Source organism: Pseudochryseolinea flava (genome assembly GCF_003286915.1).
GTDB lineage: Bacteria > Bacteroidota > Bacteroidia > Cytophagales > Cyclobacteriaceae > Ohtaekwangia > Ohtaekwangia flava.
Map to the genome: position 1 here is coordinate 1 of NZ_QMFY01000002.1, position 57671 is coordinate 57671.

The window sequence follows — 57671 nt, forward strand, 5'->3', positions numbered from 1 at the left end:
TCGTTAAGAAAAAAATCATTAAAAAACTCTTCCGAAAAACACTAGCTTAGAACCATCAAATCCACGCAGCTAAAAGGTGGGTCAGATCATTACCGAAATAGGTGGGTCACACTTAGCGAAATAGTCACATCAGGCTGAAACAGTTCAGTAGAACCGGCATTAAACGCAATTACATCACCCTTAATAGTAAGCAGTCCTATTTCTCTGAGAATTGTAACCGAATTCAAAGTCAATGGTAAATAGTCCTGGAATCTTGAATTAAAATTTAAGACACAGTCAATGTTTTTAATAATAAACTCTTCAAGGCTTCTTTTATAAGATTGGCCTTTCAATCTTTTAACGGTGGGTTCATGCAAGACAAACGGAAGAACAAATAGCAATTTGGAAAACTCCATTTGATGCTGAAGGCTTAAGAAATGCCCAATGGCGACAGTAGCCAAAGCTTCGTTGTTATGTAAATAGGAACTCTGCATTCAAATATTAGTATCGTTTTTCCCAGTCATAGTGCCAGCCTATACTTTTTTCCTCCGTTAGAAGATAGAAATGGCCATTACTCAAGTCGATGTCCAAGTCCGTGTCTTCAATCTTCAAAGTCTGTCTACGCATTTCATCTAGGCACTCCAACGCTTTCTGCTTAATCTCATCATCAATAGTCGAAACGTCTAAACCGGATTTTAGTCTTTGCATTACATCTCGATACACGCTTCGAAAACAGTTCGTCCATAAACCGACTGAGTTGCGATCAAATCCTTTTTTAGTTGATGGCAACAATCCATCCGTCATCTCCCATTCCTTTAAGTTGTTAAACAATTTCAGCAAATGAGTGGTCAACTCCGCAATTCTTGCTTTGTCGTCTGAATCCACATCGCCAATGTCAACAAGCTGCTTTATGAAAAGTTGTTGAGAAGGATCATCGGGAATCTGAAATTGAATTTCTCTAATTGGAAGCTTGGTGCTTAATCCAAGTTTGAAACAACTTTTAAAATGCTTGTTGAAATCTTCAAAGGAATATTCTATTATTTCCTTCTCTTTAACTGTCAAATAGTTTTTATCCCTTAATGCAGAATGAAGAGACTGATAAACATCCTGCACTTTTTCCTCTAAGTGTATCTTCTCTAGAATTCTGTCTTTAATTTTTTGGATCAAATTGTCTTCACTGAGATCAAATTGGAAAGCAGAGAGAAATAAACTGAGATGAGTTTTTGCTAATGCCCTAACATTCTCCATATACTTCTTCACGTCTGCGTCTTGAGTTCCCGCGATCAAACCATCTAAGTATGTCTGAAAATCATCGATAGATTTAACTTCAGCCTGCACACCCTGAATGTTTACCAAAACAGGATTCGCTGAATTACTCTTGTTTGTAATAAGTTGGAAAATACTGTTCTTTAAAAATGCTTTCTTATCACTTTGCGAATTGATGACATCCACCCACAGCGAAAGTGTCTTCCATAAGTCTTTATCGCGTTCGGTTAAATTAATTATTGATCCGTCTGCTTTTGTTTGAACTGAATGTTTGGTTTGAATGAAAATAGTTTTGCCGTTACTCAGATCGATGTGAATGTCGTCCTTTACCTCCAGTCCAATTTTTTCTCCTATCCTTAGATTTAACAATAGCAGAAAGAAGTAATAGAATTGGTAATCAAACCCAATTGATGTATCTGCTGCTGTTGTATCCGTAAATGGTTTGCTCGCATCCATAATTTCCCGATTTGAGGACGGAGATGCTTATAGGTGATAGACCTCTTTCGCCTTTTTCCAATTTTTCTTCAATATCGGCTGCTTGACAGAAGTTTCTCCATTAGAAGCTTCGCCAGAGAAATGGCAGTATTTTTCAGGATAGTTCTCATCACCGTACTCATTCCATTTTTTATAGGCTTCTTTACTTAAAGGTTTTTCTATATCGAAGGGAATTGTCACTCCTGTTCTAATGCAGTATCCATTTCCTTCGTTAGACGATTCTTTTGCAGTTTTCTTTGAACCATTTTTAGCATCCATTTTCTGAACCGTTACTCGAATTTCTTCACTGATTGTCAACAGTCGTTGTACTTCATCGAAAGTGTCCTTATAGAGTTCTGGATCTGCTTCTTTCGTGATATAAATCCCCATTTCATTATTGTTTAGTTGTGAGAATTCGTAGAGATTCATTGAGGTAATAATTGCCTCGCTATCGTTTATATAGCACTTTGCGTGAAGTGTCTTGCAGATTGAGGTCCGCACTCCAATTTGATTGGCAAGCCAATTGTTTTCATCTGGATGGAGTTTGTTTTCACGGTAGACAATTCTGATGTCCTTTTTCTGGATGTTTAGATTCTGGATGTGCTCTTTGATTCTGTCATTAAACTGCAAATACGGACTGACAAGAATGAGTTTATCCTTTGTCCGCTTAATGAGTTCTTCTAAGTAGAAAGTCACTCCACTTGTATTCAGGAATTTCGCCATAGGGTTGTATAAAATAATTAACAGCTATCTGTTAATGGATAGAGTTCCAAAGCCAATTGAGGATTCCAAGTGGGCTCGTGATCGCGCGGATCGGGTGGGTCAGGGAATCACCGACTACTAAAGTAAAGATTTAATCACAGCCGGTCAACAGTTTGCATGGGTTGTGATTGGATTAAAAACAAAAAGGCAATCTTTCGACTGCCTTTTGATATAATTATGTTGTTAAAATCCTCTCATCAGCTAGGACGCTTCTGAAAAGCCTTAGGAAATCCATGCTTTTCCAAGAACTGTTTAGAGTCATTGGCTTTCTTCACAAAGAATGCCTCATTGCCGTAATCCCTCACGGTGGAATTCACCACTGCTTTTGAGCCTACTTTTTGAATGTGTTTCTTTTCGTTAGCCATTTTTGACCTCGTTTTCTACCCTACAAATTTAAGCATTTATTTTCGCCTTGCCATAAAGGCCTCGTAATTCGTGCCTATTTGGAAGGCCTCCCAGCCCACACCCTTTTTAAACGCATAAATCTCTAAAATTGGTTCAATTTGAGCCAAATTCGCGGAAATTCCCATTTGATACAGCCTTGTTCGGGCCGGGGTGCTACCTTCAGCATATACCAACATGTCTGGATAAGCGGCTGTAAAATCCAGAACCGTGGCGGCTACTGTCGCCAGCACTTTTTGTGTGTCCTGGTTATTGGTAGTCGAGACATCATCGATCCGAGCTTCCGCCTCATTCCAATCACCAAACCCTAAGTTGAAGTAAGTCATACCGTCAACGTTGCGCGGAGAGTACCGCACGACTTTCTTAATTGAACCCTTTGGACCGTTGCTCTCGAATTCAAAATCGAGATACGATTCATTCGTCTGAAAACTGTATTGGGCCTGGTTCACTTTGCTCTAAATGGAATCGTAAAATACCAACTTTTACTCAACAAGCATTGGCTCGTCAAGCCTCTCAGCCAATTTGAATTTCAACTCGTCAAGGAAGACAGTCTTCGCTTTTTTTCTGGTTTGAATGTCCCGAAACGTTCTGTAATAATTTCCAAGATCAACATGGAAGATCTTTTCAAAGTAGGTCGCGATCATTTTCACATCAGTCACGGATTTATTGAAGACACCTGATACCTGAAGCGCGTACATCAATTCAATCAGCGATATCTTCGGGCCTGTCCATTGGAGTGGACTGTACTCGTCCACTGGCATTGTAAGCTTCTCGATAGCTTTAGTCAGATGCTCCTTCATCAACTCATAAGACTGAAGCAAACAGAATTTATGATCGAATGGCGTGCAGAAACGTGAATCGTAGATGACATCGTTGCCCGTCTCGTGATTCTTATCAGGCAAAAAGTATTTTGAATCCAGGTAAGTTGAACCTAAATGCAAGTACTTATAAAATTCCATGTGCGTATTAATAAACGCCTGACCTTTCTGCAATGCCTCGAGGTAGTGTTTAATAATAGAATCTTTTTCTAACGGCTTTGAGACTTCGATTTCGAATAGCTCGTTGTGAAACAGTAATAAACTCACAAACTTCGGCTTGATATTCTTGAAGAAATAAATCTCTTCCTGTGGTGATGAGAACTCGTATTGATAGAGATAGTTCTTAAGACCATAGGTGTGCGATTTCACTATCTCTATATAATTACTCTCCTTGACAATCGAGTCCTTTGCAGATAACTCCACTTCTGCAAACTTCTCTTGCATCGTCACATATAATTCCTCGGCAAATTCTTTCATATCCATAATTAAGCTGCTTTTTTGGTTACTTGATCTACTATGTATTCAATCTCACGTTTTATCAGGAGGTAATTCTCCATGATCTCCTCTTGCGTCACATCCCGTACTTTTGGTATTGGGGCATAGCCATCTTCTTCCCGTTTTATCGCTTCATGATCGTTTATGATTTCGTTGTGAAATATTTTCAAGCTGATTTTCTGATCTGGATCATCCGCAACCATTCCAACAAACTCACCTGATGACAGTGAAGCTATTTTTGAAGGTGGAATTGCGGAATCGAGTTGTGTAGATTTGCTAACTGATGTATCAGAACTGTTTATTGAAACGCTTTCACGCTCCTGGACAATCTTGCCAAACCTCTCAGACAACAACTTCGCGGTCTCTCCTACTACCTGCCCACTAATTACGTTTCCGACAATGTTCATTATTACTTCAGCCTGCTCCTTCCCATAGTCCTTCTTCAGCTGACTATAATCCTGAACGGCAAGTGTGGTGGCAACCTTGTTTGCCCTGGCTGTTGCCATTAACGTATCGATGCCGTTAAAATAGATAGTCGGAAATTCATCAAAGATCAAACTGCTTTTCATCTGGTGCTTCTTGTTCACCAGCTTGATCACTCTCGTTATATAAAGTGAAAGTACTGCGCCATAGATCTGCTGCTTTTGCGGATTGTTTCCCATACAAACAATCTTGGGCCTATCAGGATTATTGATATCGAGCGTGAAATCATTGCCTGAGAGAACATAATAAAGTTGTGGTGATGAAAGTCGCGCCAATCCAATCTTAGCACTGGCGACTTGCCCTTCAAGTTGCTCCATCGCGGAATTTCTAAATGCTGATCGAAACGGGTTAATCAATACTTCAACTTCCCTCTCAGAACCAAGAATTTTAAACAACGTTGGATAATCCAATTGCATGAGTTCAATCACATGCGGAAGGGTACAAAAACAACCTCCTTCAAATTTCTTCAGAAACCAAATTATTGCAGTCACGAAATTTATTGGTGACTCAACAAAGAAGTCACCTTGCTTCTTTATCCAGTCCCTATTCAATCCAAGCATTATCGTCCTTGACGACTCCGTTGCATCAGTAATATCAAACATGGTAGATGGATCGAGTGGATTACATCTGTGATAGATGTGATCGAAATTGATCACATAGAATTCAGGCTGGATTTGATAAGCATTTCTATTTTGAATGAGAGCATTATAGGCAATGATCGACAGGTCATCGAACTTGAAATCATAAACGAACATGGAAAAGCCCTTTCGTATGTGCTGCGTGATAACATGGCGGATCACAAAATAAGATTTACCTGCACCAGGTGTACCAATAACAAGAAGGGAGCGAAAAGGATTTATAAAATTAATCCAGCTGGATCTCTCCTTCCCTTTGATTACATACTTCGCTGGAAGATTGATACTATATTGATTATCTAGCAGTCGCTCCTCTTGAGGAAACGATTCATTTCTAGAATTAAAAATGTCAGAAGTCAATTTCAGTTTCAAAAGTCTTGTTAGCCGGGCACCACCTGTCAATATTAAAATGTACCCCAACGCGATCAATGCAAAATAGATGTAGACCTGCCATTCAAACTCAATACCTATTTCGAAAACATAATGACTAACAAAGAATATCGATGAACCGAACAAGACGAAACTTACTGCGGCAGTTGCGCTCGTCTTTTCTTCTTTTTTACCTTTCACCCCAACCAATGAAATAACGAGTAGCAAAATCACCCCTATCTTGGAATAGTATATTGAGTTGAATAAACCTGTTGCTCCAAGCTTTATCAATACCTTGTCACTGAATTCGCTGCTGTAGCCCCAAGCTTTAAATGCTTCGTAACAGAAATAATAGCAATGGATGACGAGTAAGACCAGACTCCCCATTCGGGTAAAGTCAACAATCTTTCGTAGTGCTTGATCATTTTCACCTGTCTGATGCGCCATGATAAACTTGTTAAATTGATCTTCCCTTCCGCTTCTTCTTCTTTTTCAAATCATAAGGCGTATTCGAGTGATCGACATTTGCTTCCGTTAGCTGCCGCACGAGATCCAAATTTTCGAGTCTTGGATCTGCATCGCTGATCGAATAAGTTTGCTTCTCGTTGTACTCCTTCACCGGCAGACGCGGCATTGTTGGATCTTTTTTATCAGGTTCTATTTTGAATCGCTCCTGAATTCCATTCGCGCTGTAGCTTTTGCCCAGTGCACTACCGTTGAATACACACTTCGTTGTATTGTCTATGAAGGTTAGTCCATATATTCTTCCGTCCTCGTTCTGCCTAACAACCGGATAGACATCATTGGCGACCATATGTTTGACGAAGTCCGAAAACTCCCTCCCCGGTTTCGCTTCAAATGCGTCAATGACGGTTCTCAATCTTTGCCCATGAGATTCACGTCTCATTTCGTTGAGTTCAAACTGACCGGAGAGAAATTTCAAGGTCGGGCTGCCATATATTGAGCTGGCTTTAATGGGTACTCCAATAGCCTGGCCTTTCTTATCTAACAAAGAGTATCGCAAACCATTCTTTTCTCGAATCAGTGTTCCTTCTTTACCCTGATCTGCGATTATGTTGTATTGCTTCAAAACCGCATTCAGTTCATGGATGGATGTAAACTTGTATGATCTCACAACAGCATTTACAATATTTGAAATTGTCCGCTTGGTTTCAGACTTACCATATGCGGCTCTTGTGAGATCGGCAGGCTTTAGAATCTCATTATCCTGCTTCCGGCCTTGGGCCTTGACAAGCTTAAAGTCGATTTCAATTTCTCTTCTTGCCGTTTCAGATCGATCACGGCCAATATTGTGCAGATCGATTCTGCTTCCATCAACTTTGACATTTGTCGTGACTAAATGAATATGAGGGTGCGCTGCATCAAAATGTTGATACACCAGGTATGGCTGGCTTCCGAAACCAATTTTGTCTAAATAGGTTTCGGCAATCTTTTCCAACATGTCCTTATCTAGTCGATCACTCTTGTCAAAATTTAACGAGATGTGAATCGCGTTGGTCTTCACTTTCGAATTCAATAACTGATAGTCAAGAAAGGTCTGCAACTTGTCATTAAAGCCTAACTCATCTGCCTTAACCGGAAACCCCTCTGCCCTAATGCAAGCAGCAGTCCCCTCCTTAACCTTGTTCTCGTTGTAGCTGAGAACTCCTCGTATCGTCTTCCCACTAATCACCTTTGCAACCATTTTCGTCCAAGTGTATCTACCATTTCCATCAACACGCTGACCTTTTCACTAACCTTTGTGTATTCCTCGGCTACCTCCATCGCATAAAACATCTTCTTGCGTTCAGTATCTGCTGCATGGAAATGCCGAGTGATCTGATTGACGTTAGTGCCAATTGCTCGAAGCTCAGACCGGATGCCTGCCAGTTCTTGGATGTGAACTTGAAGGCTCATGTCTCTTTTAATCATCACGATCTTTTCTTTCGAAAGAATTTTCCTTACCAGTTCGCCAATCGAATGACAGTTACTTTCGGAGAGACTAGATTCAAGACGGTTGAATACTGCATCATTCACCCGTGTTCGAATCGGATGATTAAGCAGCTCCTCTGGTCTTGATAATTTCTTTCTCGCCATATTTTTCTCTCGTGGGTGTAAAGAAAGGCGAGACCTATACTGGAAAACAGTTACAAGGGTACTAGTACCCCCGGTAATGCATTGATTGTGAGACAAAAAAAATTATGGGCGCTCTAAATCATTTTAAAAAAAGTTCTTTTATGGTGTAGATCAGCGCGAAGAAAGCACTTAAAAAGAGAATGATTCTCTCTGATACAATCATCAGTTTCATAATCCTCTTTCTGGTTTTCTTCTTCACTTTTAGCCTTTACTATATATATATGCGTGCTATCCCCTTGCTTGAGCACCAGGCACAAAAGCGGTAAAAGCAGCTTAATAAGCCGGGTGATTCTCGATTTTTTGAAAGCTATTAAGAAGAGTTTTGAACTTTTAGGACGGGGTTTTCTGGCCGTTGTCATGCGTATTTTAGCCTGAAGGGCTTAAGACGCTTAGACCGGCTGAATTACTTTTGAGGGTTCTCAGGGTCGCCCAGATGCCGAGTTCCGAGGCATTTTCGTGGACAAAAATACATCTTGCTGATGCTGGAGGACAAGCATCGAAGCCCTTCAGATGAGGCCATAAAAAAGCCCGGATTTTATCCAGGCTTCGCAGATTATTGTGGTTCTAGATTTCCTTATGCCGCCTTCTCTGAAGTCTTTTCAGAGAGTTGTATCTCGTCCTTTCTACGGTACTTATGCGCCTTTGAAATGTGGCCATCAAGCGCTCTTTTATTTGTGAATGGACCGGCATTACACTCTTCACAGAAGAGTTCGACTTTCTCCTCTCTTACTCTCCGGTAGAACAATTCACTCAATTGCCAGACCGACAATGAATGAGTAAGACAAATGAATAAGCTGATAATGGTAGTTTTAATGTTGACGACAGTCGGATCTTGGACGGTGATAAACCAGTAATCATAATAGAAGGCGTTGAGGAAAAAACTGACGACCGCGTAGAACTTGCCAGTGTTCTTGTAGCCATTAATCAGGAAGATCAGGATCAGGAACTCAATTACTGCCGCCAGCCCCACGCCATATATCCAGTTAAGGACGGAATAACCGGAAAAGGTCATGTCAAGGTGCTCTAATTGCATGAAAAGGTTACCTGCATGAGGCACGTAGAGTATCATAAGGATAAGCGCACCATGGAAGATGGCTTGCTTACTTTCTAGATAGGTCACGATATGGTTCATAAAATTGTTGCTAAGGTTGAAATGAAAACTAAATTCTAATTGAGCGTTTTGTCGCTGGATTGAGTTGAGCGACCAGATAATCATTCACGTCTTTATGAGACGCGTAGAACCCAGAACAGTCCATAAATGGAATATGCTCGCTGTGCAAAGACTTCTTTGCGGTGGCTCCTGCCTGATCGTTATCAAGAAATAAGAAAGATTCATGACTCTTCATCAAAGCCTGACTTCGCTGCATGAAGCTTAATGAATTAAGAATCAGAAAATCCGCATCCGTTCCAAACGCTGGCGTTTTGCTTTTGAGCTGTTCAATGGACAGAAAATCCATGAACCCCTCCACCACATACAATTTGGCTGAATCATTGTCTATAAACGAAATGTCTTTGGGGCTTGATGATCCTTTGAACCAATTATTTCTGAGTTCATAGCCTCCAGACTTATTCTCAAATCCGACAGCCAGGTAATTCTTCTGAGCGATCTGAAAGGAGACTTCCTTGCAGTAGCGAAACGCAACATCTTCATCAATGCCTCGAGTTCGCAAGTAATCAATCAATTCATTGCTGCGAAGTTCCCCAACCGATTGAATGCTGAGTTTATTCTCGGGTTCCTTTGGGTTGTTTCGGTGAAGAGAAAATAAAGGAGTAATAGGACTGAACTCAGACAACTGATTTACAAACTCTGAAGGCGTGCATGTATTGATACGCGCACCCAGGTCAATGAGAGTTCCGCCTTCCCCCGAACCATGATCATACCATAGATTTAATTTGTTATTGACTTTGAATGATGGGTCCTTCTCTCCTCTCAGTGGAGAGTTATACCAATAGTTATTCCCTCTGATTTTTGCGGGTTGAATTCCGATTGAACTCAAATAGTCTATAATCGGAATCTTCTTTGCGTCTGAAAAAGTAAGAGCCATATCCATTTTTATTTGGTTATGGCTCGAATGTCCTAAGAGATATTTATCACCGCCACCAAGGTGTTACCAACCTTGGAGAGAAATAGTTATCAATTAATTTTCGCGTACGCAATTTCAGACTTACCACCGACTGACAACTTATTGTCTTCGGATATGACGAGATCAGGCGCAGATCCTGAATTGAGTGTGCGAGAGCTTTCGTCATACTCTGCGGTAAATGCTGGTAATGGCCCGGACTCAGCATGCTCCATATTTTTCCAACCCTCTTGATCGTAGTCGTTCATGCTCCATTTCGCATTTTCTACTTTGAACTTCTCTCCTGCCGTGCTGATATAGATAGTATCTCGCACTGTTCGCATCCCCATCTTGTTTCCACTAAGCTGATTCAGAATCTCGCTTGAGTATTCTCGAACGTAAGTACCAGAGATAGATTCATTGCTCGAACTTGCACTCTCAGAGTTTCCACATCCATAGCAGATCGAAACTCCAACTAAAAAACTAACAACACGCATTTTCATAATCACAAAGTTTAGTTTTTGTTGATAAAGTTTAACACTGACTGCAACATCTTTTTAACAGCATCTTTAGTGCCATTCTCCACGCTGTAGTACTTTATTCTGAAGCTTTCATATGAGAGCGATTCAGAGCGCTTTGTCTTTACGTATTTAGTGAGAAATCGAATTAACTCAGATGTATTTTTATTTTGAATAACGCCAGTTTCGGTGAACGCACGAAATAGGTAAGCCAGTATAGAAACAGAGAGATCGAAGTTCAATTTAAACTCCGTTGAAATCGCATCTTCGGCATTTAATGTCATCGGTGATAACTGCTGCTTGTTTTTCAGGTATTGTACTTCCTGAGAAATCCAGTCAGCAATCTGAATGTTGACTGGGACACTGTTATGATTAAATGCAAAGCTGCCTACACTGGCTTCCTGATTAGCGAATTTCAAGTAGAACGCAAGCTCATCAAGCTTCTCGTTCACAGATGCAACTTTGTTTACAGCCCATTGTATATACCTTACGAAATATTGATAGAACGATTCTTGATTAAAGTTGCAGTGCATGAGTAAGCGAATCAGATCTAGTGTCTCAGTGGAATTATCAGCTTTGAGGTTCGACAAATGAATTCGTAAGAATTTGAAATAGTAAAACGTTCTGAAGCTCATGAGAGTCGGGTGAATAATGAATTGTTCTATAGTATTCTTTATCAACTGAATGAGACCGATGTCAACATTTAGACTTTCAAACCTTTCCGCAATGGTTTCATTAAATGCGGATAATTCAACAACAATTACATTGCTCGCAGCAGTTGGCATTTTCATGTCCAGATCGAAATACTCTGGAAAGTGGTCCTCAAGATATGTGAGCAAGTCCGACAGCTTCGTTACCACTGGATCAAATATCTGATCTCCGCTCCCGGCACGCGTGTTCGCCTGAATTGTGTTGATGAGATCAATCAAGGATTCCTGGTGAAAATGAAAATAGCGCTTCACCAGGTTCTCGTTCTCAAACGAAACAACCTGATGCCTGAACGCCTTCTTGATTTTCGCGCATTCCGAATCCAATTCCCTATGAAACTCAGGAACGTCAACCGTAATTGACTCCGAAGCGGCAAGCGAAATGTTCTCGTTTATTTTCGACTCTATGGTTTCAAGTTCGTACGCCAATTCCCAAAGTTTAGACCCACACTCCGTAACAGCTACTTGGCTACGATACAAACTTGGATCTAATGGAGCACGATGACAATACTATTTTACCAGTAATTTCATACTACTTTTCCTGTACAGATCGTCCTTTGACTGCTGAATTTGAGTCAGTTATCAATTCCTGAGCTTCCAACCGGCTAATCAGCTCTATTTTGTTATTCACTCCAACCTTTGAGAATATATTTGAAATGTGCTTGCTCACGGTCTTTTCCGAGATCGACAAATCCCCACTGATCACCTTGTAAGGATTACCTTTGATCAGCAGCTTTATGATTTCTATTTCCCGTGAAGTCAAGTGATACTTCTTACAATTGTCGGTGAAGGCACAACGCTTACTTGACACTGTCTGAGGTGGTTGGTGTCGATCCTTCATTACGGACTGATAGGCCTTGCTGACAAACGCCTCCCGGTGCCGCTTGAGGTTGGCCAGTATGGACTCGACCCGCGCAAGCAGTTCTTCTATCTTAAAAGGCTTTGGGATATAGGCGACAGCGCCTATGTTTAACCCGGTAATTCGGTCTTCACTTGTGCCTTTAGCCGTAAGAAAAATAAATGGTATGTGAGCGTAGCGGTCCATGCTGCTCACCTCTCTACAGAATTCATATCCATCCATTTCGTTCATCATGACATCCGAGATAATTAAGTCAACAGATGACAACGAGTTCAATCTATCAATTGCCTCCTTGCCGTTCCTAGCTACGGCAACATTGTATTTTTCTTTCAATTTGCTCCGAAGAAAGTTTAGCATCTCAATGTTGTCCTCGACCAAAAGAACAAACGGCTTATCGCCATCGAGACTTTCTTCCAACAGAATTTGGTTGTAAGCAAAATCGATGTCCTCTGTGCTAATCCCTTCTTGAACAACTTCATTTACGTTGGTAGCAATAGGTAACGAAACTTCGATGAGCGTTCCCTTACCAACCTCGCTTGACAATTCGATCGTTCCCTCAATATCGGAAACTATTTTCTTGACGATTGATAACCCCATTCCCATTCCTTCCGAGTTTCGACCAGGCACAGATAGTTTGTAGTATGGTTCAAATATTTTCTCTTTTTGATCGTGCGGAATTCCGTGCCCAGAATCTCTCACAGTGAAGATAACCCGATCGTCTTTCGATGTTAATCGCGTCTCGATTGTAGCACCCTCGTCCGAATACTTGATAGCATTTTCTAAAAGGTTGTTCACAATCCGATCTACAGCACCGGGATGAGCCTTGACATGCAGGCCAGTATCAACCTTCGAAATGAAATTGATTCTTTTCTTTTCCGCAGCGGATTTGAATAATAATACCTTATCATTCAACAAAGAAGTGAAATTGGAAACCCTGTCATGATTGTACATACTGAATCCCCTTTCATAAGATTCAACGTCAAAAAAATTGACAATGTCGTTGGTCAGGCGCTTAACATTGCTCTTAATGACTTTGATCTCATCAGTTTCACCGTGGTTTTCGATGTATTCATTTAGATAATTGTTAATCAACGTCAATGGAGTCTTCGTTTCATGCGCCAGGTTTATAAATGTTGTTTTTTTGGCTTCCATTACGCTCTCCAACTTTTTGGTTCGTTTCTTTACCTTCTTTCGCAAAGTCTTTGTCATATTTTGTAGACTCTTTTCCGACTCAATCAGTTTTTCGTACTCGCGTCTGGACTGATTAATCGTAGACTTGACGTAAATGATTGTCATCATCAAGAATCCCGCATTGGTAACTGAATGTTCCAGGACTTGAAAATCTCCAAGAAAAACAATCACGGGAAGTGCAGCCCAGCAGACCATAGAAATATAGGCAACAATAGCATGTTCATACAGCGGTTCATCGATGAGTTTACCTTCGGCTCTTGCCGTTTTGAACTTCAAGATTAAAGCGCGAGCAGTGCTGTAAATAAATCCCAGTCCATAACAGAAAGGAACAATCACCGTAAGCTTCGCGCTCATTCGACTGTCACCTGTCAACAAATACGGAACAACAAAGAGGAATACAAAGGGCAGAAACAGGAAGAAGAGCAATCCATAAGTGGCAAAGAACTTTAAGTGTTTCAAATCAAACACCTTATAGAAGTAGTATACAACATACATCGACATTGCAAAGCCAACGAAATAGGCAGTGATCGTTTGTACAGCAACTGGTATTGGCAGGGCATTATCGGGAAACAGTCCGCTACACAGGTTATAGGCAATTAAGCAAACCAGTAGCAATAGAAACTGAAGCCTACTTTTTTCAGCTGGCCGTTGCAGGAAATAGATACCCTGGAAAACCAACATTACCAGTTCGAACATAGTGATCATAAAAGTCACCATGTGCATTTGTGTATGCATGAAGTACATAGTCAAATAGTTTAAATAAAGTACCGATCAGTTTAACAAACCGACTCGAGTACAACTCACATTAAAAAGTAAAATCTAAACCCTGCGTAATTGATAAAGTGTGTATGTGAGCTGGAGCGATTGGAAAATCTCAAATCCGAATTTTTTATAAAACGGGAGATTTTTCTCCATAGAGGTTTCGAGATATATGGGTCTTTTTTTCCTTTCGCATTCATTAATCACTTCCTGAATAAAAGCACTACCGATGCCTTTTCCATGAAGCTTTGGGTTCACTCCGATAAACCATAAATATGCTATCGGTTCTTTGGGATGGTTTGACTTGATCATCGCCTCACGCTTCAACACTGCATTGACGCGATCAAGACCAATTACGGATAACGCTAGTTTTAAATCCCAAAGTAAAGTGCGGAATGAAGAACGTTTCCTATCGGGGAAGAGAATGAGAGCGCAGGCTTGCTGATCATCAGAAATCCATACCTCACCGAATTCAGTGCACACGTTGAACGAATAATCCATGAGATTTCTAATTCGATCAACCCTATTCTGATCTTGCTTAACTACATAGTTGACGCTTTTGTTGTCATCAAAAGATCTGGTGAGAATATCCAGAATGATGGGCTTGTCAGAAGTTTCAGCTTTCCTCATGCACAACAAACCTAAATACAAATTCCCGATTACAAATCTCTCTTCACCTTGTACTTAAATTCCAGGAGCTTTGATGGCTCCTCGCCTAACCCTTCAGCCAATATCCTTATAGTATTGAGTGTCGGACTCCGTTCGCCTCTCTCAAATCTTCCGATCTGACTCGTTGGGATCACGCACTTATATGACAACTCCTCCTGGGAAAGGCTTTTCGCCAATCTCAGCCTTTTCAGATGCTTGCCAAATGCTTTGACATAACCTAAATCGCGGTTGTGACCCATTTCTGAGCGAATCTGCTCAAAGAGGTCACGTTATGTTAGAGCCAATTGGCTCTTTTTCAGATAAATTTTCAATTTAATTAGTTGAATTACAGCTTTTTAGACATGAAATGGCGCAAAAATACCCGCATGGGAACTTACGTCATCCGCTTGCCGTTATACACTATTAAACACATCGTATAATGAGCGAAAATCAGCTGTCCGGTAAAGCAAGAGAGGCACTTCGGCATATAAGAAACTCCGTCATGCACACGGGTAAGGTGTTGTCTGTCCGCGATTTGATGGGACTGATGGAATATAAATCACCGCGTTCTGCCCTCCTGTTGATGCAGGAACTTGAACAAGGCGGCTTTTTACGAAAGCGGCTAGACGGGAGCTATTCAATGTTAAAAGACATAAGAAATAGTGAGGATAGTGTACAGACGATTAACGTGCCATTGGTAGGCACCGTCACATGTGGCGCACCTATTCTAGCTCAAGAAAATATTGAAGCCATGATTCCAGTTTCTACAGCGTTGGCGAAACCAGGCAGCAAATACTTCATGCTTCGTGCAAAGGGTGATTCGATGAATGAAGCTGGAATCAATGATCGCGATTTGATTTTGGTACGCCAGCAGAACACCGCAGAAAATGGACAAACGGTAGTTGCGCTTATCGATGATGAGGCAACTGTAAAAGAGTTCAACCGAAACGGCAACTTCGTAACGCTTACACCACGATCAAGTAATAAAAAGCATCAACCAATTATCGTCACTGACGAGTTGAAGGTTCAAGGATTAGTCATTGCAACCATCCCCATACCGGAATAATCAAGAAACCACTATCATTATATTATATGACACTTTTACAATCAATTGACGAGTTCCTTGGGAACATTACAGTCACTGACAGACAAGAGGAAAGTATTAAATCCTCTTTGTCAAATTTGGATGGTCATTTACTTGACGAAGAAAATGACTTGCACATTCTCCGGACGTTTACGAATGGGTCTTACGAAAGAGACACCAACATCAGGCCATTGAAAGACATTGATGTGTTTGCCGTTCTCGATTTCGAAAAATGGAAAGACGGTAATGGTAATTTACCAACGCCTCAGTCGGTACTAACTAAACTAAAAAATTATCTAAATGGATTAGATGACTACAAAGATAAAGTAAAGCAAGATAGGCCCTGCGTAACAATCGAATTGAGTGATAAGGATTTCGATGTGTTGCCAAGTTTTCCGCAGACGGCCGGAGGTTATCTAATTCCAAATCCCGATTTGTCTGGATGGACTTATTCTTATCCCGAGGACTTAACAAAGAATCTGAACAGCATTAACAAGACAAGGAACTACAAAGTAAAGCCGACTATCAAAGCCGTAAAAAGCTGGAACAAAGAAAATTCAAAATACATCCCGTCTTACCATATCGAAGAAGTTGCGATTAATATTTTTCAGGTGAATAGCTTCACGAACTATGAAGAAGCTATTAGGATTTGGTATACTAATGCTGAATATCACCTTGACTCAGGAAAATTTGATTCTTACAACGACTATGAGACTGCCATCAAGAAAGTCAAAAAGGCAAAAGATAAGCTGAAAGAAGCTAAAGAGTATCTTGATGATGATAAAGAGACGAAAGCCAAACAAATTTGGAAAGATATTTTCGGAAGAGAATTTCCTGCGGTTGAAGAAGACGAAGAGGAAGCTAAAGCGTTTTCAAAATCGCTCTCATCTGGTACTCTAAAAATCGCAAGTACTGGGGCTCTTTCAACAGCAGGTGGTTATTCAGTTACTCCGTCAAAAGGTTACTTCGGTGGCGAAGAATAAGCTTTTAGATCCATATGCACAGATAGCGGCAATGCGCCTACGCTTCCCTCAATTCAAGGTGAAGCAGACTTCAATTCTTGATGTCGAATTTATTGGCACGTTGCAGGTTAGATGGGACTTTCCGATTTACAAGGTCTTGGTTCACTACCGAGGCGATGTGCGTCCTATCGTGAAGATTTTATCTCCTGAAATTTCGAAAAGTCGTCCACATTGGCATTCGGATGTTGACGAGCCTTGCTTGTATAAAAATACAGACTATTCCTGGAACAAGCGGAGGCTAATCGCCAACGACATCATTCCATGGCTCGCGGGTTGGATTTACTTTTACGAAATGTGGTTAAGAACCGGAAAGTGGCTTGGGCCAGAAGCCGAACATGATAAACCTGTAAATAATGCAGCATGACCCAAAAAATCGTACCTCATCAAAAAGCCTTTAGCCGCGTTAAAAAGTTTGGCGACTGGGGCAATGCGATACTTGCAGTCACGACTATTGTAGCTGTCTCCTCCATAGTTTTTGATGATCAACTAAAAGGCTATGGCCTAACGGACAAAGTGAATGCATTGAATTCACTTCTAATCTTGGCGTACTTAGTATTGGATTTGACGACTTCATACGTTCTGCAAAAGGCTGAAATGCTCAGACGCCTAGTTTTCATTGACAATTCATTCGGTGTCAACCTAACTGGCAAAAAGTCCGCGGGTTATTTTACAAATGAATCGTTGACGCCAGGAGTTTATAAAATGGCTGTCAATTGTTTTGAGAATAGTTTTTTCAGCCATTTTATTAGCTCTAGGATGTTTATCAGGCTTGCAATAAAAAATATCCCTATAGCTGCCATTTTCATAGGCGCGGCCTCCATGGGCGAGGCGAAAATTGTAAACTTGATTTTCCAATTATCTCTGCCAGTGGTACTGGTCCAGCAACTTGTAAAACTTGGATTTTACGTCTCCACCACGGAAACTGTACTGGATAACTTTAAAACATTGTTCAGCGATTTACGCGGAAATCCTCCCACCGATCAGCGAACTCCAGAGATTTTGAGAAATGTAATTCAGTATGAAACCAATATTAGTTGGGGATCAATACCATTATCATCATCGTTATTTGAAAAATTTAATGACGAACTGTCTAAAGAATGGGAGCGCATGAAAAATGAATACCAAATTCCGAATCAATGACAAAATGGTATGGAAATAGGTATAAACAATTTCCTAAAGCGAGTTTCATCCGAATTGCTGATTAAAAGTAACAGCATCACCGGTATCAATATCTCAAGATCTCTGCAAATACTTGACAAGAATTTGAAAGAGCATTTTACTAATGACCTTCAGTTCCTCAACGTGTTCGGGTCGTATACGCGCGGAACGATCTTGCCTAGGCAATTCGATAAGAACTCTGATATTGATATTTTAATCGGATTCCACACTGGCAAATCGAAACTAAGGCCAGAATCTTATAGAGACAGGTTATTGAAGTTTGCCTTTAAGTATTACCCTACAGCAAAAGTAATGAAGGATCATCCTTCCATAGTAATTGAACTTAATCATATAAATTTTGATTTAGTCCCTGGGATTTTCGACACGGGCATTTTCTATAATAGCTTTGAGATTCCTGACAAGGATGGTGGATGGATGGAAACTGAACCTGAAAAATTTAACAAGAAATTAACTGACGCCAACACATCACATAATTCAATCGTAAAACCTATTATTCGGTTTTTGAAGGCATGGAACGCACATGAGAGTTACCCCTACTACTCATACGATCTTGAATCCGCTATTGTAGAAATGAACTTCAGTGGCGACACGTTCGCGAGTGGATTCTTGTACGCAATTGAAAATCTCCCCACATATGAGCTACCAAATGTATCATCTAAAAAAGTTGATGTATTACGCAACAACGCAAAATGGATTCGAGAATACGTAGAACGGGAAGATTTGGCAAAAGCTAAGGATGTTGTCAGGAGAATCATTCCGGTGGGTATCGACTAAAAAAAGTTAAATAATTATGTAGACCATTATAACTACCCCCGAGAATGTCGGATTCAAGGACGGGAAACACGTGGCTTATCTACCAAATGACTTCTTACCAGTGACATTCTTTGCCACAGACAATCTTTTACTTTTATCACTATGAAAAGATAGTTTTGAATAACGTGATAACCTGGCAACAATATCTTAGTGAATTTAATCGTGCAGTGGGTTGGAGAATCTACCAGATGTCACCATCCCTGTTCACAAGCCATCATGTGAAGAACGGCAGACGAGTAACCTCTCGACCTACACCAATTGGTTGTTCTGTCCTCCTTCGTTTTGAACAGAGACATTTTCTTGTAACGGCTGCTCACATTTTTAAACGATTTCATTACGATGCCATCGGACTATTCTACGAAACCAAGATGCACTACTTGGAAGGCAGATTTCAGCTTTCTAATTCCACTTTAGACGAAGCTGATAAGGTAGACATAGCAATCATTGAGCTCACCGACATGTTCGTAAAAAAGCTTCCGGATTTTTTTCAATTTTTCGACTTGAACACATTTAATCTTGACCATAGCGATCAAGTTGGAATGACATATCTTCTTGTCGGAAGTCCTCTGTCGCGTTACAAATTGAAACTCGACATTCAGAAAGTAGTTAATGAACCATTCATTTTTCGTACGTCAAGAGTCGATCATCCATCAACGTTCCCGAAACTTGGTGTACAAAAAAGCACTCACCTGTTAGTCGAGTACACTAGAAAAAGGGTGCGAAAGTCTAACGATGGAACATATATAACCGGTCCTGCTCTTAATGGAATGAGCGGGAGTGGAATTTGGATCACACCTAGCTTCGTTTCACAAAACAATTTCTCCGACATCAAATTCTACCCTACGGGTATACTGATTGAATATCATTCAGAGCATTGTTGTGTTGTATCTACGCGCCTACGAGTAGTCACCGAAATACTAAAACAATGCTTTAACGTACCTATATCAAAGTCAAAATTGTTAGATCTTAATTTCATTACCAATCAGATACCATCATCCAGTCTGCCTCTACGTTCTTCGCAACTATAAATATGGTTCCAACAAGGTCATGCTATGCATCCAAACCATATTTTCATTCTCGATGGAAAAATGTTTGGTATCAGGCTTTTCAATATTCTTTTGATAGCCATAGAATTGACCTGTCGTGTCTTTAACTTCTGGTGATGTTGCTAAATAGATGCTGGTTTGTGCACCATCCTCTGGCTTTGGCATAAACCGGAGAGCGATCTTGAATATTAAGTCGATTGTACTAAAACACAAAGTTACCGAATTCAAGTTAGACCTCGCTTCAGTCAAACCCTTCACCAGGTTTGTCATATCCGATTGTGGAAGTGAATTTTCGAAGTCGTTGAAAATCAAATCGATACAAAATCTGAGATGAAAAGTTGCTGTTGCCATTACTCGCATGAGTATTAGACACTTAGCTGTTCATCTTGCTCAAAACATAGTCAGTACAGGAGGTCAACTTGTTACTCGATTGTTACTCTGGCGCTCGAGTAACAAAAAGTACCGGTAACAAACCGGGTAAAAAAGACGTCTTCACTAACCTTTTTTGTATCGATATGTCACGGAAAAGAAACGCAGATCTTAATCGCAAAGAGCCCGTTCGTCTTCGCCAGAGACGAATCAAAAATGGTGGGTACTCCCTCTATCTCGACACCTACTGGAACGGTAAACGTTCTTACGACTTCCTGAAGTTGTACCTCAATCCACCAACCGATGATCTCGCGATAATTGAAAACAAAACAACACTTGAGCTCGCCAAGCAAATCAAGTACAAAAGGATTCTTGAATTGCAAACTGGTCTTCATGGTTCCGCTGTTGTAAAGCCTCGTCCGAAATTCAGAGACTTCTTCGCAGAACTCGCGAGTGAAAAAATCCGATTTGACAACAATGCTGGCAACTGGGCATCGGCCTTCAAACACGTTTTAGTCTTTCTTGGTGATGAAAATCCAACGATTCAGGAGATTGATGACATCTGGCTCGAAGAGTTCAGAGCTTACTTGCTTGAAGTTGATAAGCGAAGCGATAAACCGAGGCTCAGCTCAAGTACTGCACTCTCCTATTTCAACAGAGTTCGAACAGCTTTAACAACTGCATACGAACGGAGAATCATCGAACGCAACCCAGCTAATTTGGCAAGGCCTATTCGTGCTGAAAACGCGATGCGCGAATTTCTCACACTGAATGAAGTGAAACGACTCGTTGAGACAAAATGCGATCAACCTGTTTTGAAAGATGCATTCCTATTCTGTGTGCTTACCGGACTAAGATGGTCTGACATCGCCCATCTAACCTGGGAGGAAGTAAAAGGTAACACTGTCGATGGTTGGTATCTTCATTTCAAACAACGCAAGACAAAACTCTTTCATATTCTTCCCATCACGCAACAAGCCAAAGAAATACTCGGGGAGCGCTTACAATCAGATCTGCCGATTTTCAGTGGACTGAAATACAGCTCCAAAACTAGTATCGAACTTTGTCGATGGGCGATCGCAGCTGGTGTCGCGAAGAGGATCACATTTCATTCTGCAAGGCACACGCATGCGACACTCCTTCTCTCCCACGGAGTTGACATCTATACGGTTTCAAAACTATTGGGTCACAAACATGTGGTATCAACGGAGCGATATGCTCATATGACTGACAAGCTCAAAATCAAGGCGATTAGGACGCTAACTTCGCTAAAGGTTAAATAATCGTTATTCTATAGCTTTGATAAATTTTGCCGGGATTCCCCCGACAATGCTATTGTCTGGAACATCTTTATTTACTACTGCACCTGCTGCAACAATTGAATTTTCTCCGATCGTAACGCCAGGCAGAATTGTCGCACCAGCTCCTATCCAAGCGTTACGTTTTATGTGTATGGATTTTAGATCAAGATATTTTCTCTTTGTACGGTCAACAGGATGATTCTCTGTGGTCAAGTTTACTCTGGGGCCAATCAACACGTCATCTTCGATTGTGATGCCGCCAAGGTCGAGAAACGAACATGCATGATTGATGAACACATTTTTGCCGAGCTTAATATGCTTTCCAAAGTTTGTATAGAATGGAACAAATACCGTTGTACTCTTATCAATCTTGCTGTCAATAATCTCGCTTAACCGCTCCCTCATTTCATCGATCGTTGTTGAAGCATTCAATGCGGGGGATAATCGCTGGGCGCGGAAAACAGTTTCCCAAGCATCCTCCATTTCATCATTACGAATGATACCTCCGGCCAGCATTCGTTGAAAAATATCAATCTTCTGAGACATTAACTAAAGGCGTTTTGTTTTGATCAAACTTCAGCAGGTCGTAATGACATCGGGTTGGTTCCCGTTATTCGCTTGAAGAAGTTGTTGAAGTATGTAGGATACTCGAATCCCAAAGCATAAGCAATGTCAGCAACGTTCCAATCAGTATGCAGGAGCAATGCCTTCGCTTCACTTGCAATACGCTCACTAATATGCGTGGTTGTCGACTTTCCAGTCGTTTCTTTCACTGCTCTAAATTGGTTGCGTAGTCCTGAGCGGTACGGAGCTGAAGTGGTCGATCCGAGCCTTCAACCGGAAACTGTCTTTCAAGTAACTCAAGAAAAACATTTGTGATCCTGTGTGCTGCGTTTTTAACCTGATCAAACTCGTCAGCTGGCTGGAGCTTGAGGGCTTCGTGAATGATAAGATTGATATAATTTCTTATCAAATCATCTTTGAACGCATAGCTAGTACTTTGCTCAGCAATCATGTTTCGAAAGATGCCGTTGAGAAATTCGCGTTTCTCTTCTGAAATATGGAAGATCGGAGTTCCTCCTACTTTAAATAATGGCGAATGCTGCAGGCTTTCAGTCCGATCCGAAGGCTTATAAAAATCTTCGGAGAATAGACAAGTGTAACCAACGTAGGTGCGCGAGATTGTCTCCCATGAATACGCAACATTAGGATTGGCGAAGAACAAAATAGTGCCCTTCATGTCATAGCTACGTTCTGCATAGTTGATAATGCTTTCCCCTGTGGTTAGGCAAATCTTATAAAAGTCTTTCCGACTGTAGGAACGCACACCATTTGAATCGTCCTCAATCTGGAAAGCATTAAAGCCTTTAAGCTTAAGCTCGTTGTTAAATGCGGAAACTGATCGTTCACTACCCTTCTTTTGCATTTTTGCTTTGGTGTTAAAGTTTTAACATTCCTATTGAAATCTTTAAGCGCGCAGGTCAGGAAATGATTCCTGTTTGCTAAGCCATCGAAATACTTCCTGAATAACCAACACTATTTTTTTCATCAGGCAAAGCTCTACAAGTTAACACGATTAGGCATTAAGAAATTCAAACCTATGATTAAGAATATCAAACTGCTTGCCTAATCACTCATTCTCTTGGCTCTATTAGCATCCATGCGGTCATTGCACAGTCAAACAGCTATTAAAGCCCAAAATACCGTAAAAAACGAATATTGACATGGTCTAGCGCTAATTTACTCTACAGAAAGGTTTGAATATCTTAAGGATCGGTTTGATTTTCATTATCTAAGGCGGTGCCGAAAAGCCCACCTTTGTGTAAGTAATTCAAATTAATACATATGAAAACAATAGCAACATTAGCGGCTGTGTCATTCATGATAGTCGGACAAGCGTTTTCGCAAAGCGAACGCACTTCAACACAACAAAAGAAAATACTTATGGATACCAACCCGCAGTATACATTCGAGTTGAGCGACAAAGTCACACGAAAAAAAGTAACGTTCAAAAACCGGTATGGAATCACGCTGGCGGCTGACTTATATCTTCCAAAAAATCCTAAGAACAAACCATTGGCCGCACTTGCAATCAGCGGTCCCTTTGGTGCAGTAAAAGAACAATCGTCTGGGCTGTATGCGCAGAATATGGCAGAGCGAGGTTTTGCTGCACTTGCGTTTGATCCTTCCTACACAGGCGAAAGCGGTGGTGAGCCACGAAATGTCGCATCACCTGATATCAACACGGAAGATTTCAGTGCAGCGGTTGATTTTCTTGGACTGCAAAAGGATATTGACAGAAACAGAATTGGCATAATTGGTATCTGCGGATTTGCTGGAATGGGGTTGAACGCTGCCGCAGTAGACAAGCGGGTAAAAGCAGTAGCCGTCACCAGTATGTACAATATGAGTCGCGTAATGGCGAACGGATACTACGATGCGCTTACACCAGCGCAACGTACCCAAACTCTTGAGCAGCTTGGCGAACAACGTTGGAAAGATGCAGAGAACGGATCGTATGCCGCCAGCTCTAGCAATCTGCCGGAGAAGCTAACTGGTAATGAGTCACAATTTGTAGTCGACTATTTTAACTATTACAAAACACCGCGTGGGTTTCATCCCCGCTCTATCAATTCAAATAGTTCTTGGACTGCAACCAATCCGTGGTCGTTCATGAATATGCCACTACTCACGTATATTAAAGAAATCTCTCCACGCCCCGTCTTAATCATCGCTGGTGAAAATGCTCACTCGCGCTATTTCAGCGAAGATGCTTACAATGCAGCTGCGGAGCCAAAAGAGTTGGTTATCATTCCTAAAGCAGTTCATGTTGATCTGTATGACAAAATAGATATCATCCCTTTCAAAAAGCTCGAGGAATTCTTCAGGGCTAACTTAAATGTTGTGTCGGCTGAAAAGACTGCGGCAGTCGACGAAGGTCGATAGTGTTTTGAGCATAAAAAAAAATTAATAAAATCAGAAATGGAAAATAATATAAAAGATAAAGTAATTGCAATTACAGGCGCTAGTAGCGGTATGGGCGAAGCTGCGGCAAAACATTTGTCACAGCTTGGTGCAACAGTAGTACTGGGCGCAAGAAGATCTGACAGAACTGAAAAGCTTGCAAAGGAGATTCGTGGGAATGGCGGGAAAGCGCTCGCCATCGCTGCGGATGTCACGAAACGGGATCAGGTAAAGAATCTTGTCGATTCAGCTGTTAAAGAATTTGGACGCATTGACGTGATCCTCAACAATGCTGGAATAATGCCATTGTCACCAATGGAGCGCCTGAATGTTAATGAGTGGGACAAGATGATCGATGTTAATATCAAAGGAGTACTCAATGGAATTGCCGCAGCCCTGCCTTACATGAAAGAGCAGAAATCGGGTCAGATAATCAATACCTCTTCTGTCGCGGGTCATAAAATATTTAACGGCTCTGCGGTTTACTCTGCCACAAAGTTTGCCGTGCGTGCATTGACAGAAGGATTGCGTATGGAAGTGAAGCCTTATAATATTCGAACCACAATAGTTTGTCCCGGGGCGGTGAAGACAGAATTGTTGGAACATATTACTGAGGCAGATATCCAGCAAGCTAACAAAGACTACGTGGGAGCTGTCGGAATCAGTCCAGAGAGTTTCGCGCGTGTTGTCGCGTTCGCCATCAGTCAGCCTGACGATGTCGATATCAATGAAGTCATCTTCCGCCCGACATCGCAGGAACTTTAGACAAGAAAGTACGGGTTCAATTCATCAACAACTCAAATGAAGAGATCATGAAGTTATATGCAAGTATTATTATATTCATTCTGCCTTTGATGGTTTCGGCCAGTTGCACTTCTGAAGAAACCGTTTTGACTCCTAACACGGACTCACCGTCCGTCACTGAAAATTCAGAATCCATGAAAGATACCGTCCTGATAACTATCGGCAGCAATCAGTTTACTGCTACGCTTGAATCAAATGCTGCGGCAACAGAATTCAAAAAAATGCTTCCGCTGACGATTAACATGAAGGATCTCAACAGCAATGAGAAGTTCTTTGATCTAGCTAGTAATCTCACGACTAATGCTGCGAACCCACGAACGATCAATTCTGGAGACTTGATGCTTTGGGGATCTAACACGCTGGTATTGTTTTATAAAAGCTTTAACACGTCATATAGCTACACAAGGCTTGGAAAAATTGAAAACCCAAGTGGACTTTCACAGGCACTAGGTTCGGGAAATGTGACGGTCACTTTTGAACTTCAATGATAAAATGAGTACTCGAACTATGAAACACAAACTAATTAATTTCATAAGCCCATTGTTATTTCTGGCCACACTAATTAGCTGTAATGACAAAGGAGAAAGTCAGCAATCAGAATTGGGGTCTTCTGATGAAACAATTTTTCCGAAGGGCGAACTCGGACCAGCAACAAATTTCACCGGCAATGCCTATAATTTTGGTTTAGTATCCAATGATACTGTCTATAATACATTAGTCGGCAATGTTTATTTTGAAAAGGGAGCGAGATCGAACTGGCACGTCCATCCGAGCGGGCAAATTCTCATCGTACTTGATGGCGAGGGCTATCATCAACTCGAAGGACAGCCCAAGCAAACGATGAAAAAAGGTGATGTGATCAAGTGTCCACCGAAAATAAAGCACTGGCATGGGGCAACTGAAAAAAACAACCTTACACAAATGTATATTTTACCAAAGACACAAAATGGAATTGTGACCTGGTTAGAGGTTGTTACTGATGAGCAGTATCTCTCCAACTAATTCATGAATGTTTTCCTTTTATAAACGAATTCATATTTATTTCTGATGACCAAAATGATTTAAAGATATGTTAATAAAAATGAACAAAATGAGTAGAGCAACGGCAACAATTTGTTTTGCTCTTATGTCAGTGCTTTCGTCAGCACAAAATGACAAAACAAGTGATGCAAAAAACGAAGAATTTATCGATGGGCTAGCAGAGCTAATGGCACATTCTCTCCGTTCGCCAATTTTGCGCACGCCAGATCAATACGGAATGCAATACGAAGACATATTTTTTTCTGCAATAGATGGTGTGCCTTTGGAAGGCTGGTTTATCCCTGCAAAAGGTTCAAAAAAACTAATTATCTGCAATCATCCAATGCCCGCCAACCGTTATGGCTTTCCAGGTCATTTGGACCCTTGGAAAATGTTTGGAGGTTTCGAAGTTAATTTTCTACCGGAATATAAAATTCTGCACGATGCCGGTTACAATATTATTGCTTACGATTTTCGGAATCACGGACGCAGTGGTCAAGGCAATGGTGGTATCGTAGCGCATGGTATCGTGGAATATCGTGACGTAATTGGCTCATTGCGATATGCCAGATCGAGGCCAGATACAAAAGATATGCAAATAGCATTGTACAGCCGATGTGTGGGTGCGAATTCTACATTTGTTGCAATGGATAAACATCCCGAAGAATTTAAAAACATTACCTCAATGTTTGCCTTGCAACCTTCGCCTCCACGTGCCTTTGTAAAAACGGCAATGGACAATGCCAATATACCTAACGGATATGAATTGTTCGATGAGGCCTTTAAGAAGAAAACAGGATACGTACTGGATGATTTTAGGCCAATTGAAAACTCTAAAGCTTCCACCATCCCTACGTTAGTTGCTCAGGTAAAAGATGATTCCTCAATGCCGTTTCATTATGTGGAAGAAATCTACAACAACATATCTGCAAAAGATAAAAAGCTCTTTTGGATTGAAGGAACAGACCAGCGTTTTCAAGGCTACAATTACTTCGGGAAAAATCCAAAAGTGATGCTGGATTGGTTCGATAAGCATTTTAAATAAAAGCGATCGCCAGCCAACGACTTGAATTTTAAAAACCAATAAGGAAAATGCGTTGTCGGAAATTGTAACATATCAGGAACGCGTAACCGATAAGCAGTGTAACACTAAATAATCGTCATTATGAAAAAACGAAAATTAGGCAAAGGACAACTTGAAGTTTCATCGCTCGGCCTTGGTTGTATGGGAATGAGTGGTGGATATGGTCCAGCGAAAGACAAAAATGAAATGATTGGCCTCATTCGGAAGGCGGTGGAACTGGGAGTTACATTTTTTGACACCGCTGAAGTCTACGGTCCGTTTGCGAACGAAGAACTCGTTGGCGAAGCACTTGCTCCTGTTCGGAAACAAGTAGTCATTGCAACAAAGTTTGGATGGAAAGCTGCGGCTGACGGAAAATGGACAGCACTTGATAGCAGGCCTGATCATATAAAACGCGTTGCCGAAGGATCATTAAAGAGGCTAAAGACAGATGTGATCGACCTATTTTATCAGCACCGTGTAGATCCAAATGTGCCGATCGAAGATGTAGCGGGAGCTGTAAAAGATTTGATTAAGGAGGGCAAGGTAAAGCACTTTGGATTGTCGGAAGCAGGAGCGAAAACGATAAGACGTGCTCATGCCATTCAGGAAGTTGCTGTTCTTCAAAGCGAGTACTCGTTGTGGTATAGAAATCCAGAGACTGAGATCATTCCTACGCTCGAAGAATTAGGGATTGGTTTTGTGCCCTTCAGCCCACTCGGCAAAGGCTTTCTTACCGGTAAGATCGATGACAAAACTTCGTTTGACATTACAGACTTCCGAAACAACGTGCCACGTTTCACATCTGAAGCACGTAAGGCAAACCAATCGTTGGTTGAAGTCCTTGCATCAATAGCCACTGAAAAAAGTGCAACACCGGCACAAATCGCTTTAGCATGGCTCCTTGCAAAAAAGCCATGGATCGTACCGATACCTGGAACAACAAAACTCGAAAGACTACAGGAAAATCTGGGCGCGGCAAAATTTAATCTCAGTCAACCAGAACTGTTAAGGATTGAACAAGCCACTTCAAGTGTAGACATTGTCGGATCACGATATCCAGAAGAATCTGAAAAGATGACTGGACTGTAAGATTTAAACTACTTCCTTACCTAACAAATATGCGACATCAAATTATCCTCACTCTTCTCTCCCTGATATTGATCTCTACGTTTGGGTTTTCTCAGAACAACCCTGTCATGGATATATTTCCAAAGGGCACCACTTTACATGGAAACGTAGCGTATAACAATGATACACTAAGTAAACACTTGCTCGACATTTACCTGCCACCAAACGCGAAGGGCAAATTGCCGCTGGTTATCTTCATTCATGGAGGTGGTTGGCTGGGTAATGATAAGTATGCAGATATTGGCTACATGAAAAAAACAGTGGCGGAAATAGTAAGTAGTGGTTTTGCACTCGCATCTATTGATTACCGGTTTGCAACACAAGCTGTTTTTCCTGCACAGATACAAGACTGCAATCGCGCAATTTCTTTTCTGATTGACAATGCGGATAAATACGGCTTGGATAAAAAACGAATTGCTATTATGGGCTTCTCAGCTGGTGGGCACTTAGCCTCGTTAACGGGTTTGTCAAAGAATAATAACGTAGAAAACTTTTTCATGCCAGGAACCAATAAATCATTCACGTTCAAAGCTGTAATTGATTTCTATGGTCCCGCAGAGTTAATATTATTTCCTGGGGCAAACGATCCTAAGTCTCCCGAAAGTCTTCTGATTGGTGCAACTCCACTCTCGCGCCCAGATCTTGCAAAAGCAGCAAGCCCAGTTACTTTTGTCGACAAAAACGATCCGCCATTTCTGATTATCCATGGCGAAAAAGACGATATCGTTTCCAACAAACACTCGCACCTGCTGAGTTCATGGTTAAAAGTTGCCGGGGTGCAGAATGAGTTAGTAATCGTCAAAGATGCGCCTCACTTTGGTGTGATGTTCGATGCGGATGATGTGAGGAGTAAAGTTATTGCATTCCTAAAGAAGCAAATGAATTAAGAAGCTGCTCATCCAGAACGTCAATAGCATGGCAGATCGGAACCACACTCTTTTGCGAGTACAGAATGTCAATCAGCAACCATGATCACTACGTGACAACGAAGCGTGGAAATAAATTTTGAAAGTTATTCAGAATCAAGTCGATACAAAAATACATGAAAGGTAGCTTCTGTTAAACTAATTGTTGGTCTACCACTTCGCTTATCAACTTCAAGCAAGTAAGCACGAAATTCTTCCAGCCGGATGTCGTCATTCTGGCACCCTCCTACCTCAACAGAGTTCGAACCCCAGAATCCTAAGAGGTTGACCTTGGACTACCACTTTTATAAGTGTTGGATGATCACTGCAATCTTTTAAAAAAGTTACTTTGACCTGTCAAAAAGCCTTATGCTGCAAAGGAAAGGGTGAACGAATCATTGTCATTGAGTTCAACTGTGTTTGTTGCGGACTTGAGGTTGATGAAATATCCAATAACATTTAAATATTGAATTCTACTTATGAAAATTTTAGTAATTGGAGGAACCGGCCTAATCGGCAGTGAAGTCAGTAAAAAACTAATTACCGAGGGCCACGAGGTTATCATTGGCGCACCGTCTAAAGGTGTCGATGTCATATCAGGCAAAGGACTTGCCGAAGCATTGAAAGGAACTGAAGTCGTAATTGACCTTTCAAATTCTTCATCACCTGATGACGAGACAGCCTTAAACTTCTTTCGTTCAGCTGGAAAAAATTTAGTGGGTTATGAAAAGGAAGCGGGAGTGAAACATCATTTAGTGTTATCGATAGTTGGAACAGATCGCGCTCAGTATATAGGATATCTAAAAGCGAAGACGGAGCAAGAAGAAAATATCAAACGTTCAGGTATCCCGTATACCATTATTCGGTCTACCCAATTTCATGAGCATGTCACCACAATTATTACTGTGCAAGGTGTCGATAATGAAGTTCATGTGTCAACAGTCGATTATCAGCCAATAGCAGCTGCGGATGTTGTGAAGTACGTATCTGAGTTTGCCCTGAAAGAGCCAAGAAATGAGACCGTGGAGATTGCAGGCCCCGACCGAGATTTGATGACGCACTTTGTACAAAAATATCTCGATTATAAGCGAGATAGCAAAGTTGTGATTGGTAATAATCACAGTAGATACATGCATCTTGATATTCCTAAAGATCTTTTAGTCCCACTTGGAGACTGTCATAAGGGCAATATCACTTTCGAGGAATGGTTGAAGGTCCACTAGCAAATTAATTGCTTCCAGGAGCGGTGGTGGTCTTGAACGACTGTCACACCACTCTCCTTCATTTTCAACATTTTACTTCTGCCAATGCGCTCACAAATTTTGACATCTCATCTTGATTAAGAGATGCAAATCCTAGCCTGATTCCATTAATTCTTGTAGAATATCTATACACACTCCCGTCATTCATGTGAATACCCTTCGAGGCGAGACGTTTGACCAACTCGGGGATTGAATAGTCGTTATCGAATGTACCCCACACTGCCATCCCTCCGAGTGGAGTTTTGAATTGCAAAACATCCTTCATGGAAGTCTCCAGCATACTGCAGAATTGATCACGTCTTTCATGATACAATTTGACGGATCTCCTGATGTGACGTTGCATATCTCCCTTGTTGAAGAGTTGAGCTACCGATTCTTCAAACAATACATCACCCCGAATCTCTATCAATTGTTTTAACTTCGAAGCCTCCAAGATAAAGTCAGCACTTGCTACTAAATAGCCTAGCCTGATAGTGGGTGCCAACGTTTTTGAGATTGAACCAATATAAAGTACATAACCGGAATGGTCAGCGCTGGCCAATGGCAAGATTGGACTATTTTCATAGTGGAAGTCGTAGTCGTAATCGTCCTCGATCACTGGAAATTTATAACGCTTAACCAACTCTAATAACTTCTGCCTTCTGTCCGCACTTAACGTTACTGTTGTTGGATGATGATGATGCGGAATAACATATAATAAATCAGGGGGAGAATTTTTACAGATCGTTTCAATCGCATCGACATCGATACCGTTCTCGTCAACTTCCACCTTGATCAACTTTGCGCCCAATTGTTCAAAAAGCTTATCTGCGAGAACGTAGTTCAAATCACCAACAACGACAGTGCTACCTGGTTTCAATACCATGCTTGCAGCAATGAAAATGGCTAACTGCGCGCCATGCGTCACCAGAACGTTTTCAGTTTCAATGTTTAGCGCTCTGGTTGCAGACAGGAATATCGATAGCTCGCGCCTTAACGCTTGGTTTCCCGAAGAGCTTTCCTTCATAAGCTTACCGTGGAAAGATGGTTTGTTTAGCAAAGCTTTATAACGATCAAGAATTAGAGTGATAGGTGCTATGCGCTGATCTGGATAGCCATCATTAATAATTAATTGATATGGTTTTAGTTCGCGCGAGGGTGGGCGGCTAAAGGTTACCTTATTGTAAAAAGTTGGCAAACTGACATCTCCATCACCCTTCATCAAATCGATTCCGAAAGATTTCGGTTTAATTATCGGCAATCGCTTGGAAATAAATATTCCCTTTTTGCCAAGTACCTCCGCCCAACCTTCTGCACACATTTCGTCATAAGCGGCAACTATTGTCGTTCGATTAAGCTTCATTATAGTCGACATATCCCGGCTCGCGGGTAGCCGATACCCCGGCCTGATCTTTCCGCTTTCAATTAGCTGTATGATCCCATTCGCAACCTGCTTGAAAATTGGTGTCGAAGAGTTCCTATCGATGTCGATGAGGCTACGGAATGGTAATTTTTGTAATGCCATGGTAGTCGATCCTGATCGAATCAGGACGGCCTGAACTGGCCATAGATCGAACAGGAGCACAAATATAGTTTGAGGATGTGTTGAACTGAAGAGATTGTGCAGTCAACGCCTACGCGCATGAATAAAGTCAGCGGCTTAACAAAGTTCTTGATGACATGCGTGACATTAGCTACCTTTGTCAGAGCGCCAAACACCTAAAAATCTAATTCGGCATAGTTAGGTTTTGTTACTGATACTTAGGCATTTTTTGATGGTAGTTTGTTGCGTGACCCACCTAATGCATTGACATTCTGTATTGAGCACATTTTGTATCGGGAAATGATGTTCCTAAACATCCCGAATAAAGTCGAAATAACTGTCAACACATTAATAAATAATAAGAAGAAGGATTTCTTTGGTGATCCCTCGAGTTATTTTCGGCCTTTTTTGTTGCTAGTTTGTTGCTTGATTTCCTGAGCACTACGCGCAACACCTGAAAATCCCTTTCTGGATGTTTAGTTTTTTCTAGCGATGATTAGATGAATTTTGTTGCTAGTGATGCATTTACTTTCGATCAATAAGATCAATGAAGTTCACGTCGCAATTATCTTTTGATCGACCATATTTTGAAGAAACACAAATTGACACCATGCGCTCTCCTCGATTGATTCGTTGCAGAATCGCGTCAGGATTGACCGTAGCTTGTCCGTGAAGAATATCATCAGCAAGTTCCTCTCCAGCGAGATCTCTCAAGACGATCATCACAGCATCTTCCACCGAAGCATACACGGAGAGATTTTCCCATTCAACTGAACTAATACCGTTCGACCTGAATAACTGATATGGATGCAGTTCAACGGCACTCCTAACGATCCGATAAACGTTCAATGAAGATTTACCTGGAAAGAAATAGCAGGTGATATATACAGGAAAATTAATCATGATGTTAGATTACTTAGGTTGGATACTTAATCTATTAACAACATGGAGATAATTTTCGTGCTCGGCTCACACGATCTTCAAAACAATTAGAGAATCCAACCAACTTCTTGACGTCACCATAAAAAAGTGCTCGCTACAGTGCAAACGACGTCCAACATGCGAAATTGAACTGATCAAACATCTACGCAGGCAACCGATTGGTTCGCATTGGTATTAAAATCGTATGCAGTACCAACGATCCTCCTGCGCACTTCAGATCTAATTAACGTCACTAAATATGAAAAACTTACAGATTACTGAAACCGCGTCTCCACTTTACTCCCCGGGGACGGTTGTGTATGCAAAGGATAATCCAGCGATAGAGCTCGCAATCCTGCATTATGTAGGGGGAATCTATTACTGTGCTGTCGTCGGCGACGCCAAGTACAATAATTTACCGTTCCTCGAATGTCAACTCGGGCAACGGAGTGAAATGGATCGCAAACTTTGACAGGTTGTGCATCTATATACACAGTGCTGTTGTTTTACAAACAAAAAGGAGAATGTTACATACATCCCACTTCGTTGCAAACACATTTAATTCACGATAGGCGTGCTTTAAATCTTCATTAATTGCAACGTTAATCATCAACTTGATGTTACTTGTATGTCACTGCTCTGTTGCAATGACATGATCTATGAAAATAAAAATTGCTATTTTTTTTGTGGCTGCCGCAACGATTTTAATTGCTTGCTACGGCGCTATCGCACAGGAGGCACCGAAGATGAATAAGGAAGAGAATGCCCGGATCGACAGCCTTGCGATCGCGTACAAGCTCAACGACAAGCGCGAGAAACTGAACATTGAAAAGAAGCGACTGATAACTAAACAAAAAGAAAAAGCTGACTCAAAGTTAAAAGCCAAAGATGCAAACCGTCTTTCTAGTGCTGAAAGAAAAGGGCGAAAAGTAAGAGTTAATGCAATTGCCGAAAAACCAAAGTGATGGCGTGCACTCGGCTAGCGCGATTTATATCCGCTTCTTGAACCTTCCGACACCACAACTTAGAATACCAAACAAAATAAAACAAAACAAATCTTATGACACAAAATCCGTCACCAGTCGAAATCTGGGAAATCCAAAAGATAAAATTAAAATCGATGTTCAAAAATGTTCACGACGACGATTTCAAATTTGATTATGGCAAAAAAGAGGTCATGATGAGCAACTTGCAGGTAAAGCTCGGTAAAACGCGGGAAGAATTGAACAAGCTACTGGAAGGTCTTGGCCGGTTTTGATTCTCATCCTTCGAGAACACGTAAAGTATTATCTATAGTCAAGAGAGTTTAGTATTTCATGTATGGACAACTCTGCGCCGCAAATCACCTCCTTGCTTGCTCCATAGTATAAACGAAGCTTGTCACCTAATACCAAATGCCGATTCGTAACAATCACGTTGTCAAAAAATCCCTTCAACTCGTACCTTCTGTTGGCTCCATGATTGGCGATCCTCTTCTTCCCAGAACGACCCTAGGTCATGAATACTTCCTTTTCCAGGTATGACACCAGAAATCAGTGAATAATGTAAACTGTTTCCGTTGGACTACAACATACAAGCATCAGGTAACGCTACATTTGCGAATGAATCGGAACGACAAATCGGAATCAAATATAAGCCGGCGCTAGTCTGCTATTATTAGCCGATTGAATACCATATGACCACCTACCAATGAACGTTATGAATCTATGTCAGACCATTCTACTTGTAGAAGACGATGGGGATGATCAGGAGTTTTTTATCACTGCGTTGTCCGGAATAACCGACCCTCCCCTAGTCCTAGTAGCAGCTAACGGAAAAGAAGCAATTGATATACTCGAAAGATCTATCGTGCTGCCCTCGATGATTTTTATGGATATCAACATGCCGATCATGGATGGCATCGAATGTCTTCGATACATTATGAATGAGCCTCTAATGAAAGGGATACCAGTGATCGTCTTGTCGTCTGAATCCTACTACGAAGAAAAAGCACGAAATCTCGGCGCGGTTGGATTTATTAAGAAACAATTCTCTATCTCCGATTTGCGTAATAATATCGAGCGCGAACTTTATACTCCACGTCAGACCGAAAAGTACTATGAAAAGAAAAATCAAAACAACAACTAAGTTTACCAGATTCATCCCCCTCCCTGAGCAAAAAAACAAAGAGGACGTGATCCAGGAGGAAAATGAAAGAAAGCATCGTGAGTCCGTAATGCATGGCGAAATTTTCAACCGTCCAACAGCGTTACTAGTCAAAACGACGAAGGCCATTTTTTAGATCAGTGCCTAATAGCATCTCGGCCCCTTGTGCGTGTTTCTTTTTATAATTCCCTATTACTTCAGCGTCTCCAAACAAGAACAACAGCGCCTCTTTCATCGACTGTGCACGAACAACATCCTTGAATATGACGATCGGTTCATGAAAGTTGATATACACAATAACATCAGGAGACTCACGCATAAATTGCTCAACCTCAACAAACGAAAATCTTCTAGCTCCAAATAGGTCATCCACAATATCACCCTTCTGCGCGAATAGCAAAAAAACACATCAATCAACCATGATCGTAAATAAATCTTCTGATCATACTACCACATCTTCGTAACCACTTTTGATTATGGTTGAGACCATCTTGAATCGTACGTTCGCCATGATTGAATTTCTGGCGTGCCCTGGTATAATGATGGCCTGGCCGACCTCCAGGTTCGTCGTCACATCATTAATAACGACCTCAGCTTTCCCATCGATTATGTGAATGAAGGTGTCAAACGGCGATGCCTTTTCCGTCAGAACCTCACCGCTATCGATTGAAACCACGCTTACATTCCCGGTGATTCTTTTTATAACTGTTTTTATAACCACGGATTTCGGCACATATTCAATGATGTCAACGATAGTAAATGGCTTGCCTCTTTCTTGTTCAGTATTTTTCACAGGAGTATATGTTTAAAGAAAAGACATTCGTATTTATGTAAAGGTCGATATTACGCACGCGAACACTTTACATTCCAAACAGGTATTGTTACATCGATCACTCAGTCAGGACTAAACGTAAGTTGACAATGTCCTCTCAGGGTAAAAGGTGTTACCATCCCACATTTCATCCTCCCGCAAAGATTAATGGGTAGGCGACATTTGCTTTGCGACGACCTGACAGCGATTTGCTACAATCCTCAATACCGGAGCGTGGCTCGCCTTTTCATTACAAAAAAAATAACCGGACTTAGATCTTCGTTTAAGACTACGAAAAACGCTGGGAATATTACCTGGCACCCCGACCTGCTAATTATTCGCCAATCAGGATGTAACCTGGGTAGCCCCCATAGACCTCATGAGTCTGGCTTCGGGTCGAATGATCTCATCCAAACATGAACAGAACATTAAAAAATCGGAATGCTTGATCAAGCTTAACGACGCACCATGCCGAAGCATAAATTCGATATCGTCAGCTTGCCCGGATGGAGCGCATACAATAACGGGAGTTCCTACAAACTCAAGAGAGCACCTGATCATTTTTAAGCAGCTATAACCGTCCATGAGGAGCAGCATATCTATATCAAGAAATATATAGTCCGGTTTGGGAATGGCCTTTTTGCTGTACCTGGAGAATGCATCATCACAACAAAACTCCCTGCGATAAGTGGCATCTATCCTTAAGTGTTGCAATGCAGCCGAAAATACGTCGGGCTCGTCGCTGCGTGATTTGATAAGTAGTATGTTCATATGTATGTTCTTAAAATGTTGTCAACCGTCGTCCGATCACACGAATGCCTGGTATGAACTTGTATAAGAAAGTATGCTAGACACGAAGTTAGCATTTGATAAAAAAGACATTTTACACATGGGCGTTTTGATCTTATAAGTGTTACATATTTAGGCATAACACTCATTATCGCAACCACAATCTGCATGATAATTCAAGTTTATCTGTTCTGATAATGTCAAACCTAAACCGGCTAAAGTCATTGTTATCCGCCTTATGAAAAAAACAACTGAGATCTTTTCGCAGGACATTCGTGTATTAAGCCCACGAAAAACGTTACTATCAAATTTATCACGTTACAGTGACCAGGTATGGGACCTACAAGGCGAACATCTCGGCAAGATAAAACGGCTCATCCTAGATCCGCTGGATGGTAGCTGCAAGCGAGTAGTAATCGCTTACGGCGGCACCATCGGTGTCGGCGCGAAATGCTTCTCCGTGCCGCTTCACGATCTCACCGTTTCAAAAAGTGGGGTATCCATCCTTAATCCCGGTAATTTGCGCCCTGGCCAATGAGACGTGGAAGAACCGAAAAAGAACTTGCAGTACCTCCAATCTATAGACCAGCACCGTTCACCCGTTTCACTTCTCCAACACACGCCCGTAATGTGTGATATTTATAAGTGTTGTAGAACTTCATAGAACAATACTATATTATACGCATGGTACCTTTACATCGTTAGATGCATATCTCGTGCATTGATTGCAAATTAAAGTCTGATCATGAGTCGAAGCGTTATCACCTTTTCAAAAGACAACCTTGATTTCAGTTCAACTCTAAATCAAAGAGTCAACGAGTATTTCAGAACACGAAAGATCAGCAAGCACGGAAACCGGGAGATGTTTATTAAAACAATTTTCATGTTCCTGCTTTATTTTGTTCCATACCTGGCTATACTCACTGAGACTGTGACACATCCAGTACTGCAAATCATCAGCGTAGTTATCATGAGCATCGGTCTTTCGGGCATTGGCCTGTCCGTAATTCATGACGCAAATCACGGCGCCTATTCCAAACAAAAATGGGCCAATACGTTAATCGGCTACTCACTAAACATGGTCGGTGCAAATGCCTTTAATTGGAAAATCCAACATAATGTCTTGCACCACACCTACACGAATGTCCACGATGAAGATGAAGACATCAGCCCTCGGGGCGTGCTCAGAATGACACCTCACTCAGCGTGGAAACCCATCCACCGTTACCAATACATTTACGCATGGTTTCTCTACGGTCTGATGACGATCGTATGGATGGTGGTAAAGGATTTCGCTCGTTTGATCAAGTATCAGAAGAATGGACTCCTTAAAAAGCATAGTGGAAATGCAACAAAAGAGTGGATCATCCTGATCGCAACAAAAATAATTTATATTTCCTACATCTTTATTCTACCGGTGCTGCTCACGGACCTTTCCTGGTGGCAGGTACTTATAGGGATAACGATACTACATTACCTGGCAGGCTTCATGTTAGCAATCATCTTTCAACCAGCCCACGTTATAGACGGAACGGCGTATCCCCTACCCAATGAGGATAATATGCTGGAAAACAATTGGGCAATTCATCAACTGCATACCACCACAAACTTCGGCAACGATAGCAGATGGTTCTCATGGTACGTTGGCGGATTGAATTTCCAGATCGAACATCACCTGTTCCCAAATATTTGTCACGTTCACTACCGGAATATTGCCGCCATTGTCAGGAAGACCACTATTGATTTCGGTTTGCCTTACAAATCCTGCAGAACATTTCTTGATGCATTGAACGGACATGCGAAACTGTTACGAAGCCTTGGCAGGAGGCCAACTACCGTTTGACGGACACAGTTACTGGCGTGATCATACGACCGTATCATTATTAACAATCACTAGTACCATGACAGAAAAAACAAATGACGCTGCTACTATAAAAGAATATCCGAAGCCACCGTTCGAGAATCAAAAGCAGCCTATCCCAGGTTACGAAAAATCTTTGCGTCCAAAGGCAGATCATGGTGAAACATCTTATAAAGGGTCAGGCAAATTATCCGGCAAGGTTGCCATCATCACGGGCGGAGACTCCGGAATAGGTCGCGCTGTGGCGATCGCTTACGCGCGTGAAGGAGCCGACGTTGTGATCTCCTATTTAAATGAACATGAGGATGCGGAACAAACAGCGGCCATTATTGAGCAAGCAGGAAGAAAATCCCTTTTGATTCCGGGAGATATCAGCGTCGAAAGCCACTGCATCCGTATTATCGAATCGTGTGTTAAGGAGTTTGGGTCGATCGATATCCTCGTGAACAACGCCGCATTTCAGATGGAACGTCACTCGCTGCAAGACATCTCCTCAGAGGAATGGGATAGAACATTTAAGGTTAACATTTATCCCTTGTTCTATTTCTGTAAAGCAGCCGAAAAGTATCTTAAACCTGGAAGTACCGTTATCAATACCACGTCAGTGAATGCTTATAAGGCACCTGCCAAATTGATTCCGTACTCAGCAACCAAATCTGCGATCCAAAATTTCACGGCAAGCCTGGCACAAATGTGGGCTGAGAAAGGTATACGTGTAAACTGCGTAGCACCAGGTCCAATTTGGACGCCGCTTATTACCTCAACCATGAGCAAGGAACACATTGAAACATTCGGCGAAAGTGTATTTATGAAACGGCCTGGGCAACCCGCCGAGCTTGCTCCGGCTTTTGTAATGCTCGCGAGTGAAGACTCAAGTTATATGACCGCATCTACGATACAAGTTACAGGGGGATATCCGACAATATAGTACATTGATCGAAATGATTTTTGACACCACACAAACGAAGCTAAGTCTTATCCGATCATAGCACAACAGTAGAATGCACTAATCAGCACGAAAGCGGCCAAGAGTTAAATCCCTTTGGCCGCTTCACTGTTAAATTCGCTTTACTCGCTGATCTTATCGTGACCATTTTGCTTCACCATCTTATTATAGATGCCTAGCATAAGAAATGGCGCCGTCCACTGTCCGATGAACAATGCTGCATCGTCCTTCTTCAATAATTTCATCGTTAGTGATAGTGCGATGGCCGCTACAGATGCCCATAGAAATACATCCGAGGGCAGCTTCGCCGTCTGATCTTCTATGGTCTTCGCCAGCGTACCTTCTTCATGCTCGGTGTTTGTCATTACATTTTCCATAATTTAGTTTGGTTTAATTCCAGTATCTCAAATACACATGCCTGCGCCCGTCGGCGTCTAACAATACCTGAACTCCTATCGCAGAATGTTCATAAAGTAATACGTTCGTATTGTAGAATCCGCCAGAGCAATACTCGTTTCATTCGGATATCACACAAGAATTTATTCATGAAACTTTATATAAATCACGCGTAAACTGCATACGATTAACGGGATCAAACTTGCTCAACAGGGAAATCATATCCCCCGTATTTAATGAAAGCGATAAACGGGATCATCATAATGACGTTGCATGATGTATTGATTAAGGCATTACTATTTCAACTGAGATAAATGACAAACTTATAACGTACAACATATGATTAAGAAAATTACTTTATCCTTCATGAGCTTATCACTGCTCTTGATTAACGTGGTGTTAGCGCAAAGTGGCGCGCTAGGCTTTCACGTAACGATGTCCGAATATGATGGAGACCTGAATGGAAATAAGCATCATTTCTACAGCTTTCCATCAAAGCAAGTTGGTGGTGCAGTATCCTTACAACAATATCTCAATCCATCGTTCAACCTTGTAGAGAAAATCTCATTCAATCAAGTCCGCTATCAAAACGACGCTGGCACGGAAGGGTTTGACGCTGACTTTTACGTGCTTAATCTCAAATTTAAGTATAAGTTCAATAATGGCTACATCTTCAAAGAGGATGCTGCGATCGCTCCTTTTCTTGTTGCCGGTGCAGGAGGATCTTACATTGACTCCAAGCAATATAGCGAGCTTGCATCAGAACCAATCACCGACGGAGAGATCAAAGCGAACCTTGCTGCCGGCGTGGGTATTCTGTTTCAATTCAACGATCGCTTTGGGCTCGAGGTAGCCAACACTATCAATGCGCCACTATTTGACTCATGGGATGGCGTTAAGAGCGGCGGCAATGACTTATACCTCCAACATAGCGCAGGATTGGTTTTCAACTTGAGAAAACCAGTAGATACAGACGCGGACGGGGTAGCTGATAAAAGAGACAAGTGTGCCGATACACCGAATACGGCAAAAGTAGACTCAAAAGGATGTCCTGTTGATGCCGACACTGATGGCGTGGCCGACTATCTTGATAAATGTCCTGCTGTAGCAGGTTCGACTGCATTGGCGGGTTGCCCAGACAAAGATCAAGACAATGTTGCAGACGTCGATGACAAATGTCCCGACGTGCCTGGCGTACAACGTTTCGGTGGGTGTCCGGACAGTGATGGAGATGGAATTGAAGACGCTAAAGACAAGTGTCCGAATTTAGCAGGACTTGATATTTTTGAAGGCTGTGCTGATGGTGACAATGATGGGGTCCAGGATTCAGCTGACAAATGTCCTGACACTGAAAAAGGAATCAAGGTGGACTCCGTCGGATGTCCCACAGATAGTGACGGAGATGGCGTTACAGACGCAATTGACAAATGCCCTACCTCAGCTGGCGATGTTGCGAACAACGGGTGCCCGGTTGTAAAAGAAGAGGTTAAAAAACGCCTGAATTTTGCTACGCGTGGGATAACTTTCGAAACCGGCAAAGCAATCCTAAAAGTAAGCTCCAACCCGATGCTTGATGAAGTTGTAAGCATTCTGGAAGAATATGACGACTACACGTTGAAAATGGGAGGACATACAGACTCGCAAGGATCCGCCGAAGCGAATCTCAAGCTTTCGCAAGCCAGAGCCGATGCCGTTAAAGCCTATCTCATCAACAAAGGTGTCTCTGAAAATAGAATCGAAGCCACTGGTTTCGGCGAAGAACAGCCAATCACAAACAACTCAACGGCGGCAGGGCGAGCGCAGAACCGCCGTGTTGCACTGGAACTTATTCTGAAATGATTTACAGCGTTTCATGGAAAAAAATACTGATCGGAAGGTTAGTATTTTTTTTTGCCTGCCTGTTGTTGCTGACCAACAACTCCGGAGCCAATTCAGGGAGTCGCAAGCGCGCGTTCAATGTGTAACCGCAGCAATTCCATTGTTTTTATACTTAATCTTCAAAACTTCAGTTTAAAACCTTTTATTTTAGCGAACGCTTCCAGTCTCATGGCCAAACTTTTAACATCAATATTGAGAACCTTCGCAGCGTTTCTTTTATTAAAACCATTTTGCTGCAGCACCGATACAATACTACGATACACCTGTTCGGCCTGCACAACTACCTCCTGCACCGCTATAGTTTTTCCCTCCATAGGAAGCACCAATGGCAAATGTTGGCCGGGCAACGATAAATCTGATATCACATCGTCTTCCGACATGAGCACGGCACGCCTGATCACGTTCCGAAGTTCACGCAAGTTGCCAGGCCAATGATAACTTAACATATCAAGCACTACTGCTGGTGAAAAATGACTGACATTCTTGTGAAGCTCTTCATTCGTTTTAGCAAGGAAGTGTTCAGCATAAAATAGTATGTCGTCTTTGCGCTCTCTGATCGGCAAAATATTCAACGCAAATTCGTTGAACCGATGAAACAAGTCCGTCCTGAATGTGTGCGTCTTCACAGCATCAATCAGACGAATGTTGCTGGCCACCACTATGCGGACGTCAATCGGAATTTCTTCATTTCCGCCAATACGCCTGACTTTCTTTTCCTGGATCACACGAAGAAGAGATGCCTGCACGTCTAGCCCGAGATTGGTAATCTCATCAAGGAAAAGTGTACCGTTTGAAGCTATTTCAAATGCTCCTTTTTGTTGTTTCGCTGCGCCCGTAAACGCGCCTTGCTCATAACCAAAAAGAACGCTGCGCGCAAGTTCTGAAGACAATGTTCCACAATCAATAGCGTGAAAAGCATGCGAAGCCCGACGACTTCGGCGGTGAATTTCACGGGCAAATGCTTCCTTCCCACTTCCACTCTCTCCATATAGCACTACCGAATAATTTGTCGGCGCAACCAGATCAATGGTTTTTAAAACTTGCAGAAAGAAAAGACTTGAACTCAAAACATAGCCCTCGGGCACGGTTGCTATACTTTCAGCTTTGTTCTTTTTCGCCGGCAATGCTAACTTCGGTTCATTGTCACGCAGCAATTCCATGACAACTTCCACCAGTTGACCTGAAGCAACAGTCTTGACAATATAATTCGATGCTCCACGACGGAGCGCGTCTACAGCATTTCGCACATTATAATGCTCTGACTGCATCACAACGGGCATGGCAGGATACAACCGATTTATTTTGACAACGTTTCCAAGCCATCAGCGCGTCCCAATACAGCATTGCAAATAACAAGATCAATTGTAAATGTCTCAAGAATCCCGAAGGTGTCATCTCCGTTCTTCGCTTCATGCCAGGTCAAATCATGTCCGTTGAAACTTTTCCGTACGGCGATCCTGCTTGTTCGACTATAATCGATGATTAAAATTGATTTCATAGTTGCTTGTTTAAGCGAAATGATCGCCCGTGATGACTTGGGGATCGCGCTAGTAATGGCTTTTGTGAAAGCTACATCTATAGTACATCAAATACTATGGAACTAATCTATGGATTCACTAACGTTGTGATGCCGACACGCTTACTACGCCTATTATTTAAGCGCTTCATACTCGAGCTATACTTCACTGCACTTCCCTTCAGCGCGCGCAAAAACCGTAGAGACGCTGCGCGCAGTTTACACACCTAGCTAACAAAAGCTAAATCTCTATTACGGGTAACGTACACCATCAAAACGACTATTTATCTACGGCACAATTATTTCAGTAACTCACCGAATCCGATCTCTCGAACTAACGCAGAGCCCTTTCGATATACTTAACTTCATTTCAAGAACAGTACAAGATGATCATCATGATGATAGACGACGACCCGGACGACAGACTACTATTTTGTGATGCCGTCGCTGAACTTTTTCCCGAAGCAACTTGTGTGACTCCTCATACATACTCCGATATTAGGAGAAATCTCGCACAAACTACCCCCGACATAATCTTCCTCGACGGCCACATCCTTCCTGTTAGCTGCAAAGAATGCCTGGATTTAATAAAGAAACTAACCGACCGGACACAAACCAAGCTCGTTATTCATTCCGGGAGCCTTAGTCCGAACGAACTAAAGGAATTTGATCGTCTTGGAGTCGACCGGATTGTTATCAAGGCTTCTTCGTACAGGGAGCTGAAGGAAAACATTTGCAATGTTATCGAGGAGTACATCGATCTAAAACATCATCAAACACCGTAATCCCACCTTACTGAACTGCATAAGCAAGATTCGGCAGATAACTATCAAACTGTTCATCAATAATAAATTGAACTATGCCATTAGTCAAAGAGATTGATAATATCTTATTATTTTCTTCGTCGCTAAGAATCATCCCTTTGTCGGTAACCATCACAACGTTGAAGAAGTTTATTGTCCACGATCCTCCGTCTGGCAAATACTTGATCCGGATTTTAGCATGATGATCAACGATCGACTTCATCAGCAACTTGAATTCCAATACCGAAATCACGTCCTCTACTCTCGGTTGATCTTTTATTTCCATAAGAAGCTTTAAATAACGAATAATGAAAAAGTGATTTGGCACGTCCCGAACTGCTTATCGGAAGTACACTACAAACCTCCAACCATTCAAGAGAGGGCCTTCGTGTCTTTTACATATTTAACGACTGCACAAAAGAAAGCATTTCATGACGAAACGGGTTATGCTGCGTCTCAAGTCTTTTACATATGCTACTGGTCAAAACGCATAAATGACTGTCGTCTGTCCCCAGACATATATTGAGTAAGGAAAAGTTTATGGAGCCGTAAAGAATATAACGATTGACGGCAATAGTGTAACCGGCTGAAAGTACGATGGGCTAACTTCGCAATACAGTTTGGCAAAATGAAAAATTTGAAAATTCTGCTCATCATCGTTTGTATCGCGTTCATTGACGTGGAAGCCAAGCCTTCCGTCGCGCCAATTTCTTTTACAATTACCAGGAAGGGATTCAGTAGTTCATACATCTTGCGCTGCACGGGAGCAAAAACCGGAATTGTCTTTGTAACGGTTCACAACGATGAAGGATACTTAATGATTCAAAAGAAAGCTCGTCAGCCGGAATTGCCTTCATTTCTCGTTGACTTTACGGCGTTTCCCGACGGTAGGTATAAAGTAAGGATCACCGATGGTTTAAAGTCGTGTACTTTAATAGTGCACCACTCAGCAAACATGTCACCAAACTACACGAACACAGTGTGTCCGAAGTCCGAAGCGCAATGTTACTCAGCAATTTTAACGCTACATTGCTTCGATGACGTCAGGGCATTAGCGTAGTCATGCAAAGTAATCAGCAGTGAAGGACCTATTTTTGATCAGTCGAAACCGTAGCAGGCGGAATGAGTTCCCGTTCAAAGTAAGCGAGGTGGCTATGAGACTCATCTCCCACAATTTCACAATAATAAATGCGCTGATAATATTTGCGAATAATCAGTGGCAACCCGGGATTTACTCTTGCTGAAATACGTGTACCTTCTGGATAGATGTTATCGTTACTTAATGTTTTCATTTTTAAGGTTTGTTTATACTGGTTACGATGTAATACCACAACACCGAGCGCGCAGAACTGCCCGATGAAAACTCTGATCCAGCATACACCGGGGCAATCAATCAACATACCGCGCAAGGTCGGGAGGGAATGCCTAATGATCAGAACCGGTATTAGCGCCCATAAAACCACCATAATTGCCTGAGAATTCGGAATGAAAGTTTGCATCTGGCCAATGCTTTTTATCAAAGCCCGGATTGTTTTCAAAGGCTGATCGGCTCTGCTCGAAAATGAACGTGCGATTCTCTGTATCGAGCGTAAGTGCCTCAAAAGGAACGGCGAAATATTTCTGATTAACTCCGGCAAATCCACCAAAAGCGATTATTATGTATTCAATTTTCCCGATGTCGATATTGAGCATAATATCTTCTATTTTCCCAAGATCTTCCCCGGAATCATTGAACACTTTATCACCAATGATTGACTTCGCCGTAAGTATCCGTACCGGATCGTTTGCATTCCTTCCAGAATGATTCTTTCCGGTGATATTATCAGGATTGTTCAGATTTTTTAACTCTTCCATAAAATTCATTTGTAAATTGTTCTCACCAATTGAACGCGTCTGCATTTGTTGCAGCGTGTCAACCGCGTAAAGCTAGCAACATCAGCTCACAGATGTGTTATACGAAGATTTTGCAACGTTGCATATTTCCCACTTTACCAACGAAACAATGTGTGAATCCTATAACGATCCACAATCCCTTTACAACACATTGAGCAACAGAAATGACTACATTGCTTAAACCCCTTTCCGGGCGATCTTACTATGAACGCACTATCCAGATATTTCGAAGACAACAAACCCAGCGACTTTCATCCAGCCGATTTTCCGGAAGTGGTCGCCGAGGTCGCCGATCTAAGAGCACGACTCGAAAACATTCTGCAACCAGACAATGACATTGTCATCATTTCGTATGTTAGACACCACGCGATCGGGTGTGACTTGGCTAAATCACATGCAGCGCTGATTAAAATTCTTAACACAAAAGGAAGTTGTGCCCATTTGGAGAACGTCTTCGTCGCCTGCGGCACTAACACGCAATTCAGGAACTCGCTTGAAAACTATGTTAAAAGCGAAATCAATGTTTACTATAAATATTCGCCACCATCGCGATATCCCAACGGCGACTTGCGTATCGACGATAGCATCAGTGCACCCTGATTCGGGAGACATTCGCCGCTAAAAAACTCATCAAGCAAACAAACATCTTATGAAGCATCTAAGAAGCATTATCATTATTCCCTTGTATCAGATCATCGACAACATCTACAAACTCCTCTCTCACGCACCAGCATTCCAGAGATACAGTAATGTGCTTTGTAGAAATCAAAAATCGGCGCAAAGAAGCCTCCTTGAACCGCCGTACGTCCCTTAGCCCACCACGACCTTGAATCCTGTTTTCTCCTACGCCGTGAAGATATTTTATTCTACTTTTGCGCTAATCATCAAGACAATCTGTACCATGAACCTTTATAAGCGAGATTTAACCGCTTTGCTAAACGTTGATCTTTTTGAACGTTGAGTTACCAACCATAACGCCTATCTTTAATGCACTCCTGCTAATCGTCGAAACCACAGAATCCGCCGCCGTTGATATTAAGTCTAGATCGTGTCAAGGACGACAAAACGAAGTATAGACACCGTCGGTCGATCGACTTGAGTACGGACAACCGATGTGCATGCAACTATGAAGATCTACGTCAAATATATGGTGAGCCTCAGGTGTAAGATGATCGTGAAAGAGGAATTAGAAAAACAAGGATTGACAGTGTCCTCGGTTGAACTTGGTGTTGTCGAAACTCCCAACGATGTGACAGAACAGCAGCTTGCTGCGTTAAGGGACAACCTTTTTCGAAGTGGGCTGATCGTGCTCGATGACAAAAAAAGCATTTTGATCGAAAAGATAAAAGCGGTGATTATCGAGATGATTCATTATGAAGACGAGTTGCCGAAGATAAACTACTCGAATTATATAAGCGACAAGCTATCCTATGATTACACGTACTTATCCAATATCTTTTCTGAAGTAAAGGGCATCACGATTCAACAATACATCATCCAACACAAGATCGAGAAAGTAAAAGAGCTGTTGTTGTATGCCGAATTAAATCTAACCGAGATCGCTTACAAAATGCACTACAGCAGCGTGGGGCATCTATCGGCGCAGTTCAAAAAAATCACAGGACTAACGCCATCATTCTACAAAAAGCTAAAAGAAAAGCGAAACAGTAATCTCGAAGATCTATAACCAATCGCATCGCGATGTGGCCGACAAGCCTGGGCATCGCTTCTCCGGCCGTGAAATTGAATCCAAGCTGACGTTAACAGCATCAAAACAGATTTCACTGCATCTCAAATCCAGAATTTCTCCAGATTTACACCACACCCACAAATTCCACCTGACGAAAATTCCAGCTCCAGAATTTCCACAAAATCTCGCGGCTACTTGCATGCATGATGCTTTCCATGCTAACCCCTATGACGCACCGAATCAAACTCTGGGTGCTGCTAATCATACTTGTAATTGCAATCGTTTTTAATACGGATTTCGCTCATGATCAAGTCTCTTGAATTTGTCGATGTACAGTGAGTAACATCGTTGGAATGTTCCTTTTAGGTTTACTATTTGACATGGTTAATGCGATCTACCTCAGCATTCCGCTCGTGTTCTACCTATGGCTATCGCCCGACAAGTTAGTCAATGGGCGGTGGCACAGATACTTCACACATTTTTTTGTTTTTTGTTTTTCATTTCTCTGTCGCGCTACTATTCAACGCAGTAGCTGAGTTTCTGTTCTGGGACGAATTCAGCGTACGGTTCAATTTCATCGCTATAGATTATCTGATCTATACAAACGAAGTAGTTGGCAATATCAATGAGTCCTATCCAATGCCGATTTTAATTTTTGGAATAACAATTGGCGCAATGCTTAGTTAGCGAAGAAATAGTTCATGTTGTCAAAATAGCCGTACCCTCCGTAGATGTATTCGCATGTGTATCCTTTGTCATGAAAAACTTTTCCAAGTGAAAAATAGGTGTTCAATATTTGGACTGTAGGTGCTAACGGGAAAGCGTCATTAAGTACGATTATCTTCCGACCCTAATACGCGTTCTACCCAAGGTGACGCAACAAATAAAAAATTGACACTAAACAACTCTTTGTAGCACAACACCGATACGAGATGACGTTTTAAAATAAAATTGCACATCAAGTGACGTATCAGCCTTTTCAACTCCTTCGACGTCTATGATTTTAACCAGTCATTCGGCGTCAACATTGACACTTCTTTCTCTGGAGCCGTTTAGAACATCACCAACAATCGAATGATCTTTTATCTCATTAAGTTTGCTACCAAAATTGGTCCTGCGAAGGTGAAAGAAAACAATCTAAAAATTGCTACTGCATTTTGGGTTACATAAATGATACGAATAACTCATCGCTAACCGCTATGTATCCCTCGTAATTTCCATAAATTTATTCAACTAACAGACACTCAAAGATGCATTTAGGTTTCTTTGGAGTTGTTGAGCGATAAACCGGTGAATTTCGTTACGATTTTGTTACTCGAGTCAGTTAACACACTGAGAAGTAATGGAGTTCAAATATTGTATCGGTAAGTAGACTTGAGTTCACCTTTTTTTTAACCAACTATTCTTTGTCCCAAGATTTGACTTTAATACAAAGTTACGGGGCAGAAGTATTGTAATCCAACTTGTTTTGCGTACTTCCTAAGCAACCCTAAGAAAATAGATAGCTTATGTCCGAAAGCTTTTGGCAGGATTAGCATTAAGACGTCACATACCTGAGCACATGCCGACTTAAATGATTCACAACATCTTCGGCAATACTTCCAACAAGAAACTGAGCAAATCCTGTTCTACCAAGTGTGGCCATGGCGATTAAATCGGCATTGATGCTAGACGCGAAATGTTGAATACCTTCCTCTTCACTCCTATCGTTGTAAATATTCATTGTGAAGTCTTTCAATCCGAGCTTTCTAGCAAACTCTTGCATTATACGCCTTACATCATGATCGGGTTGAAAGTTCATTGGCGTGTTAATCCTTACAAGGTGAACTTTTGAATTGTACATCGCCTGGGTGTTCTTTACCGCTTGGGCAAATGCTCTTTCGTTCTGGTTTAAGCAACTCGCATAAACGATGTTCGTATAGTCTCTTCCGGAGTTTTTTTGATGACCTGCAAGCACTGGACACGGACCACCTTCTCGGTGTTTGATCCTACAAGCATCTCTTCAAACCTGGAATGACCGGAAGTGTCCATAACCACGAGATCTACATTATGATCGGTAATGACAGTACGCATGCAATGGAAAGGATCCTTTTCCAACACTGCCTTGGATTCAAGTTGCTCGAGTTTGCCGATAGTAGTTTCAGTCGATGAATCTTGAGCATGCGCGACATAGGAAATGCTGATATGCAATAAAATCCTCTGCGCGTTTTTTCATTTTAAGCGGGGTAAGTTGGGAATGGTATACATAAAAGCAAAGAAGCTAAATGCCGGTAACGTTAGCTAGCGATACACTCGTCCTCACTCGTTGTAGTTCTCTTTAAGTCATTGGTAGGAACACATAAAACGTAGCGCCTTTATTTTCTTTTCCTTCGGCGTAGATACGCCCACCGTGGTCTTCCACGACTTTCTTCGCGATTGGTAGTCCCATGCCGGTACCTTCGATGCCTTTTTTGTCGTGAAGTCTCTGGAAAATAGAAAATATTTTCGCAATGTATTTTTGATTGAAGCCTATTCCATTGTCACTAACCTTGATACAAACGTAAACCTTCTCTTTGTTCAGCGCATGTGTCTCGATTTGTTCGGGAGTAATTGGCTCCGAGGTAACGGTTACTACAGGCTTACCTACATTAAATTTAAGTGCGTTACTAATCAGATTCCCAAATAGCATCTCCATTTGACTGGCGTCGGCTAATATCGTCGGCAGCGTTCCTACGTTTATTACTGCCTCACACTCTTGGATCATCGTGTCGTATTGAATCAATACATCCTTCAGTACGGTGTTAAGGTCTGTTTGTCTTGGATGTGTCTTGTGATTTTGAAGCAACGATGAATAGCTCAAGAGGTCGCGCAGGAGATTTGACATTTTCGAAGCTGTGTCACCAATTTTGCCTACATATTCTTTTATGTAGTCGTCGGTATTTTCATACTCCGTGAGATAATTCGAAAATGTCTGAATCTTACGCAGTGGCTCTTGCAGGTCGTGACCGGATATAAATATGAATTGCTCAAGTTGTTCATTCGCACTTTTAAGCTTGTAGTTTGACAAGAGGAGTTCACCGATGTTGTTGAAGGCAAGCAATATGAGCGTCTCTTTGCTTTTATCTTCTGTGAGCCGGTAAGCATTTACAAGAAATGCCATATCGCCCAGTTTCGAAAAAAAGTGTGCCAGCCGGAACTCTTTATAGTGTGTTTTTTTTCCGAGCAGATCATTTAAATGTTCCCGGAGCGATTGGATATCCCATGAATGATGATCGAGCTCGTATATAAAGCATCCAATGGTATTTTCAGCGTTAAGTTTAAATGTTTCGTAGAAAGATTTGTTAGCGGTGCGTACCTGCAGATTTGCTGTGAGTACAAGAAAGGGACTGTTCACCGTATCGACGATTGCGTTAGCGTAGTTCTGTGACTGCTTTAACTCTAGATTTCGTTTCTGTAATTCTTCGTTGATGGTGGTGAGCTCCTCATTGGCCGATTGCAGTTCTTCTTTCGAAGTCTCCATTTCCTCATTAATACTTTGCAGCTCTTCGTTCGAAGACAGGATCTGTTCATTGTTTGCCTGAAGTTCTTCGTATGTAGTTTCGTATTCTTCGTTGGTGCTTTTTATTAATTCCCGAGACCGGCGAAGTTCTTCTTCAAGGCCAACAATGGTTTGCTCCCTTACAACAGAGGTCTTGGGCTTGCTTTTGAGCGCTACCTTTTTTGTTTTACTTTCCGGAATCTCCCGGAATATGACCAGGTAAAATGATTCATGTTGCATTTTTCGGGGTGCAACTTCGAGCACTAGCTCTTGTGGACGTTTATTATTGTGAATAACGATTCCTTCCTTCGAGACAGTACGCCCTGTTTTTTTTGCTTGCTGAATGAGCATACGAAGATCGAACAGGAGATCCTCGCGGATCATTTTAAGAATGTTAAAACTTGCCTTCCCGACTACTGGTAAAAGATAGTGTGAAGTGATTCCGAAGAATTGCACAATGTGAAGGTTTTCATTCAATACCAAACACGGCATCACATAATTGCTTAAGATCACTTTGCCGATCTCTCGCTCAAGGTCATACGGTGGCTGCGATAAAAGGCGAGGAGATTTCAGGATGACCTTTTCCGTTGAGTCAGCGGGTAAACGAACCACCTCGCTCGGAGCTTGCTTTCGACCATACATCCGGATTTTCTTATCAAGCGAATCGAAAAGCTCACTCGCAATTCCAATCGATTCCGATTTTCCTAAAAATAGAAACCCATTGGGTTTAAGCGCGTAGTGAAATGTTCGAAGAATTTTTTCCTGTGGTTCATTCTTGAGATAGATCAATACATTTTGACAACTGATCAGGTCCATCCTGGAGAACGGTGGATCCGACAGCAAATTTTGCTGAGAGAATATGCAGACTTCACGGATAGATTTTTCTATCTGATAATGACCGTCAATTTTTCTGAAGAACTTTTTCAAACGCTCTGATGAGATCTTCTGCATAGCGCTGATCGAATACGTACCGACTCTCGCCTTTTCGATAGCACCGGCGTCGAGATCGGAAGCAAATACCTGGTAAGGAATTGTTAGTTTCTTCTTCTCCATATATTCCGCAAGCGTGATCGCGATCGAATAAGCTTCCTCGCCAGTTGCACACCCAGCAATCCAGATACGAAGTGTTTCTGTTGCTTTTTGTCCCTTAATCAATCGTGGGATTGCGACGCTCGTAAGTGCTTTATAAAAATCGACATCCCTGAAAAAACTGGTTACGTTGATCAGGAAATCGTTAAAAAGCTCGTCGACTTCTCTGTGACTTTTCCTGAGCAGTGCGTAATAATCATCCAGCGAGGACAGTTTATTAAGCGCAACTCTTCGGAGAACCCGTCTGTAGATACTAGGTTGTTTATAGTGCAAGAAGAAATCTACCCCTCTCCTCGACTTTACTATTGTCAAAATTCTTTTTAGTGCTTCACGGTCGGTGTCGATCTCTACGTCGTTGTCCTGCTCCGCTCCTTCTCTGGCAACAATGCCATTGCTTGTCTTCGCCCAGGTACCTAACTCTTTGGCAATGGCCTCGGGTGGTAGACAAAAATCAGCATAGCCTGCTTCACGTGCATTCTTCGGCATGCTGTGAAATTGTGCGGAGTGGTCTTGCGTAAACGTAATTCCGCCTGCGGCTTTTATTGCTTTTAGCCCCAGAGTACCATCTGTTGCAGTACCCGACAAGATCACGCCGACGGAATTGCTCTTGTAAACCGACGCAAGCGCAGTGAGGAAATAGTCAATTGCAAAGTTTCCATTCGCCGTTACAACCCTTGGTGCGAGCTTAAGATGTCCATCTACAATGCTCATGGACGCGTTTGGTGGGATTACATAGACGTTGTTCATTTTGACCTCCATGCCATTCCTAACCGTATGGACCTTCATCTCGGTTTTTAGCTGGAGAATTTCAGCAAGCGCGCTCTTGTGATTGGGTGACAGGTGCATTACGAGCACATACGCCATGTCGATGTTAGCGCTAAGGTTGCTAAGTACTGTTGAAAATGCCTCAAGCCCTCCTGCGGAAGCTCCAAAGCCCACGATAGGAAATGGTTTGGGTGGCGGGGACTTCGAATCAACTGTCGAGGTTGTCACCTTTCTGTTGTTCGGCTGGCGTATGATCTTTTTCAACTGGACATACCGGATGGCGTGTTTACAGCAATAAGTTAGCAAATAAAACGGACCGTTTGTGAGAAAGTATAATTTGATATAGATCAGCGACGACTAATGCGTATATAAGTGACGCGTGACGGACCTACGTTTCTGTTAATTGGAGAAACGAGCAGACTGGAGCACCGTAAGGTTGAAGATATACCATGCGAGAGTAACTTGTAAATATTATTCACAATATCGTAGAATGATACAACAATGATTTCTTGATAATTCATTTAAGTTTGGTTACTGAGTTTTTTTTCGATGAAAGAATGAGTTCACGCTCATAATAAGCAAGATGCTTCATTTCTGGGTGCTCTGCGAAGGCGCAGTAGTAGGTGCGTTGATAGTATTGATCGATAATCAACGGTCCTGGGGCCAGTCTGGCCACTACGCTGCTGCCGACGGGATAAATATTGTCGTTGCTTAAGGTGTGCATAATGATGTGTTTAGTATTGGCGGGAACTTGCGATCAACTTGATAGGCTGTCACCTGACCGGTACGGTGCTAATTAGTTAAAGGTGAGATTAATTAAGTTAACAACCGTTACATCCCACCTTTATTAAGTTGCATTATTCCAACATATAATGACCCAGCATAGTGTGATATCTGCAACAACTGTTATACAGAGTATAACATGATGTCGGGCAGATCACATTAACTTTACCCCCAATGGAACAAATAAATAATCAAAATGCCCTTGATAACACAACCGGCAAGAATCACACAGGCAAGGAAGCTAACAAGCCTGTACGTATTTTAACAGCAAAATCAATCATTGGCGATAAAATTTCAAACTGTGCTGATGAAGACCTTGGATCTATCGAAGATATTATGCTTAATATAGACGAAGGCAGGATCGAGTATGTGATCATTGCGTTCGGTGGATTTATAGGGATGAATAAAAAATATTTTGCCGTGCCTTTTGCTGCACTGACGATTGACACTAAGAATCATGCATTCGTTTTTGACCAAAGTCGTTCTGTATTTGAGAATGATCCGGGATTCGACAAAAAACACTGGCCCGACGCAAATTTTCATACGACACGATCCAGAAATTATGGCGGTTTTATGGGAGCGAACACTGGCTCGGACCATTAATTCATTGTGAAAGAGATTACCGAATTTTCTTAAACCTCGCCTCCGCGTAACAGGTTCTTACAACCAGAGACAGCAACGCAATGTTATCTTGCATGATCAGCCACGCCAATAGCAGCATCCTCTTTCGTGTACATCTAACCGAAGTGAATAATTACCGAATATGTGTAAACTGGTGAAATACCCCCAATCCCAAACACATGAATATACGCATAGTAAACGTGGACGATGATCAAGATGACAGAGACCTTTTTTGTCATGTCATTCAAAAAATTGATCCGGAAATTCAGTGCATCCAGATCGATAGCGGAGAAGAGGCTGTTGAGATGCTTTCCAGGAACGAAATTATACCTGATTACATTTTTATGGATATTAATATGCCTCGGATGAATGGGTATGAATGTGTTAAAGAAATTCATCACTATTCATCTCTCAGGAATACAACCATTGTTATGTACAGCTCTACCTTCAATCCACGCGACCAGGTCGATTTTGCGTTGCTTGGCCTTAAATATCTGTTGAAAACTAGTGACCTGAACTCCCTGATAAAGTCGATCAGTGATTTGATTGGCTCTAAATCTAAAACACAGAGTGTTATATAATAAATCCGTTCATCTACCCAGATGAGAATGGCAAACATAGGCATGGTTATTTAGCAATTTGTAATTTGTAATAACCTTATGCTTTGAACTTCTAGCGTCATCGTAAATACACTTCGGACACAGGAAAAAGAGTACGACTTAACACTACTTATCTCATACTGCGCTCGTTTTGGGGTTTTGTCAAAAGCAGCAGATATGAGATACGGACAGTTGCAATATTATAACGACGAACTTAATCAATGGTTTAGAATAGTCACGTTTCAAAAGAATGTGATGGATGAATCGATAAGACAATTGAATGTGATTCTCACCTTCCCAATAGTTTCGATACCGACTTACAAAATTGGAAATTCTTTAGTTGACCGACTTAATTCCGAAAAAAAGAACGTAGATTTTTTTCACAAGATCTCAGCAATCAGACAAAGCGTCTTCGGAAAGCAATTTCCATTGGCGACCACGAAGCATTCATCTGTGACCAACAAAAGAATCTGAGGATGAAAATGAAGAGGCACAAACTTAAATTTATAAGGATCACAGACGATTGCTCGGTATTTGTTTCCTCCTTCTTTGAATTCGTAGAGGAGCAGATATCTGCATGATCTGTTCTGTGAAGAGATTTGAGCTAACGGTTGGACACCATTGTCATTCTGAAGAGTCAAAAATAATTTTTATAATTTTCTAATGCAAAAAAGATGCGACCTACTCCGCCACCATTATCAGGTACTCATATATGGCACAAATATCGTCCTGTTATCTTGCGTTTGATGATCGACGCAGACGGTGCTGTGCAACATTACTCGTTTTCGAGCCACGAATTCACAAGAGAATATCCAAAACGAAAAACAGATCTCGCATTTCTATTGTACCTCCACAGCTCCAAAGCACTTAACAATATTAAGTCTTCCGAATTAGCGCAGTCGCTACTGTTAACACTACAAGAATCCAAAACCGTTACGGCGCTCACGTCGGAATCAACCTACGAGTTTTTGTTTGACGAACACTTTGTCCTGCACGTAAGAAAGGCTGGTGTTAAAGGAAACAAGATGAACGAGAAGTCAAACATGGTAGCTAACCGCACATGAGTGGTCGCGGAGCTATCTTCCTTACTGCACACCTCGGACCTTTTGAATTTGTAGCACAGGAATTAGCACTTAGAGGCTATAATCCTTTTATAGTGGGTACACCCCCACACATCGCGCGTTAAAAATCGTTCGTCGACTGCTACACAAACGTTACCCAAACTACGAATCGATTTAGCCTTATAGTTTTAATTTGAAGAACACTGAAAACAATACTAAAGCGATGCCCAAGTTGTTTGCATGTGAGCCTACTCCTCATCATGACGCTTGCGTTTGTATGTCATTTTAAGCTGGTTGCCCAGGATAAGGATTCAACCTTTATACAACAGGTTAAAGAAAGCCGGCCAGTAAAAAAATTATTGGGACTTATTACCCGCGAATCCCAAGCCAACACTATTGAAACAAAAAGTGAAAAGGCTTTTCTAAAATACGAAGGCAAAATCATAAGACGTATCGAGTTAAAACGTCTTGGTTTTGAGCAGTCTGTGGTAGACACCGCTCAGGTGTTAAAAACATTCGTATCACGTTTGGCCAATAAGATTCACTACGATACACGCGCATTCGTAATCAGGAATCATCTTTTTGTCAAAGAGGGGAAACCATTGAACCCTTACCGTGTAGCAGATAATGAGCGCGTGATACGTAACCTGGATTTTATACTTGATGCGCGGATCCTGGTAAAGCCGATTTCCCAAAAGTCAGACTCGGTAGACTTACTCGTTATTACCCGCGATATCTTTAGTTTAGGTGGCTCTGTCAGTGGGCGACTTCCTAACCAGTTCAATATTGGCGTGAAGAGTATTAACTTCTTTGGTCAGGGCCAGCGGATTGAGTACCGACAAATTTATAACACCACGCGAACTCCCCGGCTCGGATATGAATTTATCAATCAACTTACTAATGTGGGAGGAACATTTATCGATGTTACCACGGGCTATACACAGTTAAACAGGGGGCCAAGCATTGGAAATGAAAATGAACGCTCATTCTATGTTAAGATAAGCCGCGGCCTCTTTCAGCCTTTCACACGAGTTGCTGGGGCGATTGAATTCAGCGATAACATTTCGAGGAATGTTTTCCGATCGGCCGAAGACAGTACATTTATACAGTACCATTACGTGATCCAGGATTATTGGGTCGGTTATAGTTTTGGGTACAAGACATTACCTGACGACCTGAGAGAGAACCGGAACAGAAAGTTCATCGCATTGCGGGTCGTCGAACAACGTTTTCGGGATGCCGGGAGAATCAGCTTTTCAGAGCGAGACTTTTTCGCCTACCGCGACAGAGTAACTGTACTCGCCCAGACTTCTTTTTTTCGACAGGATTTTTATGAAACACGTTACGTGGTTGGCTTTGGACGCACTGAGGACATTCCTTATGGATATCGTATCTCGATCACGGGTGGTATTGAGAATGAACTTGGAAATAGACGAGCTTACTTTGGAAGTGAGGTGTACTACGATAAGATCCTGGATCAAGGCACACTACTTACCTACACTGTGAAGAGCGGAAATTATTGGAATCGTCGCGGAATTGAA

Annotated in this window: 65 protein-coding genes (1 of these 65 running past the window's edge); 30 read left to right on the plus strand and 35 right to left on the minus strand. The window is 41.8% G+C overall.

Features of this window, described 5'->3' with window-relative positions:
• Positions 1–89: 89 nt before the first annotated feature.
• From DQQ10_RS28360 to DQQ10_RS28365, 16 genes are all read right to left on the minus strand, one after another.
• Entirely contained in the window at positions 90–473 is a 384-nt protein-coding gene (locus DQQ10_RS28360; RefSeq protein ID WP_112745784.1) for a three component ABC system middle component, read from the minus strand.
• Between the two features lie 7 nt (positions 474–480).
• Entirely contained in the window at positions 481–1701 is a 1221-nt protein-coding gene (locus tag DQQ10_RS05210; protein WP_112745785.1) for a hypothetical protein, read from the minus strand.
• 27 nt (positions 1702–1728) lie between these two features.
• Complete coding sequence (locus tag DQQ10_RS05215) at positions 1729–2442, minus strand: phospholipase D family protein (RefSeq protein WP_112745786.1); 714 nt, start codon at positions 2440–2442, stop codon at positions 1729–1731.
• 236 nt (positions 2443–2678) lie between these two features.
• On the minus strand, positions 2679–2846 hold the full coding sequence (locus tag DQQ10_RS27860; protein WP_165823803.1) for a hypothetical protein: 168 nt from the start codon (positions 2844–2846) through the stop codon (positions 2679–2681).
• Positions 2847–2882: 36 nt separating this feature from the next.
• A complete protein-coding gene (locus tag DQQ10_RS05220) occupies positions 2883–3332 on the minus strand; it encodes a DUF6934 family protein (RefSeq protein WP_394341958.1) in 450 nt (149 codons plus the stop codon).
• Positions 3333–3365: 33 nt separating this feature from the next.
• The gene (locus DQQ10_RS05225) at positions 3366–4184 is read right to left on the minus strand and encodes an RteC domain-containing protein (RefSeq protein WP_112745787.1); all 819 of its coding nucleotides are present in this window, start codon (positions 4182–4184) and stop codon (positions 3366–3368) included.
• A gap of 2 nt (positions 4185–4186) precedes the next feature.
• Entirely contained in the window at positions 4187–6130 is a 1944-nt protein-coding gene (gene mobC / locus DQQ10_RS05230; protein WP_112745788.1) for a conjugal transfer protein MobC, read from the minus strand.
• Positions 6131–6140: 10 nt separating this feature from the next.
• Positions 6141–7388: a relaxase/mobilization nuclease domain-containing protein gene (locus tag DQQ10_RS05235; protein WP_112745789.1), complete on the minus strand. Its 1248-nt coding sequence runs from the start codon at positions 7386–7388 to the stop codon at positions 6141–6143.
• Positions 7373–7780: a plasmid mobilization protein gene (locus tag DQQ10_RS05240; protein WP_112745790.1), complete on the minus strand. Its 408-nt coding sequence runs from the start codon at positions 7778–7780 to the stop codon at positions 7373–7375. Before DQQ10_RS05240 ends, DQQ10_RS05235 begins: the two co-directional genes overlap by 16 nt.
• Before the next feature lie 613 nt (positions 7781–8393).
• Positions 8394–8951, minus strand: coding sequence for a hypothetical protein (locus DQQ10_RS05250; protein ID WP_112745792.1), 558 nt, complete (start codon positions 8949–8951; stop codon positions 8394–8396).
• Positions 8952–8979: 28 nt separating this feature from the next.
• Positions 8980–9864, minus strand: coding sequence for a toprim domain-containing protein (locus DQQ10_RS05255; protein WP_165823804.1), 885 nt, complete (start codon positions 9862–9864; stop codon positions 8980–8982).
• Between the two features lie 89 nt (positions 9865–9953).
• The gene (locus DQQ10_RS05260; protein WP_112745794.1) at positions 9954–10382 is read right to left on the minus strand and encodes a hypothetical protein; all 429 of its coding nucleotides are present in this window, start codon (positions 10380–10382) and stop codon (positions 9954–9956) included.
• Positions 10383–10393: 11 nt separating this feature from the next.
• Complete coding sequence (locus DQQ10_RS05265; protein ID WP_133259534.1) at positions 10394–11533, minus strand: hypothetical protein; 1140 nt, start codon at positions 11531–11533, stop codon at positions 10394–10396.
• 103 nt (positions 11534–11636) lie between these two features.
• Positions 11637–13898: an ATP-binding response regulator gene (locus tag DQQ10_RS05270; protein WP_112745796.1), complete on the minus strand. Its 2262-nt coding sequence runs from the start codon at positions 13896–13898 to the stop codon at positions 11637–11639.
• A 75-nt stretch (positions 13899–13973) separates the two neighbouring features.
• Positions 13974–14543: a GNAT family N-acetyltransferase gene (locus tag DQQ10_RS05275; RefSeq protein WP_112745797.1), complete on the minus strand. Its 570-nt coding sequence runs from the start codon at positions 14541–14543 to the stop codon at positions 13974–13976.
• A gap of 29 nt (positions 14544–14572) precedes the next feature.
• Positions 14573–14821, minus strand: a complete 249-nt coding sequence (locus DQQ10_RS28365) for a helix-turn-helix domain-containing protein (protein ID WP_112745798.1) — start codon at positions 14819–14821, stop codon at positions 14573–14575.
• A 179-nt stretch (positions 14822–15000) separates the two neighbouring features.
• On the opposite strand from DQQ10_RS28365, the gene lexA reads away from it, so the two are divergent.
• From lexA to DQQ10_RS05305, 5 genes are read left to right on the plus strand one after another with little or no spacing between them, the layout of a single operon-like run.
• Positions 15001–15627 (plus strand): transcriptional repressor LexA, encoded by a 627-nt coding sequence (gene lexA, locus DQQ10_RS05285; protein ID WP_112745799.1) that lies wholly within the window; start codon positions 15001–15003, stop codon positions 15625–15627.
• A 26-nt stretch (positions 15628–15653) separates the two neighbouring features.
• Positions 15654–16628 carry an SMODS domain-containing nucleotidyltransferase gene (locus tag DQQ10_RS05290; RefSeq protein WP_112745800.1) on the plus strand — a complete coding sequence of 325 codons (975 nt, stop codon included), beginning with the start codon at positions 15654–15656 and terminating at the stop codon, positions 16626–16628.
• Entirely contained in the window at positions 16615–17031 is a 417-nt protein-coding gene (locus DQQ10_RS05295; RefSeq protein ID WP_112745801.1) for a hypothetical protein, read from the plus strand. Before DQQ10_RS05290 ends, DQQ10_RS05295 begins: the two co-directional genes overlap by 14 nt.
• Positions 17028–17807, plus strand: a complete 780-nt coding sequence (locus DQQ10_RS05300; RefSeq protein WP_112745802.1) for a hypothetical protein — start codon at positions 17028–17030, stop codon at positions 17805–17807. Before DQQ10_RS05295 ends, DQQ10_RS05300 begins: the two co-directional genes overlap by 4 nt.
• A gap of 9 nt (positions 17808–17816) precedes the next feature.
• The gene (locus DQQ10_RS05305; protein WP_133259535.1) at positions 17817–18620 is read left to right on the plus strand and encodes an SMODS domain-containing nucleotidyltransferase; all 804 of its coding nucleotides are present in this window, start codon (positions 17817–17819) and stop codon (positions 18618–18620) included.
• A 1061-nt stretch (positions 18621–19681) separates the two neighbouring features.
• Here DQQ10_RS05305 and DQQ10_RS05315 read toward each other — a convergent pair.
• Entirely contained in the window at positions 19682–20056 is a 375-nt protein-coding gene (locus DQQ10_RS05315; protein WP_133259536.1) for a hypothetical protein, read from the minus strand.
• Between the two features lie 164 nt (positions 20057–20220).
• Here DQQ10_RS05315 and DQQ10_RS05320 point away from each other — a divergent pair, with 164 nt between their 5' ends.
• Positions 20221–21357, plus strand: coding sequence for a site-specific integrase (locus tag DQQ10_RS05320; protein WP_112745806.1), 1137 nt, complete (start codon positions 20221–20223; stop codon positions 21355–21357).
• 3 nt (positions 21358–21360) lie between these two features.
• Here DQQ10_RS05320 and DQQ10_RS05325 read toward each other — a convergent pair whose 3' ends face one another.
• The 3 genes from DQQ10_RS05325 to DQQ10_RS05330 are packed head-to-tail and all read right to left on the minus strand — an operon-like array spanning position 21361 to position 22801.
• A complete protein-coding gene (locus DQQ10_RS05325; RefSeq protein ID WP_112745807.1) occupies positions 21361–21921 on the minus strand; it encodes a sugar O-acetyltransferase in 561 nt (186 codons plus the stop codon).
• 23 nt (positions 21922–21944) lie between these two features.
• A complete protein-coding gene (locus DQQ10_RS28205; RefSeq protein ID WP_245970295.1) occupies positions 21945–22148 on the minus strand; it encodes a helix-turn-helix domain-containing protein in 204 nt (67 codons plus the stop codon).
• Positions 22145–22801, minus strand: a complete 657-nt coding sequence (locus DQQ10_RS05330) for an AraC family transcriptional regulator (RefSeq protein ID WP_245970296.1) — start codon at positions 22799–22801, stop codon at positions 22145–22147. Before DQQ10_RS05330 ends, DQQ10_RS28205 begins: the two co-directional genes overlap by 4 nt.
• A gap of 419 nt (positions 22802–23220) precedes the next feature.
• Between DQQ10_RS05330 and DQQ10_RS05335 the strand changes: the two genes are divergently transcribed.
• The 8 genes from DQQ10_RS05335 to DQQ10_RS05370 all read left to right on the plus strand — a co-directional run bounded on the left by DQQ10_RS05335 (position 23221) and on the right by DQQ10_RS05370 (position 30485).
• Positions 23221–24321, plus strand: a complete 1101-nt coding sequence (locus DQQ10_RS05335) for an alpha/beta hydrolase (protein WP_112745808.1) — start codon at positions 23221–23223, stop codon at positions 24319–24321.
• A 36-nt stretch (positions 24322–24357) separates the two neighbouring features.
• The gene (locus tag DQQ10_RS05340) at positions 24358–25104 is read left to right on the plus strand and encodes an SDR family oxidoreductase (protein WP_112745809.1); all 747 of its coding nucleotides are present in this window, start codon (positions 24358–24360) and stop codon (positions 25102–25104) included.
• A gap of 173 nt (positions 25105–25277) precedes the next feature.
• On the plus strand, positions 25278–25631 hold the full coding sequence (locus DQQ10_RS05345; protein ID WP_245970297.1) for a cyclophilin-like fold protein: 354 nt from the start codon (positions 25278–25280) through the stop codon (positions 25629–25631).
• Between the two features lie 19 nt (positions 25632–25650).
• Positions 25651–26145 carry a cupin domain-containing protein gene (locus DQQ10_RS05350; protein WP_112745811.1) on the plus strand — a complete coding sequence of 165 codons (495 nt, stop codon included), beginning with the start codon at positions 25651–25653 and terminating at the stop codon, positions 26143–26145.
• Positions 26146–26233: 88 nt separating this feature from the next.
• Positions 26234–27208 carry an alpha/beta hydrolase family protein gene (locus DQQ10_RS05355; protein ID WP_221409670.1) on the plus strand — a complete coding sequence of 325 codons (975 nt, stop codon included), beginning with the start codon at positions 26234–26236 and terminating at the stop codon, positions 27206–27208.
• Positions 27209–27328: 120 nt separating this feature from the next.
• Positions 27329–28318: an aldo/keto reductase gene (locus DQQ10_RS05360; RefSeq protein ID WP_112745812.1), complete on the plus strand. Its 990-nt coding sequence runs from the start codon at positions 27329–27331 to the stop codon at positions 28316–28318.
• 29 nt (positions 28319–28347) lie between these two features.
• Positions 28348–29244 carry an alpha/beta hydrolase gene (locus DQQ10_RS05365; protein WP_245970298.1) on the plus strand — a complete coding sequence of 299 codons (897 nt, stop codon included), beginning with the start codon at positions 28348–28350 and terminating at the stop codon, positions 29242–29244.
• A 497-nt stretch (positions 29245–29741) separates the two neighbouring features.
• On the plus strand, positions 29742–30485 hold the full coding sequence (locus DQQ10_RS05370) for an SDR family oxidoreductase (protein WP_112745814.1): 744 nt from the start codon (positions 29742–29744) through the stop codon (positions 30483–30485).
• A gap of 64 nt (positions 30486–30549) precedes the next feature.
• Here DQQ10_RS05370 and DQQ10_RS05375 read toward each other — a convergent pair whose 3' ends face one another.
• Both DQQ10_RS05375 and DQQ10_RS05380 read right to left on the minus strand, forming a co-directional pair.
• Entirely contained in the window at positions 30550–32028 is a 1479-nt protein-coding gene (locus DQQ10_RS05375; protein WP_112745815.1) for an aminotransferase-like domain-containing protein, read from the minus strand.
• Between the two features lie 543 nt (positions 32029–32571).
• Complete coding sequence (locus DQQ10_RS05380) at positions 32572–32949, minus strand: hypothetical protein (RefSeq protein WP_112745816.1); 378 nt, start codon at positions 32947–32949, stop codon at positions 32572–32574.
• A 277-nt stretch (positions 32950–33226) separates the two neighbouring features.
• Between DQQ10_RS05380 and DQQ10_RS05385 the strand changes: the two genes are divergently transcribed.
• The 4 genes from DQQ10_RS05385 to DQQ10_RS05405 all read left to right on the plus strand — a co-directional run bounded on the left by DQQ10_RS05385 (position 33227) and on the right by DQQ10_RS05405 (position 35094).
• Entirely contained in the window at positions 33227–33439 is a 213-nt protein-coding gene (locus DQQ10_RS05385) for a hypothetical protein (RefSeq protein WP_112745817.1), read from the plus strand.
• A 187-nt stretch (positions 33440–33626) separates the two neighbouring features.
• Entirely contained in the window at positions 33627–33932 is a 306-nt protein-coding gene (locus DQQ10_RS05390) for a hypothetical protein (RefSeq protein ID WP_112745818.1), read from the plus strand.
• A gap of 95 nt (positions 33933–34027) precedes the next feature.
• The gene (locus DQQ10_RS05395; protein ID WP_112745819.1) at positions 34028–34225 is read left to right on the plus strand and encodes a general stress protein CsbD; all 198 of its coding nucleotides are present in this window, start codon (positions 34028–34030) and stop codon (positions 34223–34225) included.
• A 440-nt stretch (positions 34226–34665) separates the two neighbouring features.
• Positions 34666–35094 (plus strand): response regulator, encoded by a 429-nt coding sequence (locus tag DQQ10_RS05405; RefSeq protein WP_165823805.1) that lies wholly within the window; start codon positions 34666–34668, stop codon positions 35092–35094.
• Positions 35095–35218: 124 nt separating this feature from the next.
• Here the strand turns inward: DQQ10_RS05405 and DQQ10_RS05410 are convergent, their stop codons facing one another.
• The 3 genes from DQQ10_RS05410 to DQQ10_RS05420 form a co-directional block, all read right to left on the minus strand.
• A complete protein-coding gene (locus tag DQQ10_RS05410; RefSeq protein ID WP_133259537.1) occupies positions 35219–35485 on the minus strand; it encodes a hypothetical protein in 267 nt (88 codons plus the stop codon).
• A gap of 69 nt (positions 35486–35554) precedes the next feature.
• Positions 35555–35905 carry a cupin domain-containing protein gene (locus DQQ10_RS05415; RefSeq protein ID WP_112745822.1) on the minus strand — a complete coding sequence of 117 codons (351 nt, stop codon included), beginning with the start codon at positions 35903–35905 and terminating at the stop codon, positions 35555–35557.
• Between the two features lie 363 nt (positions 35906–36268).
• Positions 36269–36694, minus strand: a complete 426-nt coding sequence (locus DQQ10_RS05420) for a PleD family two-component system response regulator (protein ID WP_112745823.1) — start codon at positions 36692–36694, stop codon at positions 36269–36271.
• A 901-nt stretch (positions 36695–37595) separates the two neighbouring features.
• On the opposite strand from DQQ10_RS05420, the gene DQQ10_RS05430 reads away from it, so the two are divergent.
• Entirely contained in the window at positions 37596–38555 is a 960-nt protein-coding gene (locus tag DQQ10_RS05430) for a fatty acid desaturase family protein (protein ID WP_245970299.1), read from the plus strand.
• Positions 38556–38613: 58 nt separating this feature from the next.
• Positions 38614–39501 carry an SDR family oxidoreductase gene (locus DQQ10_RS05435; RefSeq protein WP_112745826.1) on the plus strand — a complete coding sequence of 296 codons (888 nt, stop codon included), beginning with the start codon at positions 38614–38616 and terminating at the stop codon, positions 39499–39501.
• Positions 39502–39641: 140 nt separating this feature from the next.
• Here the strand turns inward: DQQ10_RS05435 and DQQ10_RS05440 are convergent, their stop codons facing one another.
• Positions 39642–39896: a hypothetical protein gene (locus DQQ10_RS05440; protein WP_112745827.1), complete on the minus strand. Its 255-nt coding sequence runs from the start codon at positions 39894–39896 to the stop codon at positions 39642–39644.
• Between the two features lie 358 nt (positions 39897–40254).
• Between DQQ10_RS05440 and DQQ10_RS05445 the strand changes: the two genes are divergently transcribed.
• A complete protein-coding gene (locus DQQ10_RS05445) occupies positions 40255–41754 on the plus strand; it encodes an OmpA family protein (RefSeq protein ID WP_112745828.1) in 1500 nt (499 codons plus the stop codon).
• 158 nt (positions 41755–41912) lie between these two features.
• Here the strand turns inward: DQQ10_RS05445 and DQQ10_RS05450 are convergent, their stop codons facing one another.
• Both DQQ10_RS05450 and DQQ10_RS05455 read right to left on the minus strand, forming a co-directional pair.
• Positions 41913–43073: a sigma-54-dependent transcriptional regulator gene (locus DQQ10_RS05450; protein WP_112745829.1), complete on the minus strand. Its 1161-nt coding sequence runs from the start codon at positions 43071–43073 to the stop codon at positions 41913–41915.
• A gap of 17 nt (positions 43074–43090) precedes the next feature.
• Positions 43091–43291 (minus strand): response regulator, encoded by a 201-nt coding sequence (locus tag DQQ10_RS05455; protein ID WP_112745830.1) that lies wholly within the window; start codon positions 43289–43291, stop codon positions 43091–43093.
• A gap of 404 nt (positions 43292–43695) precedes the next feature.
• Between DQQ10_RS05455 and DQQ10_RS05460 the strand changes: the two genes are divergently transcribed.
• The gene (locus DQQ10_RS05460; protein ID WP_112745831.1) at positions 43696–44094 is read left to right on the plus strand and encodes a response regulator; all 399 of its coding nucleotides are present in this window, start codon (positions 43696–43698) and stop codon (positions 44092–44094) included.
• A 7-nt stretch (positions 44095–44101) separates the two neighbouring features.
• Here DQQ10_RS05460 and DQQ10_RS05465 read toward each other — a convergent pair whose 3' ends face one another.
• Positions 44102–44398 carry a hypothetical protein gene (locus tag DQQ10_RS05465; RefSeq protein ID WP_112745832.1) on the minus strand — a complete coding sequence of 99 codons (297 nt, stop codon included), beginning with the start codon at positions 44396–44398 and terminating at the stop codon, positions 44102–44104.
• Between the two features lie 342 nt (positions 44399–44740).
• Here DQQ10_RS05465 and DQQ10_RS05470 point away from each other — a divergent pair, with 342 nt between their 5' ends.
• A complete protein-coding gene (locus tag DQQ10_RS05470) occupies positions 44741–45172 on the plus strand; it encodes a hypothetical protein (RefSeq protein ID WP_112745833.1) in 432 nt (143 codons plus the stop codon).
• A gap of 28 nt (positions 45173–45200) precedes the next feature.
• On the opposite strand, the gene DQQ10_RS05475 is transcribed toward DQQ10_RS05470, so the two are convergent.
• Both DQQ10_RS05475 and DQQ10_RS05480 read right to left on the minus strand, forming a co-directional pair.
• Complete coding sequence (locus tag DQQ10_RS05475) at positions 45201–45404, minus strand: hypothetical protein (RefSeq protein WP_112746219.1); 204 nt, start codon at positions 45402–45404, stop codon at positions 45201–45203.
• Between the two features lie 133 nt (positions 45405–45537).
• On the minus strand, positions 45538–45966 hold the full coding sequence (locus DQQ10_RS05480) for a PRC-barrel domain-containing protein (protein ID WP_112746220.1): 429 nt from the start codon (positions 45964–45966) through the stop codon (positions 45538–45540).
• 243 nt (positions 45967–46209) lie between these two features.
• Here DQQ10_RS05480 and DQQ10_RS05485 point away from each other — a divergent pair, with 243 nt between their 5' ends.
• Together DQQ10_RS05485 and DQQ10_RS05490 are read left to right on the plus strand one after the other, a co-directional pair.
• On the plus strand, positions 46210–46605 hold the full coding sequence (locus DQQ10_RS05485; RefSeq protein WP_112745834.1) for a hypothetical protein: 396 nt from the start codon (positions 46210–46212) through the stop codon (positions 46603–46605).
• Between the two features lie 526 nt (positions 46606–47131).
• Entirely contained in the window at positions 47132–47692 is a 561-nt protein-coding gene (locus DQQ10_RS05490; RefSeq protein ID WP_112745835.1) for a helix-turn-helix domain-containing protein, read from the plus strand.
• Between the two features lie 1540 nt (positions 47693–49232).
• On the opposite strand, the gene DQQ10_RS05500 is transcribed toward DQQ10_RS05490, so the two are convergent.
• The 4 genes from DQQ10_RS05500 to DQQ10_RS05515 all read right to left on the minus strand — a co-directional run bounded on the left by DQQ10_RS05500 (position 49233) and on the right by DQQ10_RS05515 (position 53790).
• A complete protein-coding gene (locus tag DQQ10_RS05500) occupies positions 49233–49652 on the minus strand; it encodes a universal stress protein (protein ID WP_165823806.1) in 420 nt (139 codons plus the stop codon).
• Positions 49586–49795 (minus strand): universal stress protein, encoded by a 210-nt coding sequence (locus DQQ10_RS28370; protein WP_394341963.1) that lies wholly within the window; start codon positions 49793–49795, stop codon positions 49586–49588. Before DQQ10_RS28370 ends, DQQ10_RS05500 begins: the two co-directional genes overlap by 67 nt.
• A gap of 217 nt (positions 49796–50012) precedes the next feature.
• A complete protein-coding gene (locus DQQ10_RS05510) occupies positions 50013–53330 on the minus strand; it encodes a CheR family methyltransferase (RefSeq protein WP_133259539.1) in 3318 nt (1105 codons plus the stop codon).
• A 253-nt stretch (positions 53331–53583) separates the two neighbouring features.
• Positions 53584–53790: a hypothetical protein gene (locus tag DQQ10_RS05515; RefSeq protein WP_112745840.1), complete on the minus strand. Its 207-nt coding sequence runs from the start codon at positions 53788–53790 to the stop codon at positions 53584–53586.
• 233 nt (positions 53791–54023) lie between these two features.
• Here DQQ10_RS05515 and DQQ10_RS05520 point away from each other — a divergent pair, with 233 nt between their 5' ends.
• The 5 genes from DQQ10_RS05520 to DQQ10_RS05540 all read left to right on the plus strand — a co-directional run.
• Positions 54024–54452 carry a PRC-barrel domain-containing protein gene (locus DQQ10_RS05520; protein ID WP_112745841.1) on the plus strand — a complete coding sequence of 143 codons (429 nt, stop codon included), beginning with the start codon at positions 54024–54026 and terminating at the stop codon, positions 54450–54452.
• A 197-nt stretch (positions 54453–54649) separates the two neighbouring features.
• Complete coding sequence (locus DQQ10_RS05525; RefSeq protein ID WP_112745842.1) at positions 54650–55051, plus strand: response regulator; 402 nt, start codon at positions 54650–54652, stop codon at positions 55049–55051.
• A 195-nt stretch (positions 55052–55246) separates the two neighbouring features.
• Positions 55247–55543 carry a hypothetical protein gene (locus DQQ10_RS05530; RefSeq protein WP_112745843.1) on the plus strand — a complete coding sequence of 99 codons (297 nt, stop codon included), beginning with the start codon at positions 55247–55249 and terminating at the stop codon, positions 55541–55543.
• Positions 55544–55815: 272 nt separating this feature from the next.
• Entirely contained in the window at positions 55816–56133 is a 318-nt protein-coding gene (locus DQQ10_RS05535; protein WP_112745844.1) for a hypothetical protein, read from the plus strand.
• Between the two features lie 239 nt (positions 56134–56372).
• On the plus strand, positions 56373–57671 hold the 5' portion of the coding sequence (locus DQQ10_RS05540) for a hypothetical protein (RefSeq protein ID WP_133259540.1). The gene runs 507 nt beyond the window's last position; the window shows 1299 of its 1806 coding nt (coding positions 1–1299); the start codon lies at positions 56373–56375; its stop codon lies off the right edge, out of view.

Coding starts and splice junctions, on each gene's coding strand:
- DQQ10_RS05345 (WP_245970297.1), top strand. CDS start 25,278: ATGAAAGATACCGTCCTGATAACTATCGGCAGCAATCAGTTTACTGCT.
- DQQ10_RS05275 (WP_112745797.1), bottom strand. CDS start 14,543: ATGAGGAAAGCTGAAACTTCTGACAAGCCCATCATTCTGGATATTCTC.
- DQQ10_RS05225 (WP_112745787.1), bottom strand. CDS start 4,184: ATGGATATGAAAGAATTTGCCGAGGAATTATATGTGACGATGCAAGAG.
- DQQ10_RS05270 (WP_112745796.1), bottom strand. CDS start 13,898: ATGTACTTCATGCATACACAAATGCACATGGTGACTTTTATGATCACT.
- DQQ10_RS05320 (WP_112745806.1), top strand. CDS start 20,221: ATGTCACGGAAAAGAAACGCAGATCTTAATCGCAAAGAGCCCGTTCGT.
- DQQ10_RS05300 (WP_112745802.1), top strand. CDS start 17,028: ATGACCCAAAAAATCGTACCTCATCAAAAAGCCTTTAGCCGCGTTAAA.
- DQQ10_RS05315 (WP_133259536.1), bottom strand. CDS start 20,056: ATGGCAACAGCAACTTTTCATCTCAGATTTTGTATCGATTTGATTTTC.
- DQQ10_RS05480 (WP_112746220.1), bottom strand. CDS start 45,966: ATGGAAGAGTTAAAAAATCTGAACAATCCTGATAATATCACCGGAAAG.
- DQQ10_RS05350 (WP_112745811.1), top strand. CDS start 25,651: ATGAAACACAAACTAATTAATTTCATAAGCCCATTGTTATTTCTGGCC.
- DQQ10_RS05455 (WP_112745830.1), bottom strand. CDS start 43,291: ATGAAATCAATTTTAATCATCGATTATAGTCGAACAAGCAGGATCGCC.
- DQQ10_RS05420 (WP_112745823.1), bottom strand. CDS start 36,694: ATGAACATACTACTTATCAAATCACGCAGCGACGAGCCCGACGTATTT.
- DQQ10_RS05520 (WP_112745841.1), top strand. CDS start 54,024: ATGGAACAAATAAATAATCAAAATGCCCTTGATAACACAACCGGCAAG.
- DQQ10_RS05305 (WP_133259535.1), top strand. CDS start 17,817: ATGGAAATAGGTATAAACAATTTCCTAAAGCGAGTTTCATCCGAATTG.
- DQQ10_RS05440 (WP_112745827.1), bottom strand. CDS start 39,896: ATGGAAAATGTAATGACAAACACCGAGCATGAAGAAGGTACGCTGGCG.
- DQQ10_RS05490 (WP_112745835.1), top strand. CDS start 47,132: ATGAAGATCTACGTCAAATATATGGTGAGCCTCAGGTGTAAGATGATC.
- DQQ10_RS05330 (WP_245970296.1), bottom strand. CDS start 22,801: ATGCAAAAGAAGGGTAGTGAACGATCAGTTTCCGCATTTAACAACGAG.
- mobC (WP_112745788.1), bottom strand. CDS start 6,130: ATGGCGCATCAGACAGGTGAAAATGATCAAGCACTACGAAAGATTGTT.
- DQQ10_RS05450 (WP_112745829.1), bottom strand. CDS start 43,073: ATGCCCGTTGTGATGCAGTCAGAGCATTATAATGTGCGAAATGCTGTA.
- DQQ10_RS05365 (WP_245970298.1), top strand. CDS start 28,348: ATGCGACATCAAATTATCCTCACTCTTCTCTCCCTGATATTGATCTCT.
- DQQ10_RS05390 (WP_112745818.1), top strand. CDS start 33,627: ATGAAAATAAAAATTGCTATTTTTTTTGTGGCTGCCGCAACGATTTTA.
- DQQ10_RS05325 (WP_112745807.1), bottom strand. CDS start 21,921: ATGTCTCAGAAGATTGATATTTTTCAACGAATGCTGGCCGGAGGTATC.
- DQQ10_RS05255 (WP_165823804.1), bottom strand. CDS start 9,864: ATGGCTCTTACTTTTTCAGACGCAAAGAAGATTCCGATTATAGACTAT.
- DQQ10_RS05445 (WP_112745828.1), top strand. CDS start 40,255: ATGATTAAGAAAATTACTTTATCCTTCATGAGCTTATCACTGCTCTTG.
- DQQ10_RS05470 (WP_112745833.1), top strand. CDS start 44,741: ATGAAAAATTTGAAAATTCTGCTCATCATCGTTTGTATCGCGTTCATT.
- DQQ10_RS05210 (WP_112745785.1), bottom strand. CDS start 1,701: ATGGATGCGAGCAAACCATTTACGGATACAACAGCAGCAGATACATCA.
- lexA (WP_112745799.1), top strand. CDS start 15,001: ATGAGCGAAAATCAGCTGTCCGGTAAAGCAAGAGAGGCACTTCGGCAT.
- DQQ10_RS05525 (WP_112745842.1), top strand. CDS start 54,650: ATGAATATACGCATAGTAAACGTGGACGATGATCAAGATGACAGAGAC.
- DQQ10_RS05340 (WP_112745809.1), top strand. CDS start 24,358: ATGGAAAATAATATAAAAGATAAAGTAATTGCAATTACAGGCGCTAGT.
- DQQ10_RS05385 (WP_112745817.1), top strand. CDS start 33,227: ATGAAAAACTTACAGATTACTGAAACCGCGTCTCCACTTTACTCCCCG.
- DQQ10_RS05375 (WP_112745815.1), bottom strand. CDS start 32,028: ATGGCATTACAAAAATTACCATTCCGTAGCCTCATCGACATCGATAGG.
- DQQ10_RS05380 (WP_112745816.1), bottom strand. CDS start 32,949: ATGATTAATTTTCCTGTATATATCACCTGCTATTTCTTTCCAGGTAAA.
- DQQ10_RS05435 (WP_112745826.1), top strand. CDS start 38,614: ATGACAGAAAAAACAAATGACGCTGCTACTATAAAAGAATATCCGAAG.
- DQQ10_RS28365 (WP_112745798.1), bottom strand. CDS start 14,821: ATGGGTCACAACCGCGATTTAGGTTATGTCAAAGCATTTGGCAAGCAT.
- DQQ10_RS05485 (WP_112745834.1), top strand. CDS start 46,210: ATGAACGCACTATCCAGATATTTCGAAGACAACAAACCCAGCGACTTT.
- DQQ10_RS05215 (WP_112745786.1), bottom strand. CDS start 2,442: ATGGCGAAATTCCTGAATACAAGTGGAGTGACTTTCTACTTAGAAGAA.
- DQQ10_RS05395 (WP_112745819.1), top strand. CDS start 34,028: ATGACACAAAATCCGTCACCAGTCGAAATCTGGGAAATCCAAAAGATA.
- DQQ10_RS05530 (WP_112745843.1), top strand. CDS start 55,247: ATGAGATACGGACAGTTGCAATATTATAACGACGAACTTAATCAATGG.
- DQQ10_RS05360 (WP_112745812.1), top strand. CDS start 27,329: ATGAAAAAACGAAAATTAGGCAAAGGACAACTTGAAGTTTCATCGCTC.
- DQQ10_RS05235 (WP_112745789.1), bottom strand. CDS start 7,388: ATGGTTGCAAAGGTGATTAGTGGGAAGACGATACGAGGAGTTCTCAGC.
- DQQ10_RS27860 (WP_165823803.1), bottom strand. CDS start 2,846: ATGGCTAACGAAAAGAAACACATTCAAAAAGTAGGCTCAAAAGCAGTG.
- DQQ10_RS28360 (WP_112745784.1), bottom strand. CDS start 473: ATGCAGAGTTCCTATTTACATAACAACGAAGCTTTGGCTACTGTCGCC.
- DQQ10_RS05240 (WP_112745790.1), bottom strand. CDS start 7,780: ATGGCGAGAAAGAAATTATCAAGACCAGAGGAGCTGCTTAATCATCCG.
- DQQ10_RS05355 (WP_221409670.1), top strand. CDS start 26,234: ATGAGTAGAGCAACGGCAACAATTTGTTTTGCTCTTATGTCAGTGCTT.
- DQQ10_RS05515 (WP_112745840.1), bottom strand. CDS start 53,790: ATGCACACCTTAAGCAACGACAATATTTATCCCGTCGGCAGCAGCGTA.
- DQQ10_RS05335 (WP_112745808.1), top strand. CDS start 23,221: ATGAAAACAATAGCAACATTAGCGGCTGTGTCATTCATGATAGTCGGA.
- DQQ10_RS05290 (WP_112745800.1), top strand. CDS start 15,654: ATGACACTTTTACAATCAATTGACGAGTTCCTTGGGAACATTACAGTC.
- DQQ10_RS05535 (WP_112745844.1), top strand. CDS start 55,816: ATGATCGACGCAGACGGTGCTGTGCAACATTACTCGTTTTCGAGCCAC.
- DQQ10_RS05430 (WP_245970299.1), top strand. CDS start 37,596: ATGTTCCTGCTTTATTTTGTTCCATACCTGGCTATACTCACTGAGACT.
- DQQ10_RS05465 (WP_112745832.1), bottom strand. CDS start 44,398: ATGGAAATAAAAGATCAACCGAGAGTAGAGGACGTGATTTCGGTATTG.
- DQQ10_RS05475 (WP_112746219.1), bottom strand. CDS start 45,404: ATGAAAACATTAAGTAACGATAACATCTATCCAGAAGGTACACGTATT.
- DQQ10_RS05405 (WP_165823805.1), top strand. CDS start 34,666: ATGAATCTATGTCAGACCATTCTACTTGTAGAAGACGATGGGGATGAT.
- DQQ10_RS05370 (WP_112745814.1), top strand. CDS start 29,742: ATGAAAATTTTAGTAATTGGAGGAACCGGCCTAATCGGCAGTGAAGTC.
- DQQ10_RS05250 (WP_112745792.1), bottom strand. CDS start 8,951: ATGAACCATATCGTGACCTATCTAGAAAGTAAGCAAGCCATCTTCCAT.
- DQQ10_RS05460 (WP_112745831.1), top strand. CDS start 43,696: ATGATCATCATGATGATAGACGACGACCCGGACGACAGACTACTATTT.
- DQQ10_RS05260 (WP_112745794.1), bottom strand. CDS start 10,382: ATGAAAATGCGTGTTGTTAGTTTTTTAGTTGGAGTTTCGATCTGCTAT.